A 57,671-nucleotide genomic window follows, 5' to 3' on the forward strand; every position below is an offset into this window, starting at 1 on the left:
TCAAGGTGGGTCCAACCACGAATTAAACGTGTAGACATGTGACGAAGCTGCGCCAACTCAACCTGAAGCTTACCTTCATGAGTACGGGCACGCTGAGCAAAAATATCAAGAATAAGTGTTGTTCTATCAAGTACCCGACATTGGCAAACACGCTCTAAATTGCGTTCTTGAGACGGACTCAACTGATGGTTAAAAATGACAACATCGGCATTGTGGATTTTGACAATTTCAGCTATTTCTTCCGCTTTGCCGGTACCGACAAATAGCTTGGGATGTGGTGCTTGACGGCTGCCTTGCACAACCGCCAAACTACTAACACCAGCAGAAGATACCAACATTTCTAATTCATGAAGATCTTCGCGATCCCCATCTTTAGGTAGGTCGATATGGACTAAAATTGCCTGTTCGCCAGATTCATAGCGGTCAAACAAGCATTACGCTCCTAATTTAAAAGTTTCCTGGTTCAGTTTCTTCAGTGTCTTCATTTCCCTGTACACCTTGGAAGTTGACTGCGCGTGCAGGTACAACTGTTGAAATTGCATGTTTATACACCATTTGATTAACAGTGTTTTCCAGTAAAATTACAAATTGGTCAAATGACTGAATTTTACCTTGTAATTTTATGCCATTTACCAAAAAGATTGATACTGGAATGCGCTCGCGGCGTAATGCATTTAAAAATGGGTCTTGTAACGATTGGCCTTTTGCCATGTTATTATTCCTTCGTTCTAGGTGTTATTATAATTAAGTGGCTGAACTAATTTAATAAAGCTAAATTTTGTCCAGCTACTACTAGCTTAGCGAACTTACTACACGATGCAAGTTTTCTTCATCACCGGTTGTTAACCACGTAACGTCAGGCCAACTTCTTAACCACGTTAATTGACGCTTAGCCAATTGACGAGTGGCAGCAATACCGCGAAAAACCATTTCATCATGGTCTATTTCACCCGCAAGGTAATCCCACATCTGTCTATAACCTACACAACGAATAGAAGGCATATTGGGATGTAAATCCTCACGTAGATATAGGGTCGAAACTTCTTTTTCAAACCCCTGTTCAATCATTATTTTAAACCTTTCTGCAATTCGCTGATGTAACTCTTTACGATCATCTGGAGCAATAGCAAATTGATGAAAAGTATAAGGTAAAGGTGGCTGTTTTTGCTTTTGCAATTCAGTCATTGTTTTACCTGTTATACGGTAAACCTCTAAAGCGCGATTAATTCGTTGTGAATCATTTTCACTCATCTTTTTCGCAGCTTGTGGATCTACTTTTAATAGCTCTTGATATAAATGTGGCCAACCGTACTGTTTCGCCTGTACTTCAAGCTCAGCTCTTATCTGCTCATCAGCCTCTGGTAGAGGGGATAATCCATCAATAAGGGCTTTAAAGTACATCATTGTACCTCCAACCAGTACAGGCACTTTACCTTGTTGATGAAATTTATCAATTTTTTCTATCGCATCGCGTCTAAAATCAGCTACTGAATAGGTTTCGCTTGGGTCGAGTAAGTCAATTAGGTGATGGGGTGCACGTGCTAGTTCGTCGGCATCCGGTTTAGCGGTACCAATATCCATACCTTTATAAACCAGTGCCGAATCAACGCTGATAATTTCAGTATTTAAATGCTCACACAGTGAAATTGCCAATGCTGTTTTACCAGCAGCGGTGGGGCCCATTAAAAATATGACCGGTAAATTACTCAACACGAATACCCTAATTAAATTGCGCTAGATAAGACTTTAGATCTATTTTAACTGCTTTTTCACGTAAACGTTCAATTGTTTGCGCATTATTTTGTAAGCGAGTTTGCTGTACTGCAAAGGCTTTACTGGCATAGAACCGTGTAGGTATTACATTTACCTGCCACGCTAGCCACTGATCAATACTTTCTAACTGAGCTTTACACCCATCAAGTAAGGCATCTACCGCGGTACTCACGTCAAGTAAGTACAAGCAAACAGGCAACTTCTTAACCATAACAAATTGTTTTTCAATTAAAAGTTCAAAGCCAAGCAAAGTAAACCATGATTGTTGCGTAGCCAGCAGTTCGATATCTTGTTTTGAGACATTAACCCGTACGGGTAATAACAATGCTTTGCCCTCAAGGCTGCCTTGCTCTTTAATTTGTGCAAGCCAATCATCCGCTAGCGCATATTTAAAGTGTGAACAATAAAGTTGGTTCTCATCATTAAACACACAAGCACCCTGTTCAATGGTTATTATATCGACAGTACGAAGCGCTGTATCTGATACTTGAGTCTCATCTGATTGCACAAATGGTGCTGGATTATCAAAGTGATGTGCTTGCTGCTCACTCACACCTTGATAAAACGCATTTACGTCATGGTAATTTCGACTTTCAGCACGTTGTTGATTACCTGTACCTTGAGTTGCACCACTATAAGTAGTGCTATGCGCTGAAGATGACCGACTAGGCTGTAATGACGACTTAGGGTAATCAAACGGTTCACTACTGGTAGCATTGTGTGCATTAAATGCAGCCACCGGTGGGCTATTATCATTAGCTTCACTGGAGCTTGAAAACTCAGCTTGCAGGGGCACAACAACTTGTTTTATCGCTTGCAAAATAAAGTCGTGTACTAAGCGCCCTTGATGAAAGCGCACCTCATGTTTAGCAGGATGTACGTTCACATCTACTTGACGTGGATCTATATCAATATAAATCACAAACCCGGGTAACTCTTGCTCACCGCTGACTTCTTCAAATGCTTGGCGAATAGCGTGCAAAATAAGTTTATCGCGCATCATACGATTATTTACATAGGTGTACTGTGTAGTATTAGCCGAGCCAACAGGGAGCACCCAACCATGTAGTTGCAGCCCTGCTTCACCGGATTGAATATGCAGTCCCTGTTCTGCAAACGCTTTACCCGCAACTTGGGCAACTCGTGTAATAGCTTGAGCAGGTTCGGTTTTAGGACGGTACTGACGCACCACTTTTGCGTTATGGGTTAACGTAATTGATACGTCAAAGCGACTCAGTGCAATCCGCTTTATAAGCTCATCAATATGGCTAAACTCAGTTTTTTCGGTACGTAAAAACTTGCGCCGTGCTGGGGTATTAAAAAATAAATCTTTTACTTCAATTGTGGTACCGCTGGGATGTGCCACAGGCTTTACCTCTACGGCCATATCTCTGCCTTGCGCAAAGGCTTGCCAAGCGGCTTCTTGCTGTTCGGGCTTAGAGCTTAAGGTTAAGCGAGATACCGAGCTAATAGACGCGAGAGCTTCGCCTCTAAAGCCTAAAGAGCAAATATTTTCTAAGTCATCGAGCGACTTTAGTTTACTGGTAGCATGGCGAGAAAGCGCTAATGTGAGCTCCTCTTTTGCAATGCCTGAACCATTATCACGAATTCGAATCAGCTTATGACCACCGCGTTCAATATCTATTTGAATACGTGTCGCACCTGCATCTAGGCTATTTTCTACTAACTCTTTAACCACCGACGCGGGACGCTCAACAACTTCACCCGCCGCAATTTGGTTTGCCAAGCGCGCAGGTAATATTTCAATACTCATAAAAACCTTAAATGTTGTGCGCTTTTAAAATTAACTCTGAGGAATATCAAGTTCCTGGCCAATAAATAGCGTATTTGAACTGAGCTTATTAACCTGTTTTATTTTACTAATACTAACGCCATATCGACCAGCCAACATACTCAGTGACTCCCCCGGACGTACCTTGTGTTTTGTTGGGTATTGAGACTTTAATGACGCAAACAGTGAGTCGTCAGGCGGGTTGCGTAAATAGTAATTTTTAATTGAGGTAAACATCGCTTTTGCCAAACGCTCTTGGTGATTGGCGCTTTTTAGTAGTCGTTCTTCACGAGGGTTAGAGATAAACCCAGTTTCAACCAAAATAGACGGAATATCTGGCGACTTCAATACAGCAAGGCTGGCATGTTGCGGTGCCTTTTTGTGCATTTTTGCTACTTTTTTTAATTCTTTTATCACTTCATCTGCAACACTTAGCCCTGTTTTCATGGAATGATCCATCGACATATCAAGCAAGGCTTGTGCTAAGTACTTTTCATTTGCAGCATCTTTAATTACATCGGCAGCACCGCCAAGTAACTCTGAGTGTTTTTCTTTATCCTCAATCCATTTACCAATTTCCGAATTGGCACGTCGCAGCGACAACACCCATACAGAAGCACCATTGGGTCCCGGACTGGTAAACGCATCTGCATGAATAGAGACAAAAAAATCGGCTTTTTTCTGGCGAGCGCGATTAGTTCGTGTATTAAGTTTAACAAAGTAATCGCCACTGCGAACCATACGCGAAATCATACCGCGCTCAGCATCAATCATGCGCTCTAAACGCTTGGCAATTTGCAAAGTGATGTCTTTTTCGTAAGTACCTGATGGGCCAATGGAACCTGGGTCTTCACCACCATGGCCTGCATCAATAGCAATTACAATATCGCGCTCTTGGCTTAACTGGCGTTTTTTAGCCGCCGTTTGCGCTGGGGTAATTGCACTTTTAGCTTGGCTTTTACCGTATAAATCGACTACTAGCCTATTTTTATAAGGGCCTGTGGGGGCAAGTGCAAATATAACCGGTTTAACTGGCCCATTTAATTCAAACACTAAACGCACGCTGCGTTTATTTTTAGGTTTTGAGTAACGTAACTTGCTAACAATTTGATGTTTTGGTGGCACACCTGGCAATGTTTTTAATTCATCAGTGTTTTCTAAATCAACCACTAAACGACTTGGGTTTTTTAGCATAAAGTAACTGAAGTCGGGTTTATCATCGAGATCAAACACCACCCGAGTGCTATCAGGTGATGGCCAGACACGCACACTATTAATAGTGTTTTGCGCCCACAATGGCAAGCTCACTGTAAAAACCATGAGGTAAATAAAAAGTTTAACTAAACCACGACTCATTTTGATAATCACTGCCTTAACTATTTTATTATCTATTATTTAGTTTTTTGACAATTGCTACACCACGCTCACTCGCACTGTTAATAACAATTTTACGCTCATCACCTACATAACTTAGCGTAGCATTTAGATCGGGAACAGGAATAAATTCGCCGCCTTTTTCCGGCCACTCAACTATACAAGTTGCCGTTTCTGAAAAATAATCGCGAATCCCCATAAATTCAAGCTCTTCTGGGTCACCTAATCGATATAAGTCAAAATGATAAACATTACCACGTACAAGCTCGTAGGGTTCAACAAGTGTATAGGTGGGACTTTTAACCTTACCTGTATGACCAAAACCTTGCACTATACCGCGAGTAAATGTCGTTTTACCGGCCCCTAAGTCACCATGCAAATAAATAACTGCGCCCTGCTCTATTATGGCAGCTAATTTATTTCCCATAGCAACAGTGGCATTTTCATCGACTAAATGAAAATTAAAACTACACGACATGATTACCTCAAAATTTACGAAAAGCGCATATTTGTTAATCATACCAGATTATTTATTTAAGGTGATACTGCCTCTTTTTTAAAGATAAAAAAACCGGCTTAAGCCGGTTTTTAATTAGCATGGACTTTACAGTCCTAATTTCTTCTCAAGGTAGTGGATATTTGTGCCACCATTTTTGAAGTTTTCATCTGCAAGAATACGTTTATGCAGTGGGGTGTTGGTTTTAATACCATCGATAACGAGTTCATTAAGTGCATTACGTGCTCGGGCGATAGCGACATCACGGTTTTCACCGTAAGTGATCAGCTTACCAATCATAGAATCGTAATGTGGAGGAACGGTGTAGTCAGCGTAAATATGACTGTCCCAACGAATACCTAAACCACCAGCTGGATGAAAACGGGTAATTTTACCAGGTGATGGAATAAAGGTTTCTGGGTCTTCAGCATTAATACGACACTCAATAGCATGGCCACGAATAACCACATCTTCTTGAGTGAATGATAAAGGCTGACCAGCGGCAATTTTTAATTGCTCTTTGATTAAATCAACACCGGTGACCATTTCAGTTACTGGGTGCTCAACCTGAATACGGGTGTTCATTTCAATGAAGTAAAATTCACCGTTCTCGTATAAGAACTCAAACGTCCCCGCACCACGATAACCAATTTCGATACATGCGCGTGTACAACGCTCACCAATGAACTTACGTACTTCTGCAGTAATCCCTGGTGCTGGCGCCTCTTCCACTACTTTTTGGTGGCGACGTTGCATTGAACAATCACGCTCACCTAAGTGAACCGCATTGCCTTGACCGTCGGCCAATACTTGTACTTCGATGTGGCGTGGGTTTTCAAGGAATTTCTCCATGTAAACCATGCTGTTGCCAAAGAACTGTTTCGCTTCTTGTTGGGTTAGCGCAATTGAATTGATTAACTCAGCTTCGTTGCGAACAACACGCATACCACGGCCACCGCCACCGCCAGCTGCTTTAATAATTACCGGGTAACCAATACGCTTAGCAATTTGCATGTTGCGTTCTTTATCATCCGATACCGGACCATCAGAGCCAGGTACACAAGGAACACCCGCTTTACGCATCGCTTCGATTGCCGATACTTTATCGCCCATTAGACGAATAGTATCGCCACGAGGACCGATAAATACAAAGCCACTTTGCTCAACTTGGTCTGCAAAGTCTGCATTTTCAGCAAGAAAACCATAACCTGGGTGGATAGCGACTGCATCAGTAATTTCTGCTGCGGCAATAATGCGTGGGATGTCTAAGTAACTTTCAGTTGCTGCTGGTTTACCAATACAGATGGTTTCATCTGCTAGTAATACGTGCTTAAGATCGCGATCCGCCGTTGAATGCACAGCAACCGTTTTGATCCCAAGCTCTTTGCAGGCGCGCAATATACGAAGTGCAATTTCACCTCGGTTTGCAATGACTACTTTATCTAACATGAGAGTTGGCCTTTTACGTTGCGCTATTATTCAATGATGAATAAAGGTTGATCAAATTCTACTGGCTCGCCGTTTTCTACTAAGATAGCTTTTACTGTACCGGCTTTATCTGACTCAATTTGGTTCATCATTTTCATTGCTTCAACGATACATAGCGTGTCGCCAACTTTAACCTGAGAGCCCACTTCAACATATGCTGGTGCTTCTGGAGAAGCTGCTGCGTAAAAAGAACCTACCATAGGTGATTTAACTTGATGACCTGTAGGGCCTGCAGATGCTTCAGACTCTACGGCTGCAGGTGCTGATGGTGCAGTCGCGGCTGGAGCAGGTGCTGCTGGGGCGTATTGTTGAGGTGCGAATTGCGCGTACGCAGGACCGGCACTCATGTTATTACGGTTAATACGTACTGATTCTTCACCTTCAGTGATTTCTAGTTCTGCAATACCTGATTCTTCTACTAATTCAATTAGTTTTTTGATCTTGCGAATATCCATAAACGGCCCGCCTATTAGTTTGTTAGTTTAAATTTAGTTTGAGTTTTGCAATCGGCTGACTGCTGCATTTAAAGCAGCGTGATAACCCATTGCACCTAATCCACAAATAACGCCTTGCGCCACATCAGAAAAATAAGAATGATGGCGAAACGTTTCACGTGCATGCACATTACTTAAGTGCACTTCAAAAAACGGAATATCAACGCTTAGCAATGCATCACGTAATGCGACGCTTGTGTGCGTAAATGCTGCAGGGTTAATTATTATGTAATCAACCGCTTGCCAAGCATCATGAATGCGTTCAATGAGCGCTTGTTCACTATTACTTTGAAGATGCGTTAACTCCACACCTAAACTATTAGCAGCGCTGTTTAACTCGCTCATAATATGCTCTAAAGAATGCGAACCGTACTTATCAGGTTCACGCTTTCCTAGCATGTTTAAATTTGGGCCATTTATAACTAAAATCTTTAATTTTGCAGCCATAATACGCGATATATCCTATAAGTAATGAGTTAAGCGGTTACCAACTAGTTTTTCTCTAAAAAGTAAGCAGAAAAAAGTAAGATAGCAACAATTTCTCACGTTAACCAACTATTATAGTGATTTCGAAGTAAATAGCAGCAAAATACTGGTCTAATCTCTATTTCGGGGACTATCTTAAGGGGAGAATAGTGGCACAACATTACCAATCATGTTGTGCCATAAAGAATGGTTATTCAGCGCTGGCACGCACTGCAGCTAGGTGCTTAGCAAAATCATCTGCATTTAAAAAGCCAGTTACACGTTGTGTACTTAACTCTTCACCTTCAGTATTGAAGAATAAAATACTCGGTAAACCAAACACTGAATATGCTTCCATTAGCTCAATTGTTTCATTATCACTTTGGGTTAAGTCAATTTGAATCAGTTGATAATGGCTAAACTCACTTTGCACTTGCGGGTCAGGAAATGTGTAATGCTCAAACTCTTTACACGCTACACACCAGTCAGCGTATAAGTCCACCATAACCATGCGCCCTTCGCTATTTGCTTGTGATACGGCTTGTTTAAGCTCGGCTAAATTGGCAACGTGTTTAAACTCATTGCTTTGCGAGGTTGTTTGTAAACTCACAGCTTGTGTTGGCCAAAAATAGTTTTTGGTTAAATTAAAGCCAGTAAGCATCAATAAAACAGCCATAACCCACAATAAGGTTTTTAATTTGCCTTGAGTTTGGGCGCTTTGCCAATAATGGAAATAAAGCGCTGTGGCGATAGCTAATAAGCCTGCCATAAGCATAATAATTTCAATATCTATAATGCGCTCTAGCAAAATAAGTGGCACAACTAACATAATAAAACCAAATAAGGTTTTAACTTGTTCCATCCATCCGCCAGCTTTCGGTAATAACTTACCTCCCGATGTACCAAGGAGTAACAACGGTAAACCCATTCCTAGGCTAAGTACATAAAGTGTTAGCCCGCCTACTAGGTAATCGCCGCTTTGTGCCACAAATAATAATGCGGCTGATAAAGGCGCTGTAGTGCAAGGAGATGCAATAAGCCCTGATAAAACCCCCATCAAGAACACCCCAATATAGTTACCGCCTTTTTGGTTGTTGCTCACTTGGGTTAGCTTGTTCATCATGCCGCTGGGTAACTTTATTTCGTACCAACCAAACATCGACATAGCCAGCAGTACAAACAATAAGCTAAAGCTAATTAATACATATGGATGCTGTAAATAGCCTTGCACTTGCCCACCTAACGCAGCAACCACAAGCCCTAATGCGGCATAGGTAACCGCCATGCCTTGAATATAAACGAATGATAGGGCAAATGCTTTTTTGGTAGACAGGTTCTTTTGACCCGCAATTAAGCTAGATAAAATAGGAAACATCGGAAATACACAGGGTGTAAATGCCAAACCTACGCCCACAGCAAAAAATATAGCTAAATTAACCATTAAGCTTTGGCTGGCTAACTGCTCTGTAAAAGTGAGTTTTTTCTCGGGTGTTGCTGCAGTTACTGGTTTTTCTGCAGGTTGGCTAAGTGCCGTAAATGCACTACTTGCTGCAGTATTTTCATTAGTATTAGTTTCACTTGCCAATACACTTAATGGAATGCTAATAATTTCAGGTGGATAACACAGCCCTGCTTTTGCACAGCCCTGATAACGCACCTTAACAACGCCATCTTCACTGATATTACTCAGCTTGCTGATAATACTGAGAGAATTAAAAAACACCTCAGTTTTGCCAAAAAACTCATCTTCAATTATTTCACCAGAGCCCAACTCAGGCACATCAATGCTGGCACCTTTGGCAATAATTTCTATTTTGTCTTTATACAGATAATAGTCATCAGCGATATCCCAACCAACAAATAACGTACTGCCTTGCTGGTCAAAATCAAATACAAACGCTTCATTGACTGGTAAAAATATATGCTGAGTAGGTTTGAGAAAATCTTCAAGGGTATTTTGTGTTGCCCAAGCAGGCGCCATTAAAACACTTAATAAAAAAAATAAAATAAAGCGCATTAATGAAGTACCTCATCCATCCAATTAAAGTAAGCCAAGTTCCCCGTTGCCACATCAACAACTTGTATTTCTGGTACTTCGTAGCTGTGAAGATCTTTTAAGGTTAAAAATACATCGTTCATTTTGTCAGCTTTGGTTTTAATTAGTAGCTTCACTTCTGTTGCTTCAGCTACTTCACCTTCCCATATGTAAATAGAACTCATGGCCGGTAAAATATTTACACAAGCGGCTAGTTTCTTTTCTATTAGCGCCATAGCCAATAAACGGGCTTCATCGTTATCTTTGCAAGTGGTAAAAATAAGTTTAAATTGCGTTGTCATAGTGAACCTTTACTTGTTTATGGGGGTCTAGCCCCATAGTAGCTGATAGCGGGTATAATGTGTAGACACGAACTCTGCCAACATTTTGGGTCTTTGCAGTCAAGTGACTTAAACCCACTAGCTATAATTTTACTAACATTAGAGTTGATTACTTACTCTTATTAGCTTGAAAATAGACCCGACAACCCTCACTTATATTTCATTAGCACCTTAATGAGTGTCATTTTTAGAGAGTCTTATGTTTAGAATTTTATTTTTACTGTTTATCATCATCCCTATTATTGAAATTGCTTTACTAATTCAGGTTAGTGACGTTATAGGTAGCTTTGCAACAATCGCTTTGGTAGTACTAACCGCGATTGTGGGTGCGAAAATGGTGAAACAGCAAGGAATGGGCGCACTACAAAACGTACAAGTGCAAATGGCTCAAGGGCAAATGCCGGCTAAAGAGTTGTTTACTGGTATTTGCGTGATTATTGCTGGCGTACTTTTATTAACACCCGGCATTATGACGGATGTATTTGGCTTACTGCTTCTTACTCCAGCTATTCGCAATAAATTAGCCGCAGGACTTGCCAGCCAGGCAACGGTGAGAATGAGCGCTAGTATGCACCAAACGGGTACTTCAGGATTTTCACAACCTCATCAATCAATGCATCATGAGCAAGATGAAAACCGTCCCAATACTATAGATGGTGAATACGAGCGAAAAGATTAAAAATTTATCATTTTTTCTCTTGGAATTTTTCACTCTACCCCCATTAATTAAAGCAAATTAGATACACTTTTTTCTGTACTGTTCAGAAACTGTTAGGAGAACTAAAAACATGAACATTCGTCCTTTACAAGATCGCGTAATCATCAAGCGTCTAGAAGAAGAAACCAAGTCTGCTGGCGGTATTGTATTAACTGGCTCTGCAGCTGAAAAATCAACTCGTGGAGAAGTTGTTGCCGTAGGTAATGGTCGCGTTTTAGAAAATGGTGACGTTCGCGCGTTAGAAGTGAAAGCCGGTGACACTGTGTTATTTGGCTCATATGTTGAAAAAACTGAAAAGATCGAAGGTCAAGAATACCTGATCATGCGTGAAGATAATATTTTAGGCATTGTAGGCTAAACCTACTTTTCGTTTAACACACATTTTAAGAATTTAGAGGAAATTAAACATGGCAGCAAAAGAAGTACTGTTTGCAGGCGACGCACGTGCAAAAATGCTAACTGGCGTAAACATTTTAGCAAACGCAGTAAAAGTAACATTGGGCCCTAAAGGTCGTAACGTTGTACTAGACAAATCATTTGGCTCTCCAGTAATCACTAAAGATGGTGTATCTGTAGCTAAAGAAATCGAACTTGAAGACAAGTTTGAAAACATGGGCGCACAAATGGTTAAAGAAGTAGCGTCTAAAGCAAATGATGCTGCTGGTGACGGTACCACTACCGCAACCGTGCTTGCTCAATCTATTGTTAACGAAGGTCTTAAAGCAGTTGCTGCGGGTATGAACCCAATGGATCTTAAGCGCGGTATTGATAAAGCAATCATTGCTGCAACAGCAGAACTTAAAGCTCTTTCTGTCCCATGTTCTGATACTAAAGCAATTGCACAAGTAGGTACTATTTCAGCTAACTCTGATAAAGAGATTGGTGAAATTATTGCTGATGCAATGGAAAAAGTAGGCCGTAATACTGGTGTTATCACGGTTGAAGAAGGTCAATCACTTGAAAACGAACTAGATGTTGTAGAAGGCATGCAGTTTGACCGTGGTTACTTATCTCCATACTTCATCAACAACGCTGAAAAAGGCGCAGTTGAACTAGATAACCCATTTATCTTACTTGTAGATAAAAAAATATCTAACATCCGTGAATTATTACCAACATTAGAAGCGGTTGCAAAAGCAAGCAAGCCTCTACTTATCATCGCAGAAGACCTTGAAGGTGAAGCGTTAGCGACACTAGTAGTGAATAACATGCGTGGTATTGTAAAAGTATCAGCGGTTAAAGCACCTGGCTTTGGCGATCGTCGTAAAGCAATGCTACAGGATATCGCGGTATTAACTGGCGGTACTGTAATTTCTGAAGAAATCGGCCTTGAACTTGAAAAAGCAACAGTTGAAGACTTAGGTACAGCTAAGCGCGTAGTAATCACTAAAGATGATACAACAATCATTGATGGTGCTGGTGAAGAAGACGGTATCAACGGTCGTGTTGCTCAAATCAAAGCACAAATTGAAGAAGCGACTTCAGACTACGATAAAGAAAAGCTACAAGAGCGCATGGCTAAGTTAGCTGGCGGTGTTGCTGTAATCAAAGTAGGTGCCGCTACTGAAATTGAAATGAAAGAGAAAAAAGACCGTGTTGAAGATGCATTACATGCAACTCGCGCAGCGGTTGAAGAAGGTGTAGTACCAGGTGGTGGTGTTGCATTAGTACGTGCTGCTAGCAAGCTAGTTGAGCTACTTGGCGACAATGAAGACCAAAACCACGGTATTAAAGTGGCACTTCGTGCGATGGAAGCACCACTTCGTCAAATCGTTACAAACGCAGGCGATGAAGCATCAGTTGTTATTAACGCAGTTAAAGGCGGAGAAGGTAACTACGGTTACAATGCAGCCACTGGCGAATACAGCGACATGATTGAAATGGGTATCCTAGATCCAACGAAAGTAACGCGCTCTGCATTACAATTTGCAGGATCGATTGCTGGTCTAATGATCACTACAGAGGCTATGGTTGCTGAAATTCCTAAAGAAGAAGCAGCTGGTGCACCTGATATGGGTGGCATGGGCGGCATGGGTGGAATGGGCGGCATGATGTAATCATCCCCTAAACACTTAGCTCAAATAAAAACCCAGCTTCGGCTGGGTTTTTAGCAATAGAGATAAAATAAATTCACTAAACAACAATAAAATTAACTCAGTGTATTCCAATGCAACTGAGTTCCTGCAAGCTATACCAGAGTAAATTTTATTTAACATGATTAAGGATATTAAGTTGAATACAAAACCTGAAATTATCATTTCATCGCTGGATGCAGATAGGTTGTACACACTAATGGAGTCGTTGCCTGCAAACAGCTTTGCGGGTGAAAAAGAACTTGAAGCAGAACTTGCACGAGCCAGCATAGTTGAGCCGCACGAAGTTCCCGCAACCGTGGTAACCATGAATTCAACTGTGAACTTTGTTGTTGAATCTACAGGCGAAGAGTTTACTTTAACGCTTGTTTACCCAAAAAATATTGATTCAATTGGCGACAAAATATCAATCTTAGCCCCTGTAGGTAGTGCATTACTTGGCCTTTCACAAGGTGATCAAATTGAATGGCCAAAGCCTGGCGGTGGATTAGTAACAGTAAACATCAAAGAAGTTACTTATCAGCCTGAAAGAGCTGGTGAGCTTCACAGATAGTAGCCAAAACAAGCAGCGAAGACATTAGCTGGCACAGCCAGTCATTGCTGCTTTTACTATTTATGATTGATCAGTGCTCTTACATGCGCAAATAAATCACTGGCTAACATTCCTCTTTGCCCTGATTGTTCACAGGCTCTATCACCCGCCTTTGCATGTAACACAACGCCATAACATGCTGCCTCACTGGTATTTAATCCTTGAGCCATTAATGCCCCAATTATACCACTAAGCACATCACCACTTCCTCCTACAGCCAAACCAGGGTTACCATTTTCACATATCCAAGTATGCTCGGTATTATCGATTAGCGTACCTGCGCCCTTTAAAATAGAGGTCGCTGCGAAGTTGGTCGCACATTGTCGAGCATAATAAAAACGATCAGACTCAACCTCAGAGGTAGTTAAGTTTAATAACCGTGCAGCCTCTGCAGGATGAGGCGTTAGCACGGTATTATTTAATTTATGAGAAGATGATTGCTTAGCTAATAAGTTTAAGGCGTCTGCATCAATAACAGTAGGGATATTGTTTTGCTGGCAATAACGGATTGCCTGCTCAAAGGTTTTTTGGGCCCATTCATCTTGGCCTAAACCTGGACCGATAACTACACACGTTGACCATGCTAGGGCATCATCCAAGTGTTCACTAGTTACCATAAGTTCTGGTCGCCCGATGCTCACAGGTAAAACGGCATGTTCATGAGTATACACTTTTACCATTCCAGCACCAGACCTTAATCCACTTTCAGCACTTAATCTAATAGCTCCTGCAGAGCCGTGGTTTCCTCCTATACATAATAATTTTCCATGACTACCTTTATGGCTGCTCACTGAGCGCTCAGGCAAAGGTTTAAAGCTGTCTATATTGATAATCTGAGCAGAAGGGGTGGCTAGTTTCATAAATTGCTCGCCAATACCTAACTCGTCGAAATACAACTGCCCGGCATGCTGCTTTCCTTTAGTCGTGGTGAGTCCTTGCTTTATCCCAACTAATGTCATTGTTTTGGTGGCCATAATGGCTGTTCCTTGAGGACAGCCTGTATCTGCATTAATACCTGACGGCACATCAATACTCAGTATTGGTTTAGTGCTTTCATTTACCGCTTTAATAATAGTAGCAACATTATCGCGTACCGTATTCTCAAGACCAGTACCGAGTAATGCATCAATTATCACATCACACTCATCGAGTGCATCAGCGCTAAAGTTACAAATTTCACCACCGGCATCAATCCATTGCTTTTGTGCTTTTGCTGCATCTCCGGATAAGGCTTTATTCGGATTAATCGCGCAAACAACTACATGCCGATCTGCTTGTTTGATTAACCGAGCTACCTCATAACCATCTCCGGCATTATTTCCATTACCTGTAATAACTAACGTTTGTTTTGCATTAAAGGTTTTCCAACAGCAAAAAACAGCCTCCGCGGCACGCTGCATCAGCGTGTAAAGGTCTGCGCCGGTAGCATGAACTGCTTGTTCTTCATACCCTTTTATTTGTTTTGACAAATAGGTCCATTGCTCGTACTTAGGTGACGTTAGTAGTAATGACATAAACAGCTCAATTTAATAAGAATACCTAATTTCATTTTGGGCTTTATAAATTCTTTTTCAAGTAAAACATAGTTATGTAATCTATAAGGCTTTATTTAAGGATCTATTAACTTTATATAACGAGGATCACCATACAAGAGAAGTTAATAGGAGGTCAGCGTAAAGCAGGGCTTATTTTACCTAAAGCCGAATGCTTTGCACTTCTCTTACATTTGGAGTCGGTGTGCTACTTCGAAGCGACAGCAAAGTAGTATGTCCTGGAATCGGCTCTGATCAATTATCTTCCTTTAGCCTAATACCTTTAACCTTTTACATTTGTTTTTCACTTTTCTGCAGACGTAAAAAAGCCCGGCTCTTTCGAGTCGGGCTTTCTTGTATTTGGAGTCGGTGCGCTACTTCGTAGCGACAACGCAGTAGAATGTCTTAGTGCCCACAGCGATGGAGAGAGCCACATAACAAATGCTACGCTCTCATCCTATGTCGTGTTCTTCGTGTTCTTTTATCCTTGGGATTCGTGATACTCAACCCACGCTACGGTTGTCTGATTAACGCAGTGCAACTGATAGCTGACGGCTGACGGCTAATACTTTCACTTTTCTTCAGACGTAAAAAAGCCCGACTCTTTCGAATCGGGCTTTCTACTATTTGGAGCCTGGTAATGACCTACTTTCACATAACAAATGCTACACTATCATCGGCGCTGTTTCGTTTCACTACTGAGTTCGGCATGGGGTCAGGTGGGTCCAAAACGCTATTGTCACCAAGCAAATTTGGTGTCAGTCCGTATCGCTACGCACTAACTAAAATTTGGAATTTCTGATAATAAAAGTTTTCAGTAATCTACTTTAGTCTATTAACTTCTTCGCTTGTTTCACTATCACATAAAACGCGTTTGGCGTTGTATGGTTAAGCCTCACGGGTAATTAGTACAAGTTAGCTTAATGGCTCACACCACTTCCACATCTTGCCTATCAACGTTGTAGTCTTCAACGGCCCTTCAGAGACTTTAAAAGTCTAGTGAGAACTCATCTCGAGGCCTGCTTCGCGCTTAGATGCTTTCAGCGCTTATCAGTTCCGAACGTAGCTACCGGGCAATGCCATTGGCATGACAACCCGAACACCAGCGGTTCGTTCACTCCGGTCCTCTCGTACTAGGAGCAACCCCTCTCAATTCTCAAACGCCCACGGCAGATAGGGACCGAACTGTCTCACGACGTTCTAAACCCAGCTCGCGTACCACTTTAAATGGCGAACAGCCATACCCTTGGGACCGACTTCAGCCCCAGGATGTGATGAGCCGACATCGAGGTGCCAAACACCGCCGTCGATATGAACTCTTGGGCGGTATCAGCCTGTTATCCCCGGAGTACCTTTTATCCGTTGAGCGATGGCCCTTCCATTCAGAACCACCGGATCACTATGACCTACTTTCGTACCTGCTCGACGTGTCTGTCTCGCAGTTAAGCTGGCTTCTACCATTACACTAACCGTACGATGTCCGACCGTACTTAGCCAACCTTCGTGCTCCTCCGTTACTCTTTGGGAGGAGACCGCCCCAGTCAAACTACCCACCAGGCACTGTCCGTAACCCCGATTCAGGGGCCAACGTTAGAACATCAAAACTACAAGGGTGGTATTTCAAGGACGACTCCACAAAAACTAGCGTCTCTGCTTCAAAGTCTCCCACCTATCCTACACATGTAGGTTCAATGTTCAGTGCCAAGCTGTAGTAAAGGTTCACGGGGTCTTTCCGTCTAGCCGCGGGTACACAGCATCTTCACTGCGATTTCAATTTCACTGAGTCTCGGGTGGAGACAGCGTGGCCATGGTTACACCATTCGTGCAGGTCGGAACTTACCCGACAAGGAATTTCGCTACCTTAGGACCGTTATAGTTACGGCCGCCGTTTACCGGGGCTTCGATCAAGAGCTTCTCCGAAGATAACCCCATCAATTAACCTTCCGGCACCGGGCAGGTGTCACACCGTATACGTCATCTTGCGATTTTGCACAGTGCTGTGTTTTTAATAAACAGTCCCAGCCACCTGGTCACTGCGGCTCCAATCAGCTTAGAGAGCAAGTCTCATCACCAATCGGAGCGTACCTTCTCCCGAAGTTACGGTACGATTTTGCCTAGTTCCTTCACCCGAGTTCTCTCAAGCGCCTTAGTATTCTCTACCTGACCACCTGTGTCGGTTTGGGGTACGATTCGGTATAATCTGAAGCTTAGAGGCTTTTCCTGGAAGTATGGCATCAGCAACTTCATCACCGTAGTGACTCGTCTCGTGTCTCAGCCTAACAGCAACCCGGATTTACCTAAGTCACTAGCCTACACACTTTCACATGGACTACCATCGCCATGCTTGCTTAGCCTGCTCCGTCCCCCCATCGCAATTATACCAAGTACGGAAATATTAATCCGTTTCCCATCGACTACGCCTTTCGGCCTCGCCTTAGGGGTCGACTTACCCTACCCTGATTAACATGGGATAGGAACCCTTGGTCTTCCGGCGTGCGGGTTTTTCACCCGCATTATCGTTACTCATGTCAGCATTCGCACTTCTGATACGTCCAGCATACCTCCCGGTACACCTTCAACCGCTTACAGAACGCTCCCCTACCACTCAGAATAAATTCTGAATCCGCAGCTTCGGTGCATAGTTTAGCCCCGTTACATCTTCCGCGCAGACCGACTCGACCAGTGAGCTATTACGCTTTCTTTAAAGGATGGCTGCTTCTAAGCCAACCTCCTGGCTGTCTGGGCCTTTCCACATCGTTTCCCACTTAACTATGACTTTGGGACCTTAGCTGGCGGTCTGGGTTGTTTCCCTCTTCACGACGGACGTTAGCACCCGCCGTGTGTCTCCCGGATATTACTTTACGGTATTCGGAGTTTGCAAAGGGTTGGTAAGTCGGGATGACCCCCTAGCCTTAACAGTGCTCTACCCCCGTAAGTATTCGTCCGAGGCTCTACCTAAATAGATTTCGGGGAGAACCAGCTATCTCCCGGTTTGATTAGCCTTTCACTCCTAACCACAGGTCATCCCCTAACTTTTCAACGTTAGTGGGTTCGGTCCTCCAATTGATGTTACTCAATCTTCAACCTGCCCATGGCTAGATCACCGGGTTTCGGGTCTATACCTTGCAACTATTCGCCCAGTTAAGACTCGGTTTCCCTACGGCTACCCTAATCGGTTAACCTCGCTACAAAATATAAGTCGCTGACCCATTATACAAAAGGTACGCAGTCACCCTCGAGGGGCTCCTACTGCTTGTACGTACACGGTTTCAGGTTCTATTTCACTCCCCTCACAGGGGTTCTTTTCGCCTTTCCCTCACGGTACTGGTTCACTATCGGTCAGTTGGGAGTATTTAGCCTTAGATGATGGTCCACCTATATTCAGTCAAAGTTTCACGTGCTCCGACCTACTCGATTTCACTTAAAATGCGTTTTCATGTACGGGACTATCACCCTGTATCGTGGCACTTTCCAGAGCCTTCCATTAACACATAATAAGCTTAAGGGCTGTTCCGATTTCGCTCGCCGCTACTATCGGAATCTCGGTTGATTTCTTTTCCTACGGGTACTTAGATGTTTCAGTTCTCCGCGTTCGCCTCGTTAACCTATGTATTCAGTTAACGATACCTGCAAGCAGGTGGGTTTCCCCATTCGGAAATCCTAGTCTCAAGTGCTTTTTACTAGCTTGACTAGGCTTATCGCAAGTTAATACGTCCTTCATCGCCTCCAACTGCCAAGGCATCCACCGTGTACGCTTAGTCACTTAACCATACAACCCAAACGGGTCTTTGTTTTGTGACAGTTTAACTTCGCCAGAAGTTAATATTGAATACTAAAGTAGATACCAATCAACAAACGTAAAACGTTTATTAAATGGCACTGAATGATACTGCTATCATTCTTTTTTACTTTTGAAAACTCTGTACAAATACAATGTATTCATACGAATTTTATTATCAGCTTTTCCAAATTTTTAAAGAGCAGAGAATCAAAAACTTCTCAAAATTAAACACACTCTATTCTCAGGTGATTGTGCTACCCGATAAAAGAATATTTATTTTTAAGAAGTAAAGTGGTGGAGCTAAGCAGGATCGAACTGCTGACCTCCTGCGTGCAAGGCAGGCGCTCTCCCAGCTGAGCTATAGCCCCACATATGCTGGTCTTACTGTTTGTATACCGACTTCTTTTTAAGACAAGGCGTAAGTTTAGGCCGTTTAGTTCACTAAACAACGAAGCTTACAACGAAGTATTAAGAAGAAGTGGTGGGTCTGAGTAGATTTGAACTACCGACCTCACCCTTATCAGGGGTGCGCTCTAACCAGCTGAGCTACAGACCCAAACAATAAGTGTTGTTCTCTTTACAATTAACAATCATCTGTGTGGACACTACGAACAAATAAGTTCTAAATCGTATAAGGAGGTGATCCAGCCCCAGGTTCCCCTAGGGCTACCTTGTTACGACTTCACCCCAGTCATGAATCACTCCGTGGTAAACGTCCTCCCGAGGGTTAGACTATCTACTTCTGGAGCAACCCACTCCCATGGTGTGACGGGCGGTGTGTACAAGGCCCGGGAACGTATTCACCGCGTCATTCTGATACGCGATTACTAGCGATTCCGACTTCATGGAGTCGAGTTGCAGACTCCAATCCGGACTACGACGCACTTTAAGTGATTCGCTTACTCTCGCGAGTTCGCAGCACTCTGTATGCGCCATTGTAGCACGTGTGTAGCCCTACACGTAAGGGCCATGATGACTTGACGTCGTCCCCACCTTCCTCCGGTTTATCACCGGCAGTCTCCTTAGAGTTCTCAGCATTACCTGCTAGCAACTAAGGATAGGGGTTGCGCTCGTTGCGGGACTTAACCCAACATCTCACAACACGAGCTGACGACAGCCATGCAGCACCTGTATCAGAGTTCCCGAAGGCACCAAACCATCTCTGGTAAGTTCTCTGTATGTCAAGTGTAGGTAAGGTTCTTCGCGTTGCATCGAATTAAACCACATGCTCCACCGCTTGTGCGGGCCCCCGTCAATTCATTTGAGTTTTAACCTTGCGGCCGTACTCCCCAGGCGGTCTACTTAATGCGTTAGCTTTGAAAAACAGAACCGAGGTTCCGAGCTTCTAGTAGACATCGTTTACGGCGTGGACTACCAGGGTATCTAATCCTGTTTGCTCCCCACGCTTTCGTACATGAGCGTCAGTGTTGACCCAGGTGGCTGCCTTCGCCATCGGTATTCCTTCAGATCTCTACGCATTTCACCGCTACACCTGAAATTCTACCACCCTCTATCACACTCTAGTTTGCCAGTTCGAAATGCAGTTCCCAGGTTGAGCCCGGGGCTTTCACATCTCGCTTAACAAACCGCCTGCGTACGCTTTACGCCCAGTAATTCCGATTAACGCTCGCACCCTCCGTATTACCGCGGCTGCTGGCACGGAGTTAGCCGGTGCTTCTTCTGTCAGTAACGTCACAGCTAGCAGGTATTAACTACTAACCTTTCCTCCTGACTGAAAGTGCTTTACAACCCGAAGGCCTTCTTCACACACGCGGCATGGCTGCATCAGGCTTGCGCCCATTGTGCAATATTCCCCACTGCTGCCTCCCGTAGGAGTCTGGGCCGTGTCTCAGTCCCAGTGTGGCTGATCATCCTCTCAAACCAGCTAGGGATCGTCGCCTTGGTGAGCCATTACCTCACCAACTAGCTAATCCCACTTGGGCCAATCTAAAGGCGAGAGCCGAAGCCCCCTTTGGTCCGTAGACATTATGCGGTATTAGCAGTCGTTTCCAACTGTTGTCCCCCACCTCAAGGCATGTTCCCAAGCATTACTCACCCGTCCGCCGCTCGTCAGCAAAGTAGCAAGCTACTTTCTGTTACCGCTCGACTTGCATGTGTTAGGCCTGCCGCCAGCGTTCAATCTGAGCCATGATCAAACTCTTCAATTAAAAAGTTTTATGTCTTTCGACAGCTCAATGAATTCTGAATTTATTTAATATCTTTCGATATTGAATTGACTGTGCTGCAATTCCTACCTAAGTAGTTATTGCTGTTGGTCACTCAGTTTCAATTGAGACTCTAAATTTGTTTGCCTCACTACCTAAGTAGCTTGGCTGTTAGAACTCAATCTGTACGAGTGCCCACACAGATGATTGCTTTATATTGTTAAAGAACGTTGCGACGTTGTCGCTAGGGATGCGTATAATACATCCTTTATTTTTCGAGTCAACACTTAATTTTAAACTTTCTTACGATGATTTAAACTCAAGTTTTATTTAACTCTCTGAGTAGTTCGTGCCTCGCTATGCGTTGGCGTTCCCCGTCTCAGTGGGGTCGCATTATAGGGAGATCCGAAAACAGATCAACCTTTTTTTTAGATCTTTTTACTGTTTGCTCAACTTTCAGGCAAATAGTATCAAAATGGTATGGAAAGAGCTTACTTTAGGTCGTTTTTTGCACTCTTATTAACTATTTACTATAAATTTCATTGCTATGTTCAATTAAGACGTTAAGATAGCAAGTTCACAATGTTAAATTAATGTTTATTTCCTGTTTATTGGTAGATCAAAATGAAATTACCCGATCAAAAATCTTTTATCTTTGCAGTTATTCTTGCTGTTGTTGGTTTTGTTATCGTTAAGTTTGCACTTGCAAGCCTAGCATTAGACCCTGCACTACTATTTGGTGCTGGTTTATTAATTGGTGGACTTGTCATTGCTGCAATGTCATCAGTAAGTGCAGAAGAAGCCGAAGTAAAAACAAAAACACTTTATGTTGGCAATCTTCCTTATCGCGCAAATGAAGGCGTTGTACGTGCTTTGTTCGAAGAGCAAGGCAAGGTATTTAATGTTCGTTTATTGAAAGATAAGAATACTGGCAAACGTCGCGGCTTTGGTTTTGTTGAAATGGCTCAAGCTGATGCGGATAACGCAATTGCTAAGTTAAATGATAGTGAGTTCCAACAACGTACTTTAAAAGTACGTGAAGCAAAACAAAAACAAGAAGATGATTCTAACTCTTATCGTTCAGAGTCGGATCAAACAGTGTAACTTGCTTAACGGCTAGTTTATCACTACATATATCAGCCGTTGCATAATACCGCAGCGGCTTTTTTATGCCTGCTTGATCATCGCTTAAATTCAGTAAAGATCTAACTCGCTTAGCAATAGCCGCACCAGAATCTAACAACTCTATATGTGCTTTAAAGTAATCACTAATTGGTTTAGCAAGAATAGGAAAGTGAGTACAGCCTAATACCAGCACATCGATATCTTTATTAATATTTAATCGGTTTAACTCAGCGTGCAGCTTTTCTATATCTAAGTATTGGGTAAAAAAGAATGCTTCTGCCAGGGTGACCAATTCAACACTACTATATAAGCTTGTAGTTATAAGTGAGGCATGCTCTTTAATCAGTGTATCCGTATATGAACTTGCTACTGTAGCAGGGGTTGCCAATAATCCAATATGCTTTGATTGTGTTATTTGTGCTGCGGGCTTAATCGCAGGTACAACCCCTACAATTGGAATATCTGTTATTTGACGTACCGCACTTAATGCAGATGTTGAGGCGGTATTGCAGGCTATAACAATTAAGTCGACATTGAGCGACTCATTTTTGATAAATTGGATTAGTCCACATAAGCGACTAATTATAGTCTGCTGCGACTGTGCACCATAAGGCAATAATGCATTATCCATGAAGTAACTATATTGAGCGTGAGGAATGCTTTGCTGAATATGCTCAAGTACTGTGGTTCCACCTATACCTGAATCAAATACCATGATGTGCGCTGACAAACTACCATTCCTACTCTTTACTTAGAACGGCAGTTTGCCATGAGGCTTTTATAAAAGAAAGTAGTTTTACTCAGCGTTTAGTTTTGCAGTAGCTGTGTTTAATTTATCTAAGTTTTCAAACATGGTGTTAGTGTAATCAACCAGTTTATCTATTTCTTGTTGATCTTGATTTAGCCATTGAATGATACCTGATAGCTGGCTTTCTAATCCTAGTGTTTGCGCTTTAGAGTAAGCCGATTTTAGATCATCATTAAAAGGTGCGACGGTTTCGGCAATGGCCTTTTCTGATGTTGGCTTAATTTGTTCATACTCTTTAATAGCTGCCACAGTTTTGCTTTGACGTAAGTCCATTGAAAATGCCACCAGCTGTTCATTTCCTAAGCTGAGTTCTTGGGCTTGTTCAAATGCTTTATCTAAGTCGCCACTGAAAAAGGTTTTACTTACATCTTGTAACTCTGCCATTAAATCATTTATAGCTTGCTGTTCGTCTTCATTAAGCTCTCCATTTACTGACATAGAAAATGACAACTCACGAGACTCAGAAAATTGCGTACTAAATGCTTGTGAGCTTTCAGTTTGCTGATAGCGACTAGATGACTGGGATTGGTAAGCGTCTGCAAAACTAATACTCACCTCATCACCTTCTGCGGTGGTAAAAGTATAATCAGCGCTGTTACTAAGGTTCACATATTGCGATTGACTAACCGTTACACTTGCTGGCTGAGGATTAAATAAGTTCTGCTCAAATTTATCAAGGCCATTAAAGATGCCCTCTTTTGATTTATCAATACCCTCTTCAAGCTCTTGATTAAATACGCCCATGCCTTTTAATTCATCGACAGCTTCATCAACACCTGTTTGCACGCCTTTACGTGCCTGGTTGAGTATATCTTGTAGCTTGTCATCATCGGCACCATTGGCTTTGGCTTTTTTTACTGAGCTGGTCACAAAGTCTAAAACATTTTTGACTACTTCATTAAAATCAAACAATGGTTTGTCTTTTTTCGCTTCAGCAACCGGCAAGCCTAATTCTTTTGCCATTTTGTCACCCAATACGGCAGCAGCCAATTCTTTTCCGCGTTGCTGATAGCTAGTTGGTGGGGAGTCTATTTTAGGCTGTGGCATTGCTTGCTTAGTATTGTATTTATTGGCATTGCTGTTTGGAACAAAACTAAAGTTACCTATTTTCATGAGAAGACTCCTATTTAGACATACTCTTATATCGGCCAAGTAAGCCTATACTGTAGTAAAATGCTTAAAAAAAGCTCACTATATTTGATCAAAACTAGACAAATACGCTTCGCTCCCTACAATAGCGCCGATAAACAGATCTCAACGATAAGGTTATACCGTTAATGGCAGTTATAAATATAGATACCACGCAGTACGATGCACAATTAAATGAAAAAGAGCAGCGTATTACAGAGCAGTTTCAACGTTTCGGTGTAAAACAGTTAGAAGTATTTAGCTCTGAGCCTATTAACTACCGTCAACGTGCAGAATTTAGAGTATGGCACGATGGTGACGATCTGTTTCACATTATGTTTGATCAACAAACGAAAGATAAAATACGTGTTGATACCTTTGACCCTGCAGCTCCTTTAGTAGGTGAAGTTATGCAGGTAATGATTGATAACTTAAAAGGCTGCGAAGTACTGCGTCGTAAATTATTCCAAATAGATTATTTATCGACCCTCAGCGGTGAAATTTTAGTAAGCTTGCTTTATCACAAGCCACTTGATGAAAACTGGTTAACTGAGATTAATGCCTTAAAGGAAAAGCTAAGTAGCCAGTACAAAATTGACTTTATTGGCCGTGCACGTAAGCAAAAAGAAAAATTAGGCGATGACTTTGTTACTGAGCGTTTAATGGTAAATGGCCAAGAGCTAATCTATCAACAGGTAGAAAATAGCTTTACTCAGCCTAATGCGAAGGTGAATATTAAAATGTTAGAGTGGGCACAAGAGCTATGTAAACCACTAAACAATGATTTACTAGAGCTGTATTGTGGTAACGGAAACTTTTCAATTGCACTTGCGGGCTCATTTAATAAAGTGCTGGCAACAGAAATATCAAAATCGTCTGTGCATTCAGCGCAATATAATATTGCTCAAAACAAAGTAACTAACTTAGATATTATTCGCATGTCGAGCGAAGAGTTTACTCAGGCAATGAAAGGCGAGCGTACTTTCTCTCGCTTAGATGGTATTGACCTTAGTAGTTACAACTGCCAAACCATTCTAGTCGACCCACCTCGTGCTGGCATGGATACCCTAACGTGTGATTTAGTGGCTAACTATGAGAATATTATTTATATATCATGTAACCCAGATACGTTAGAGCGTGATCTTGATCACTTATGCCAAACCCATGAGGTTAAGCGCTTTGCAATATTTGATCAGTTCCCTTACACACACCATATTGAATCTGGTGTATTTTTACAGAAAAAATAAAATCCAATACTATAATGCCAGCGCCTTGATAAGTGCTGGTATTTGCTCTTCACTAAATACTTTAACTTGATGCTTTACCAATAACTTAGCGGTCAGCCCCATGCCTTTTACTTTCACCCCACTATGGCTTCCATCATAAATTGTATTACGGCCACACGAAGGACTAGACTCTTTTAGTAAAGCAAAGCGAATATTATGCTTATTACAAAGGGCTAATGCTTTATTAGCGCCAGCTTCAAATGCACTTGTTACATCCTCGGCAGTATTTGTAATAACTCGATTTTGCTTTATCTCAGCGGGCGCTCTAGGCACGAGTAAGCCACCAGCAATCTCAGGACAAAATACGATTAATCTATTTTGCTTTTGCCACAAATTAAGTTGAGGGTGCAATATTGTTTGGCCTTTACCATCATAACGAACTGGCAAACCTAACAAACAACTTGAGATTAAAATTTTTTCCATAATGAATTTTCTTCTCCAAATAAAAAAGCTCCTTTCGGAGCTTTTTTATTTCACTAAACTAATTATTTATTTGCTAAGTAGTTAATAAGTGCGCTTACATCTTCTGGCGATGAAATACCTGACTCGCCACCTAAGTTAAGCTTATATTTACCATTAACAATAAATGTTGGAACGCCACGCAGTGCCCCTTTTCCTTTAAAGTAATCTTGGTCGCGCTTCATTTTAGAGCTCAGTGTACGTACCGAGAAGCTTTCAAATAATTTATCAAACTTGTCGCCATCTACACCTTGCGCTAAAAATACATCTTTTACATCTGCAAGCTCATTAAAACGAGCACGCTTTGCGTGAATGTGGTCAAACATCGCTGAAATAATTTTATCTTTTTGCGGTAGTACTTCAGCAGTAGCTAGTGCTTGGCTGATCATGGTTTGATGTTCTGGGTCACGAACGCCCACGAAATCCACATGGCTTTTCTTAAACTTTACGTTTTTGTCTAGCTTAGGTTTGATCTCAGCAAGCAGTGGCTCCATGTTATTACATGCAGGGCAGTAAAAAGAGAAAAACTCTTTTACTTCTGGCTTTCTGGTTGCACGATCAGAGACGACATCATAATGTACGCCCTCTTCGTAAGTGGCAGCAAAACTGGTTGCAGCTAAAGGGAGTAATACAGCAAGCAACCCTGCTTTAACTAATTTGATCATTATTATGGTGCTCCAAAAATTATAGTTTTAGTAAAAAGCTAATTAACTCATCAAGTTCTTGTTGGCTCTTGATTGTATTAATATTGATTTTATATTTGTCATTTACGATAAATGTAGGTACGCCAGTTAATGCGCCAAGCTCAGAATATTTATTCTGCTTATCTTGCATGGCACGTTCAGCTGCTATGATAGGCAAACTAGCAATATCATTATCAAATGTGCTGTTATCAATTGCGTTAAGCTCTAATAACTTCTTAACGTCTTTAATTTCTGTTAATGGTGCACGCTGAATATGGATGCTTTTAAAAATTTGCGCTGTTACTGCTTCGGCTTGACCATGTTTTTTAGCAATTAAGTAAGCAAAGCTCAGGTTACTTTGTGCTTGTGGTGAAACGCCCCCTAAAAAGTTAACATGATTTTTTACAAACTCAGCCCCTTCAGGTAAGTTTTCTGCAATCCCTTTTGCTACCGGCTCAAACTTAAAACAGTGCGGGCAATAGAAAGAGAAGAATTCGGTTACGTTTGGCGTTTTACTCTTTTCAACGTCAATCACAGTATATTGATTACCTGCTTCAAAGTTGGCAGCTAGTGCTGCGAAAGGTAAACATAGGATCAGTAAACTTAGTTTTAATTTTTTAAGCATGAATATCTCGTTATACTTCTTTTTTAAATAAAAATATTATGGCAATAATTTTAACGGGGCTTCTTGCAAAGCTGCAAGCTGTTCTTTAAGCGCTAAAATTTGTTGCTCCCAGTATTTGTCATCTGCAAACCATGAAAAGTTCCGTACAAAAGCTGGATCGCTCCAACGTTTTGCAACCCAACCCATGTAATGAATCATACGCATGGCGCGAAGCGGTTCGATCAGCTTCAGTTGTGAGTGATCAAAATCACAAAACTCTTCATACGCATTCACTAAAGTGTCTAACTGTAACAGCTGTGTTTGTCGATCGCCACTGAGCATCATCCATAAATCTTGAATTGCAGGTCCTTGGCGGCTATCGTCTAAATCAACAAACATCAGCGCATCCCCAGCCCATAAAATATTACCAGCATGGCAGTCTCCGTGTAAGCGAATACTGTCTACATTTTTATATTGCAGCTGCGCTTGGGCAATAACTAAATCTAAAATAGTGTAAAAGGAAGTTTCTAGTCCCATAGGAACTAAATTACTTTTTTGTAAATGAACTTTAGCTGTATGCAGGTATTCATCACAGCTAACGATTGGTCTTTGGGTAAAGGGCTGCGTTTTCGCTACTTGGTGCATGCGACCAATTAAACGCCCTAGTACGTCAAGCTGATCTAAATTATCGACTTCAAATAAACGCCCGCCTACACTTGGGAATAAAGTAAATAAATACCCTTGGTGTTCAAATAAGCTTTGCCCATTATGCTTTATTGGCGCAACCACCGGTACTTCTGCGGCTGCCAGTTCAAAAGCAAAATCATGTTCCTCTTGAATTTGTGCTTTGCTCCAGCGCTCAGGCCGATAAAACTTAACAACGTAACGTTTTCCACCCTCAGCTACAAATTGATACACTCGATTTTCGTAGCTATTTAGCGCTAGCAACCCTGACTCAGCGTAAATATCAACGCTTTCGATGGCATCCAAAATAAGATCTGGGGTTAAGTCAATAAAGCTAAATTTACTCATATACTTCTTATATAAAAGAAAAGCGGGAATATCCCGCTTTTTTGTTAATATCAGTGTTCGTCTTTTAATACAGACTCTTTATCGCGCTTTAAAAAAGTTACTTTGCTGCGATATTTGGTTATCGGGTTCGTTTATTGGCGACAGTACAAAGTTAAACTCGGTCATTGGCGCTTTTAAATCATAAGGGTCCATTACTAATGATAACGGCACATTATGCGATTCACCAGCGTTCACCGTAAAGGTGGTATCACCTATGTATTTATAGTTATCTAACCCTTTAACATCAATAGAGAATGTTTGCTCGTACTGTGCCTTATTAATCACTTTTAAGGTGTAGGTGTTTTCAACTAAGCCATTAAAATCGACACGATACAACTGATTGCGATCACGGATAATATCAAAGTCCATAGGTTTACGCATAGCTATATTGGCTACCAACGCACCGGTAAGTAAGACTAAAATAATACTGTAACCAATCAGCTTAGGACGCAGCGGATGAGTTTTATTCTCTGGGGTTTCCAAGTTACGCTCGGTGGTATAAGAGATTAGACCTCGAGGATAATTCATTTTGTCCATTACGCCGTCACAGGCGTCAATACACGCGCCACAGTTTATACACTCGTATTGCAGACCATTACGAATATCAATCCCAGTTGGGCAAACCTGCACACACAAGTTACAGTCAATACAATCACCTAACCCCAGCTCTTTTGGGTCTTGTTTACGCGAACGTGGCCCGCGGTTTTCACCACGCGCTTCATCGTAGCTTACAGTAAAGGTGTCTTTATCAAACATTGCTGACTGAAAGCGTGAGTATGGGCATATATGTAAACACATAATTTCGCGCATCCAACCCGCATTACCATAAGTACAAATAGTAAATACAATAATACTAACTAAGGCATAACCGCCTACGTTAAAGGTAACAAATTCTGGGAGTAGTTCGCGAATAGGCGTAAAGTAACCAACAAAGGTTAACGCTGTATATAGAGAAAATAGCACCCAACTAGTGTGCTTTGCGGTTTTTCTCCAGAATTTATCAAAATCCATTGGCCGCTGATCTAACTTTTTACGTTGATTAGCACTGCCCTCAAATTTTTCTTCAAACCAAATAAAAATAAAGGTCCATACTGTTTGCGGACAGGTATAGCCACACCATACGCGGCCATAAAAAGTAGTCACTAAAAATAGAGCAAACGCCGCAAGCATAAAAATAAATGCAAGAATAGTGAAGTCTTGTGGCCATAGGGTTAAACCAAAAATATTAAACTTTTGCTCCATTAGCTCAAACAACACAGCTTGCTGGCCATTAAAGTTGATCCAAGGCAATAACATAAACGCTAGCATGCCTAAAAAGCCAATGCGTTGTCTTAGTAATTGATGAAGCCCTGTAACCGCACGTACATAAATGCGATTGCGGGGGTTAAATCTATCTTCTTGACGGCTCAGATCAGGTTTTTGGATCTTAACCTCTGTTGGTATGTTTTTTACTTTAATTTGCTTATCCATTGAAGTTCCTCAACGCCGCTAGGAAATAAAAATTCAGCAATCTTTTTGTACTTTTCGCCTAAGTGTAGCAACTTGCATGCTAAACATAATACGCTTTAAGTCGCACTTGTATACTTTCAGATATTTCAGAAATATCTAACTACTGCCTCTTATTATACGCATATTAGCTAAAATTACTGACTAGATTGCTAATAATTTATTCAATTTGTGACTTGCTTTTAAGGTGTATTTTATTACACTTGCCGGCTACTAAAGTGTTGTTTGGATCAAGGTTTGTATATTTATGAAGAAATTTTTTATACTAGTGGTTGTGATCCTAGCATTTTTTACCGTTGATCATCCTTTGGTAAAAGAGCCGCGCGAACGGTTGCTCGGTGATGGTATCGGTTTGTTAAGCAGCTCAACTAAAGTAGATCGCTTTCCTGTAGCAACCATGACGAGAAATAAAGTGAATCAACAGTTAGCACTTTCTCGTTCTGAGCAAGACTATGTTGCTAAAACATTTACTACGGATGAATCAGTCAAGTTATTTGAACTACGCTATTGTCGCCAAGGTGATCTAAACCTCTATTTTTACGAAGAACGATTACTTACTGTATGTCGTATTATCAAAGAGTCATTAGCGCAAGCGAGAGTAAAGTAATGGATTTTTCTGGATTAAATAAAAAAGCAAGTAACTCATTTCATAAACATCGCACCATGCTTAAGCAATTGGCACAGGGTAAAACGTTAAAATGCGAACATTGTAATGGCGTATTAACCCTTAACTTAGCCACCAGCGAGCCTGGTAAGGGAGTAATACAGTGCAAACAAGGTTGCACTGATATTGAATTAGAAATTGGCGGTTAGGTGTTAAGAATAACGATTGAGCGCTAGAAAACTTACTCTTCCCACCCTTCATCAGTATATAAACCACTGTTAAGCGCAACAATTTCGATAAGTTCAGCAAAACCTAACGCAAAGTCGCCCATTAGCTCGTACTGCTGCTCACATAAGTGCAATTCATCAATATTATTTTGTTGTGCAATTTGCACAATGACTGGTTTATCGAGTGCAAAAAAACTGAGCGTAGCCTGTGCGCTTTCAAGCGCTTGCTTGTATTGAATGTCTAGTTGCTCACTTGCTAATAACTTATGGGTATACGCTTGGCTTGCGGTTAAAAAACCCGCTGACCACTGCTGGCAAAAGTCATATTCAAACTCAGCGGGTAACTTATAACCCAACTCAAATACTTGCTCACTCACCTGATGGTGTAATGCCATAAACAAAAATAACATGTCTTCATCAAGGTCGTTTGCTGTATCAGGGAGAATATTTTCTAACCATTGGTGAACTTCTAATGGCTCAGGTGAACATATAACGCCAAATAAATAACCTTGGCTTTGGGTAAGGCTCATTGCGCCTGATTGGGTATTTAAAAACTCGCTGAGCAGCTTAGCATGCTGCTCAGTAAACTGAGGTATTTGCATTAAAACTCTTTATATAAAATATTAAAATTTAAGTGGGTAACGACCTTGGTTATCTGGTCTGCCTAAAAACTTCACCGCGTCATGTACCTCTTTGGGTAAAGTTAGATCAGGTTTAACATATCCCGCAACTTTAAAGTCAAAATTAGCCTTTAGTGTAGCATCTGCTTCTAGCCCTAATCTATTGTCTGGCTCGATGAGTATAGCAACATCGCCCGACTTACAACTTAATTTGCCACTAAGATCACCAATATTGAACCAACCAGTTAAACCTTGTACGTCAATATCAGGACTGGCTATTTCACCTTGTAGTGATTGGCAATATGGCGCTCCAGAAACGTATTCATCGAGCTCTAAAATTACACGTCCTTTAGCAGTAACTGGTAACGGTAAATCAATTCGCTGCATTGCTCGCTCAACCGTTGAACGCACTACAGTATCAGTTATTTTAAGCTCATCACTTGCTAGTGAATAACTAATATCTGCATAGCCCGATATGTCACTGCGTTCGCGAGGATTACCAAAGCGTAAGTTAGTATTCACTTGAGCTTTAAATAACGCCCAGCCAGATATATCCCAGCGTACATTATTTAATTGCTCACCTTCAAAGCGCAGCTGCATAACTTGTCCCTGCCACAACGTGCCAGCAGTTTGTCCTATTTCTAGCTGCGGTGGAAAATACGGTTTAGCTAAATTTACAGCAACCGCAGCCGGTAATTTAATAACGCTAAAAACAATAAAGCTCATTAAAAAAACGATGGATAATATTATTATTTTTTTCATTAACTACTTCTCTAATACTAAACGGCTTACGCGTACATAACCGGATTTATCATCTTGGCTTAAATCTAGATTTTCTACGCTTAAACCATGCTGATTAACGAGCTCATCAATCCATTGGATTAATAGATTAAACTCTACTGAGTCGAGCGTTAAACGAAGTGAGTTATCATTAGGCTGCATTTTACTAATATTAATGCTGTAACGGCCGCGCGTATTATTAACTATTTGGCTGAGATTTTGATTACTCACAGCTTGCGTTTTACCCGCGGCTTTGAGCTTAACAATACTCTCGTCTACCCAGGCTAACAATTCTTGCTGTTTTATTTGTGATTGCTGTGCCCGCTCTATCGCAGTATTTAAAGGCCTAAAAACCCCCATCACCAAAACAAAAATGATAAATACAACGCCTGCAACCATAATTAGTTGTTGCTCTTGCTCTTTTAATGAACGCCAATATTGCATTAACTGCTGCTTCATTGTGCACCTCGCAGTCTGATTTCGCCGACGATAAAATCGCCATCATTATTTAACGAGCCCTGCTCAACAGTAACCCCTTGCTGCTCTAGAATGGCTTTAACCTTACCAAAAGTTTGAAAGTCTTTACCACGCGCTCGAATGCGCAATTCATTACGGCGTTTGTCAAAGCGTAATGTTTGTGGCGTAAACTCACTCACTTGCGAAAACACGCTAACCAATTTACTGGTTAAATCTAAAAAGCCAGCATCGCTAACACCTTGTACTTTATTCAATGCACCCTGTATTTGATTTTTAATTAAATGAGGGCGTACTCGTGTGCCGGGAAAGGCTTTTTGATATCGCTCTACTACTTGCGATTTAGCTACTTCTAGCTGCGAATTAAGCTGATGCAATTCAACCGCTTTAATAGTCACACTTGATACCAAGGCAACCACACTAATAATGGCAGCACTTTTCCAGTAACCCCACCATAACGCAGTTTTCTTTTTAAGGGTGTAAGGTCCTTGACGCAAATTAAACTTAAGTTTATCAAGTTGTTTAGCAAATAATGCTAACGGTAACTCATAGTCACTTGTTTGCGGATATAAGTTAAGTGCTTCAGGAAACTGATCAGCGGGGCTGTAATGCTTGATATCTGGGTTGCCTAATGCTACTAAATACTCGTTTAGCCAACTGCTTTCAACCGCGCTAATGTGCCAGTCACCTTGTTTAAAGAGCCACTGTTTATTAAGTTCGATGGCAGTAACACATGACTCTTCAGCGCTTGGCAATAGTAATGCATCCGGTACTATTTGATACGGAGTGAGTTGATGTTGTTCAAATACTTCTAACCAGTGCTCAAACCAATCACGGTTCGTTAGCGCAATCTTAATTGCATGCTGCTCATCAACCATAGTTGGCTCCCCAAGCGCGATATAAACGTCGTCTATATCACATGCAATATCTTCTTCGAGCATATAGGGCAATGCTTGCTCTAATTTACGGCTCCACTTTGTTGGCAGTGTCACCGTTTTTAATTGCACCTGGTCACATGGTAAAAGTACCACAAGTTCTCGGGTTAATGCTTTTTCAGTTAGTTCACTTAACTGATTGGCATTTTGTAGCTCGCCACTGGCTATTATTTCTTGTTCTTGTGGTGAGTATATTAACCAGTTAAGTAAATCTTGCTCGGTTTGACCCGTGCGGATCAACAGTATCTCTGTCACTGTACGCCTCCAAATTTTCGCGCCAGTATCGTTACCTCGCCATTGCTGGCATACAGTAATGTGGTCATCGAAAAACGCAAATCAACAAATTTTGCCTGCGTTTGTAATTTAAAATATTCACTTTTTAAACTAAAAAGTTTTTCTACTGCTTTGATATTTTTGCCGCCTTGTTGTTTAACAGACTCAAAAAACTCTTCAATATTATCAAAGCCATTTTCAGGTCGCGCTGCAATTACCGCTTGAGCACCCGAAACACTCAGTTCGTCTATTAGGCCACTGAACAATAAAGCTTGCTCTTCAGTGACCGTATTAACATTAATTGAAAGTAACGTACTGCCAGGGATCACACAGACAAAAGGCAGCACCTTTTCCATCACTAAAGGGTTAAACCCTTTAATTAAACGCAGTTCAGATACCGAAGCAAATAGGTTATTTGCTGTCATGTACGGAAACTGACGCGATAAATACTCGCCCTCTTCAGCTCCTGAGCGATACGTAATACTATTTTTATCCAACCAGTCAAAAACACTATCAGCCATACCTTCTTCAGACTCATCACTGGGTAAGTCTTCTATATTTTCTAATATGGCAAACAACGCTTTATGCGCAGGGTTCGTTTTATTAGTACTGTTTGAGTCAGGCTCAGCACCAAGCGCATTTAAGTTTAAACAAGCTTGTAAATCAGTTAACTGACCGCTTAACGTGCCGTTATCAACTGGATACTTAACATCACCTTGCTTTGCCCACGGCTGCGCTAAGGTGGTTTTTTCTGGATCGTCTTTTTTACTTTGAATTAAGCCTTTAATAGCTAATTCTTCAGCGCCATAAGCATACCATTTAGCCTGTTGCTGACTTTGCAAGTTAGTACTTCTTTGTACCTGTAACATTAAGTTCGCACTCATTTCTACGGCTAAAATAGCAGCCAGCGCGACAATAAATAACACAATAACTAACGCCGCGCCGCGTGATGTTTTTTGATTCATCAAGGCGTTCCTCGGCCATTTGGTTGCGATTGGTTAGTACCATCATTAACCGGTTTTGGTAGCTCTTTACCGAGTCCTGGCACTAAAAAAACGCGCCTAATTGGTTCTGCGTTCATTTGCTTTAACGTTACAGCTACCGCTTTAGGTAACGCCTTAATTTGCCAGTTTTCTTGCCACTCTGCGTTACCATCTAAAAACTCAAATTTAAGCTCTTCTACGTCAGCTAAAACAACTTGGCTACGAGGCTCCATATTATCAAGTTGATCAACATAAATGCGATATACTCGTTCTAAGTTGTCATCAATTACTCGATAACCAACAGCTTGCAGCTCTGAGCGAGGAAGTAAATTAATGGGATTCATCCAACCATCACGCACAAAGGCAATGCCATCAAGCTGGCTTTCTAAAATGTAGCGCCCTGCAAGTAAGTAACTCTCTTGAAAATCCCCAGCTTCATTACGCACTTGGCGTTTAGTCATTTGGCTAAAGTCTTGATCCATTAGCCTGAAGGCTGTTTGTAACCCATTTAGCTCAGCAATTTTTTCATCTGATGCTTCTTTGGCACGCGTGGTGGTATCAAGTATTTGGTGGGTGGCCATAATAACAAACGCCAACACTCCTAGTGCCACCATCACTTCTAATAATGTAAAACCGCGCTGCTTCACTTATGGCTTACCTTTATTTAGGTAAGTACTTAACTCATAAATTGAATTTTCATACTTATCATCTGTAAACACATTAATAGTGACCTTTACAAAGCTCTTATCCGCAGTGGGCACAACATCTTGGCGCCAAAACCATTCAATCCCCGCCATCATCTCAGTACCGCGGGTACCATTTTTACCTTGCCATTTTTCGCCTTTCGTTCGTTGTTCTACCAATACATTCTCAGCTACCCATGAGCCATACGTTTGCTCTTCAATGCTAGATAAGTGATGAATATGCTCACCAGTTGCTTGCATTGCAGCAATACCCGCCATAGCACAAATACTTAGCGCAACTAAGACTTCTAATAAGGTAAAACCTTGGTATTTTTTCATTATTGGGGCTCTCGACGAAAATCAACTGGCGCAGCAAATTTACCTTCAATAAAATATACCGGCTCCGCCTGATCTTTTAACTCAAGCATGAGCTGAAATGCACTTACATCAGCAGAGGATAAAAGAAGTACTTGAGGAACTTTTAATTTTTTAAGTTCTAATAAGCTATCTTCATTATCGCCACTCATTAACTCACGCCAGTTAGACTGCTCTAATAAGTTATCTTGTGCCCAAGGTAGGTCTTCTAAATTAAGTGTTACTTTAAATTGCTGGTCAAACTCAATTGGTTTAAATAACTCTTCCCGCTTAAAGCTGGTCCACTTTTCGCCATCAAACACTAAAAATTCAAGCGTATTTTGATCAACTAATAAACCTAACTCTACCTGGTTAAGTACGGCAAATTCCGATGCGGCATTAATGGTGGTATGCAGCCTACTTGCTTGCTTATCTAGCTCTTCCTCTGCGCCGCCATCTAAGCTGTATACCACCATTTTGGTGGCAAAGGCGATGATCACCAATACCACTAAAATCTCTATTAAACTAAAACCATATTGCTTTGCACCTAGGTGCTTAAGGTTTACCCGCATGGTAAACCCCTATTAACTAAGTTTAAGCGTATGATAAAGTTAATGCCCATTACTGCTTATCTTCATCCCAGTTACCAATATCATCATCGGTAGCCGGTTCGCCATCGGGTCCCATAGAAAAAATGTCAAACTTACCAATCTCTCCTGGACTAATTAGTTGGTAATTTTTACCCCACGGATCTTCTGGTAATTTGCTAATAAAACCACCATCTGGGAAGCGTTTTGGAATAGGCTCAATACTAGTTTTAGTCACTAATGCCTCTAAACCTTGCTCTGTACTTGGGTAGCTTTTATTTTTAAGCTTGTACAAACTCATAGCATCTTCTAACTGCTGAATATCTAAATGCGCTTTATCAATAGCCGCTTCTTCTTGCTGACCCATAATATTAGGTGCCACAATCGACATGATCATCCCGATGATAACCAATACCACCATCACTTCTAATAAAGAAAAACCTGATTGTTTATTCACGTTATTACCTCGTTATTCTAAAAACACTAAACAAAAATGATTTAAGTAAATCATTAATATAAAAAAATAATTAAAGGCCAACAGCCTTATTCATTGCCATAATTGGCTGCAAAATTGCCATTACTATAAACAGTACAATGACTGCCATAGAGGCAATCATTGCGGGTTCTAATAATTTTAATGACACATTGACCATACTTTCAAACTCGCGATCTTGATTGTTAGCGGCTCGCTCTAACATTTGCTCAAGTTCACCAGACTTTTCACCACTGGCTATCATATGCAGCATCATTGGTGGAAACAACTTAGTTTGCTGCAGTGAAGCACGTAGGCTTGCCCCTTCACTTACTCTTTCTGCGGCATCAGCCACAGCTTGTTTGATTTTTTCGTTAACTAATACCCCACCAGAAATACGCATTCCTTCTAGTAGCGGTACTGAACTTGACGATAAAATACTTAAAGTACGAGCAAAGCGCGCGGTATTAATCCCTCTAGCAACTTTACCTATGCCTGGCATATGTAATACTTTTGCATCCCACCAAAACCGTACCTTAGGTTTTTTAAGCGCATACTTGATTCCAACCGCGGTAGCGGTGATCACCAGTAAACTTATAAACCAGTAATTTTGCACAAAATGACTACCCGCCATAACCCACTCGGTAGTCCAAGGTAAAACTTGTTTGGTTTTTTCGAACGTTTTTAATATTTTAGGTACTACGGTACCTAATAACACCGAAACAATACCAATAGCAAACACCACCAAAATAATCGGATACACCATAGCCTGCGTAATTTGACTGCGCATATGTTGGCGCTGCTCGGTATAATCAGCTAGCCTGTTGAGCACTTGATCTAAGTGACCTGACTTTTCACCTGCCGCCACCATAGCGCGGTATAAATCGTCAAATACATGCGGAAACTCACTCATCCCATCAGCCAGGGTATAACCTTCCACTACTTTAGAGCGCACCGACATTAACATACGTTTTAAGCGTGGTTTTTCACACTGCTCAGCAACCGCCATTACCGCCCCTTCTACAGGTAGGGCAGACTGAATTAAGGTTGCAAGCTGACGAGTGATCAAAGCGAGATCGGCTGTTGATATGGTTGGTTTAAATAAAGAACCGAGTAAAGGAGCTTTTTGACCTTTAACTTGTTTGTCATCTTGCGCAGCAGGCACAACCTCAAGTGGTGTAAGCTTTTGATCGCGCAGAAGCTGACGAACTTGCTTAGCTGTATCGGCTTCTAAAATACCTTTTTTTTCTTTTCCCCGGCCATCTAATGCGCGGTATTCAAACGCTGCCATAGTTAGCCTTCCTCACGCGTTACGCGCAGCACTTCTTCAAGCGTTGTTTTACCTGCAAGCACACGGCTGCAGCCATCTTGACGAATGCTTGGGCTGTGTTTACGAATGTATTTCTCTACGCTTTGCTCACCTTTACCGCTGTGGATCATTTCACGAATGGTTTCGTCGACGACTAATAACTCGTGAATACCAGTACGACCTCGGTAGCCATTAAAGTTACACTCTTCACATCCTACCGCGCGGTAAATCGTTGGAGCATTGTCAAACGGTACGCCGAGTAATTCACATTCACGCTCATCTGCAACGTGACCTTCTTTACAGCTATTACATAAAGTACGTACCAAGCGCTGGGATAATACCCCTAGTAATGAAGACGATAATAAAAACGGCTCAACGCCCATATCTTCCATACGAGTGATTGCGCCTGAGGCGGTATTAGTATGTAACGTAGACATAACTAAGTGGCCAGTAAGTGATGCTTGTACACCAATTTGGGCTGTTTCTAAATCTCGTATCTCACCGACCATAACTACATCAGGATCTTGACGTAAAATAGCGCGCAGACCACGGGCAAAAGTCATATCAACCTTGGTATTAACCTGTGTTTGGCCAATGCCAGGAATTTCGTACTCGATTGGATCTTCAACCGTTAAAATATTGCGATCCCGCGAGTTAATTTGGCTCATACCTGCATATAGCGTGGTACTTTTACCAGAGCCTGTAGGGCCTGTTACTAAAATTATACCGTGAGGCTTGCTAATTAAGTCGGCAAACAGCTCTCGGTTTCGAGCTGTCATACCTAAGTCTTCTAAGTTTAAACGTGCATTGTTTTTATCAAGCAAACGCAGTACCACTCGCTCACCAAAGCTCGATGGCATAGTCGACACACGCACATCTACAGCGCGCCCAGCGATACGTAAACTAATACGGCCATCTTGCGGTATGCGTTTTTCTGCAATATCGAGTTTGGCCATTACTTTAATACGCGATACCAACAAAGAGGCTAGTTTACGATTAGGCTTTAGAACTTCTTTGAGTACGCCATCCACCCGAAAACGAATAACCAGCTCTTGCTCAAACGTTTCAATGTGGATATCAGAGGCGCCTTCTTTAATTGCCTCACTGAGCATGGCATTAATCAGCTTTATAATAGGTGCATCGTCGTCACCGGCAAGCAAGTCTTCTGTTTGAGGGAGCTCATCAGCTAGTGAGAATAAATCAACCTCATTACCAATATCTTCCATCATTTGCTGAGTTTCTGAGCTATCACGTTGATACGATGCTTCTAGTAATAGCTCAAACTTATCATCTTCTAGTTGCTCAAGTGTAAAGCCATGTCCTGCAATACGACGCACTTCTAATAATACATCAACATCAAGCTCACCACGGTAATACACAATTTGGTTATCTTTATGCTTACTGAGTAACGCGCCAACACGTCTGGCATAAGAAAACGGCAAACGTTTTGCAGGCAGTTCAATTAAGTCATCTTGAGCAAGCTGTTCATCATTACTATGAGTAATTGGATGAACAACATCTTGATTAATATCTTCTATCGCATTAGTCATCATTACGCTCTTGTGCATTTTGTTTGCGTAAATGCTCTTCATACGTTGGTGGTAACAACAATTCGTCATTCCACTCAGGTAAAATAGGTGTGTCTGACATTGGCATTAAATTAATACCATCTTCACGTTTTTTAAATTGTTCACCGCGAATAAAGTTATATTTATTAAAGCTAAGTTTATTCATACTAACGCCATCGCGAATAATGGTCGGTCTTATAAATACAATAAGATTACGCTTACGCTTTGTTGTATTAGTTGACTTAAATAAGTGCCCTAAAATAGGGATGTCGCCTAGTAATGGCACTTTTGACACGCTTTCTTGTACATCTTCATCTATCAAGCCGCCTAATACCACCATGCCGCCATCATCTGCCATTACGGTTGTTTTAATTGCGCGCTTATTGACTGAAATATCAACTGCCGTTGCACCACTTACACTGGAAACTTCTTGTTCTATAGTCAACTGTACCGCTGAACCATCATTAATTTGCGGTGTCACTTTAAGCTTTATACCCACTTCTTGGCGCTCAACCGTCTGGAATGGGTTCGTATTATTACTACCTGTTTGCGAGCCAGTAATAATTGGCACTTCTTGGCCAACTAAAATAGACGCTTCTTCGTTATCCATAGTGGTAATAGAGGGAGTCGCTAGAATATTAGAATTAGTATCAGTTGAAACCGCTTGTACGATTGCGCCCCAATCGTTTTTAATCACTCCCATAGCTAAACCATTAATACCACCAAGTAATGATGCAAGCGGGCCGTAGTCGCCTTCTTTTGTTTCATCATATTCAGTTGGAGTACCCGTCTCTGTTCCAATAATTGTTTTAGTTATTGTTGTGTCACGAGCTTGCTCAGCAGCTACAGCTAAAGCACCGACAGGCACAGTGGTACCATTATTAAATTGCAGCATGCCGCCTTCTTCTGAAATCCATTGCAGACCAAAGTTAACGCCATCGCCTTCCATTACTTCAATTATAATGGCTTCCACTAGTACTTGTGCGCGGCGAATATCTAAGCGCGCAATAACAGACTCTAGTGAACGCATTGTATCTGGCTGAGCGGTAATAACTAATGAATTAGAATCTGGATGAGCTTCAATGCTAGTGTCGTTCTTATTACTACTGCGAGTTTTGGTTGCCCCACCTTTTGAGTCCTCTGCCAGCGATTTGCTCACACCTTGGAGTACTTTTACTAAATCTTCGGCCTTTGCGTAATTGAGGTAAAACACTTTGGTATTACCTTGGCTTTCCAGTTCTCCATCTAAACGTTTAATGAGCTCAATGGCACGTGTGCGTGCTTGGCCTTCACCACTGACAATCACACTATTAGTACGACCATCAGCTACGACTTTAGGAATTAAAAACTCAGGTACGCTACCCTTACCACTATCTTTATAGATATTTTCAACTACTGAGACAACATCATCAGCCGTTGCAAACTTGAGCTTAACGATATCGACTCGCTTATCACCCGCTTGATCAACAGAGCGAATAATTTCTACTAAGCGGTTAACCGAGGCTGCATGACCAGTTAGCATCATTACGTTGGCCGCGTTAAAGTTAGCAACGTGACCACCGTCTTTTTGATCGCTAAATTGGCGAACTAAAGGGCCTAACTCTTGTACGCTTACATTTTTAACTCGCACAACCCGTGTAATCATCATATCGCCAAGCGCTTGGCTATCAGCAGTAATTAATGGCACGTTTGATTTTTTAGCATCTGAGCTTTTTTCTATTTTTATTATGTTGTTGTCCATTTCAACGGCTGAATAACCGTAAACTTCTAAAACATTTAAAAAGAACTGATAGTAAAGCGCCTCATCCATTAATTCATAACTACGTACATTTACTTTGCCACGCACGTTAGGATCAATAATGATGGTTTTATTAAGGTTTTTGCCAACAATATTAATAAACTCATTAATATCTGTGCCCTTAAAGTTAGCAGCATATTCAACAGCAGCAACCGACATAGAAAGACTTGCCGCTAAAAAAAGTGCTGCATACTTAGCTAACCCTTTTTTAATTTTTTTGAGGTGTAGCACCTGAACCATTATGTTAAAACTCCAAAGCTAAGTTATTGCAGACTAAATAGTACATCTATTTGCTCACCATCACGCTCTATTGTGATAGTTGCATCTGTACTGTTTCGCAGCTCATTCATTGCTGCCATTGCCTGTTTTAAATCTGTTAATTGATAACCGTTAATTGCCACGGCTAAATCGTTATTTTGTAATCCCATTTGTTTAAATAGTTCGGGCTCTTTACCTGGACTCAAACGATAACCTATAAGTTCCCCATCATTCATCGCTTGAGAAACACGTATATAATCAAATAGCTTACCAGGTTCTTCTAAAAGCTCTTCGCGAGTTTCTATTAATGCTTCTTTCACCTCAAGGTTGGCAGTGGCATCAATTTGTTCATCGCTTTGTGCTGAAGGCGCTAAAGGTCCCATTTCAGACTCATCTCGTGCAGCGAGTACTGGCATTGATACTGTTTTAGTAAAGTCGAGTCCATCAAGCATTAAGGTTTCAAAGCGGCCACTTACATCTAAAATCACACGATCTGGGAGTATTTGCGATACTTTCGCACGTGTACCTTGCACCACATCCTCCACTAAATAACTCGTCTGGCGACCTTGTGACTCAATAATAGCCATTCCCGCTTTATCATCATTACTCACAGCAACAATACCGGTTAAGTTAATACTAAGACGCGTTTCAGGGGCATTATTGATAACTTTAGTTTGCGAAGCAGTATTGGTATTTTTTGTTACATTTACTTTACCAAATAAAAATTGCTCAATGATCGAATCTATAGACTGGTTATTACCGCCCATTGCTTGGCTAGAGTGACTAATAGGAACAAGGGGCGATGTTATTGGCTGCGGCCATAATAACCACATCAATTTTGATAATAAAAATGCAATATAAACAACAACTAAAACCATAACCATTGCACTTAATCTCGCGTGCGGTAAACGGCTTAATAAATGTTTAAATTGTTGAACGTGCTGTTCCATAGGTAGTATTCTTATTTTAATTTATAACGAAATCACTCAGCCATAGTACCTTTTCATTTTTCATTCAACAAGCACGCTAATATTAAACTTTGTAAACAGATTAATTTATTTATCGTATCAGCTATCAAGCAATAGCTACATGCGGTAACGGTTTCGTGATAATTTACCTAGGCAGTAAATTTACTAGGGATGTTTTATGACAAAGAAAACTAAACTCAATGACAGCTCAGAAAACGCTGACGCACTTAAAGTGAGGTTGGACAAATGGTTATGGGCGGCTCGATTTTATAAAACGCGTGCAATAGCTCGAGAAATGGTACAAGGCGGCAAAGTACATTATAATGGGCAACGCAGTAAGGCTAGTAAAATTGTAGAAATTGGCGCAGTTATAAAGCTAGCTCAAGGCGTTGATGAAAAAACCATCACAGTATTAAATATACTTGAAAAGCGCCAAAGCGCCCCCATTGCACAGACCATGTATCAAGAATCTGATGCTAGTATTGCTAAGCGTGAAGAAAATAGTATTGCACGCAAAAATAACAGTTTCTTTGCCCCTCATCCGGATAAAAAACCAGATAAAAAGCAAAGACGCGAACTTTTAAAAATGAAATCAAGTTAGGTATAGCCGCTCATGCAACAAGATTTACTTCACCGCTATTTATTTGACAACCTCGATGTTCGTGGCGAACTCGTACAAATAGACAACGCTTACAATGAAATGATTGCGAAACACAATTATCCAGAGCCCGTTAAAGCATTATTAGGTGAGCTGCTTGTTGCAACCTGTTTATTAACAGCAACGTTAAAGTTTGAAGGCGAAATTGCAGTTCAACTACAAGGTGATGGCCCCGTAAAATATGCGGTGATCAATGGTGATGATCAACAAAATATGCGTGGTATTGCGCGATTACAAAGTGAAGTAACTGGCTCAACGGTAAAAGAGCTCATTGGCCAAGGCTACATGGTTATCACGATTACTCCAACTCAAGGTGAGCGTTACCAAGGTATAGTGCCTTTAGAGCATGATACATTAAGTGAATGTATAGAAAGCTATTTTGAGCAGTCTGAGCAATTAAAAACACGCCTTTGGTTTGCAACCGATACTAAAGAGGGCAGCGCCAAGGCATGTGGGCTATTCTTACAAGTACTACCTGTAGATAAGCAAAAATCGATTGAAGATTTTACTCACTTAGAAGCACTCAGTAATACTATTAAAGATGAAGAACTACTAGAGCTTGATGCCAGTACTATTTTAACGCGCCTTTATCATGAAGATAACCCACGCGTATTTGACCCTCAACCAATTCAATTTAAATGTGGTTGTAATCGCGAAAAAACGATGACTGCTTTAGTTAATGTTGGTCAACAAGCGCTTATGGATGATGTCGAAAAAAATGGTGAGATTAAAATGAGCTGCCATTACTGTTTAAAAGATTATGTGTTTAACGAACAAGATATAAAAAATATATTTAACTAATCTAGATATTTTAAAGCACACTATAAAATAGCCATAATTTTTTATGGCTTTTTTATGTCCAAAAAATGACACCGGTATCACAAGCTGAGCATTTTTCATGACACCGGTATCATTGAAATTATTCATGTTTTTCCCTTAATTTATATGTTTTTACGGTGTTTATAAGCTCGAATATCCTTAATCCATCTGTTACTATATTTGCAGCTTAAAGGTTACTAAGACCCAGAGCTATCCCGTTCAATCTCACACAATTTAGGTATAAACATGACTTCAAGCGCTACCCGTTTTGTCGATCTAACTGCAGCTGAACTTGTCGAACACGCTATCAGCCGTGGCGAAGGGACTTTAGCCGCCAATGGTGCTTTTGTAGCTAACACTGGTCGTCGTACCGGTCGTTCTCCAAAAGATCGTTTTATTGTTCAAGAATCAAGTACTGAAAATGAAATCCAATGGGGTAATGTAAATCGCCCATTCGATGCAGATAAGTTTGACGCCTTATGGGCACGTGTAGAAGCACATGTGCAAAGTAACGACCACTTTATCTCTCACCTTGAAGTAGGCGCTGATCCAGAGCACTACCTTCCAGTGGTTGTAACAACAGAAACTGCTTGGCACCATATCTTCGCTAAAAACATGTTCATCGAACCACAATCATACAACAAAGCCGACTTTCCTCAGTGGCAAGTAATGAACGTACCTTCGTTTGTATGTGATCCAGAGCGCGATGGTACCAATAGCGATGGCACAGTTATTATTAACTTTGCACAACGTAAAGTGTTACTTGCTGGCATGCGCTACGCGGGTGAAATGAAAAAATCGATGTTCTCTGTGCAAAACTTCCTACTACCAGCGAAAGGTGTATTACCAATGCACTGTTCTGCTAACGTAGGTGAAGCAGGCGATACCGCATTATTCTTTGGTTTATCTGGTACAGGTAAAACAACATTATCAGCAGATCCGACTCGCTTCTTAATCGGTGATGACGAGCACGGCTGGGCACCTGGTAGTGTATTTAATATCGAAGGTGGTTGTTACGCTAAATGTATCGACCTTTCTCAGAAAAACGAACCTGTTATCTGGGACGCTATTCGATTCGGTACAATTTTAGAGAATGTGGTACTTGATGAAAACCGTGTTCCTGATTTCAACGATACCAGCCTAACTCAAAATAGCCGTGCAGCTTACCCACTAGAGCACGTTGAAAAACGTAAAGTTGAAAACCGCGCAGGTGAGCCTAAGGCTGTTGTTTTCCTAACATGTGATGTGAGTGGTGTACTACCGCCGGTATCTGTACTAACAGAAGAAGCTGCAGCATTTCACTTCCTAAGTGGCTACACAGCAAAAGTAGGCTCTACAGAAATTGGTTCTACTAGCGATATTGAATCAACATTCTCAACCTGTTTTGGTGCACCTTTCTTCCCACGTCCTGCAGGTGTATACGCAGAGCTTCTAATGAAGCGTGTACGTGAATTCGGCGCTAAAGTTTACCTAGTTAACACTGGATGGACAGGTGGTCCTTACGGTATTGGTAAGCGTTTTGATATTCCAACAACACGAGCTGTTGTGGATGCAATCGTATCTGGAAAATTAGCCGGTGTAGAAACCCAACACATTGACGTGCTAAACCTAGACGTACCAGTTGCAGTGCCGGGCGTAGATAGCAAGCTTCTTAACCCAATCAATACCTGGGAAGACAAAGCTAAATACGCAGAGTATGCGGCTAAGCTAGCATCTGATTTCACAGAAAATTTTGCTAAATACGACGTATCTGACGAAATTAAAAACGCAGGCCCTAAAGTTTAATAATCACCTTTAGCCTGATAATTAAAACGCCAACCTTGAGTTGGCGTTTTTGATCCTACCTATTTTACTTCAGCAACGTAGTTATTTTAATAATTGCTGATAAGCCACCTATTAGCTAAAACGTTTCCCTATGTTTTGTGCATTTCTTAATAAAGGCTCACCGAGAGCCTATTAAGCTTTAAAGTAGCAGTTACTAGTTTGTATATCTCAAATTAAATGCTATTAAACTATGTTACATTAGTACAGTTACGGGTTGTCATCAGCAATGAAACAATACTGTAGGGTGAATCTGTCCAATACCTCACTCTTTACCCTGTTAGAGCACATAAAACAACACTAGCTATTACTGGTAAACTCCTACGAACACAAGAAGGCTCAAGTCATTCGAGTCTTGCTTGCTTTTGGAGTGAGTGTGTTACCACGCAGTAGAATATCGTAGTGCCTAGAGCGCTAGAGAGCCACATAGCAAGGTACATTTAATGTTTTTAATGGGGTGTGCGTTGGCTCTGAGGTTAACGCAGTGCAACTGATAGCTGACGGCTGACGGCTGACGGCTGACGGCTAATACTTTCACTTTCCTGAAGACGTAAAAAAACCCGTCACATTTCTGTAACGGGTTTCTCTTATTTGGAGCCTGGTAATGACCTACTTTCACATAACAAATGCTACACTATCATCGGCGCTGTTTCGTTTCACTACTGAGTTCGGCATGGGGTCAGGTGGGTCCAAAACGCTATTGTCACCAAGCAAATTTGGTGTAAGTTCGATTTAATCGAGCTTACTAAAATTTGGAATTCTGATAATAAAATGTCTTCAGTAATCTACTTTAGTTATATTAACTTCTTCGCTTGTTTCACTATCACATAAAACGCGTTTGGCGTTGTATGGTTAAGCCTCACGGGTAATTAGTACAAGTTAGCTTAATGGCTCACACCACTTCCACATCTTGCCTATCAACGTTGTAGTCTTCAACGGCCCTTCAGAGACTTTAAAAGTCTAGTGAGAACTCATCTCGAGGCCTGCTTCGCGCTTAGATGCTTTCAGCGCTTATCAGTTCCGAACGTAGCTACCGGGCAATGCCATTGGCATGACAACCCGAACACCAGCGGTTCGTTCACTCCGGTCCTCTCGTACTAGGAGCAACCCCTCTCAATTCTCAAACGCCCACGGCAGATAGGGACCGAACTGTCTCACGACGTTCTAAACCCAGCTCGCGTACCACTTTAAATGGCGAACAGCCATACCCTTGGGACCGACTTCAGCCCCAGGATGTGATGAGCCGACATCGAGGTGCCAAACACCGCCGTCGATATGAACTCTTGGGCGGTATCAGCCTGTTATCCCCGGAGTACCTTTTATCCGTTGAGCGATGGCCCTTCCATTCAGAACCACCGGATCACTATGACCTACTTTCGTACCTGCTCGACGTGTCTGTCTCGCAGTTAAGCTGGCTTCTACCATTACACTAACCGTACGATGTCCGACCGTACTTAGCCAACCTTCGTGCTCCTCCGTTACTCTTTGGGAGGAGACCGCCCCAGTCAAACTACCCACCAGGCACTGTCCGTAACCCCGATTCAGGGGCCAACGTTAGAACATCAAAACTACAAGGGTGGTATTTCAAGGACGACTCCACAAAAACTAGCGTCTCTGCTTCAAAGTCTCCCACCTATCCTACACATGTAGGTTCAATGTTCAGTGCCAAGCTGTAGTAAAGGTTCACGGGGTCTTTCCGTCTAGCCGCGGGTACACAGCATCTTCACTGCGATTTCAATTTCACTGAGTCTCGGGTGGAGACAGCGTGGCCATGGTTACACCATTCGTGCAGGTCGGAACTTACCCGACAAGGAATTTCGCTACCTTAGGACCGTTATAGTTACGGCCGCCGTTTACCGGGGCTTCGATCAAGAGCTTCTCCGAAGATAACCCCATCAATTAACCTTCCGGCACCGGGCAGGTGTCACACCGTATACGTCATCTTGCGATTTTGCACAGTGCTGTGTTTTTAATAAACAGTCCCAGCCACCTGGTCACTGCGGCTCCAATCAGCTTAGAGAGCAAGTCTCATCACCAATCGGAGCGTACCTTCTCCCGAAGTTACGGTACGATTTTGCCTAGTTCCTTCACCCGAGTTCTCTCAAGCGCCTTAGTATTCTCTACCTGACCACCTGTGTCGGTTTGGGGTACGATTCGGTATAATCTGAAGCTTAGAGGCTTTTCCTGGAAGTATGGCATCAGCAACTTCATCACCGTAGTGACTCGTCTCGTGTCTCAGCCTAACAGCAACCCGGATTTACCTAAGTCACTAGCCTACACACTTTCACATGGACTACCATCGCCATGCTTGCTTAGCCTGCTCCGTCCCCCCATCGCAATTATACCAAGTACGGAAATATTAATCCGTTTCCCATCGACTACGCCTTTCGGCCTCGCCTTAGGGGTCGACTTACCCTACCCTGATTAACATGGGATAGGAACCCTTGGTCTTCCGGCGTGCGGGTTTTTCACCCGCATTATCGTTACTCATGTCAGCATTCGCACTTCTGATACGTCCAGCATACCTCCCGGTACACCTTCAACCGCTTACAGAACGCTCCCCTACCACTCAGAATAAATTCTGAATCCGCAGCTTCGGTGCATAGTTTAGCCCCGTTACATCTTCCGCGCAGACCGACTCGACCAGTGAGCTATTACGCTTTCTTTAAAGGATGGCTGCTTCTAAGCCAACCTCCTGGCTGTCTGGGCCTTTCCACATCGTTTCCCACTTAACTATGACTTTGGGACCTTAGCTGGCGGTCTGGGTTGTTTCCCTCTTCACGACGGACGTTAGCACCCGCCGTGTGTCTCCCGGATATTACTTTACGGTATTCGGAGTTTGCAAAGGGTTGGTAAGTCGGGATGACCCCCTAGCCTTAACAGTGCTCTACCCCCGTAAGTATTCGTCCGAGGCTCTACCTAAATAGATTTCGGGGAGAACCAGCTATCTCCCGGTTTGATTAGCCTTTCACTCCTAACCACAGGTCATCCCCTAACTTTTCAACGTTAGTGGGTTCGGTCCTCCAATTGATGTTACTCAATCTTCAACCTGCCCATGGCTAGATCACCGGGTTTCGGGTCTATACCTTGCAACTATTCGCCCAGTTAAGACTCGGTTTCCCTACGGCTACCCTAATCGGTTAACCTCGCTACAAAATATAAGTCGCTGACCCATTATACAAAAGGTACGCAGTCACCCTCGAGGGGCTCCTACTGCTTGTACGTACACGGTTTCAGGTTCTATTTCACTCCCCTCACAGGGGTTCTTTTCGCCTTTCCCTCACGGTACTGGTTCACTATCGGTCAGTTGGGAGTATTTAGCCTTAGATGATGGTCCACCTATATTCAGTCAAAGTTTCACGTGCTCCGACCTACTCGATTTCACTTAAAATGCGTTTTCATGTACGGGACTATCACCCTGTATCGTGGCACTTTCCAGAGCCTTCCATTAACACATAATAAGCTTAAGGGCTGTTCCGATTTCGCTCGCCGCTACTATCGGAATCTCGGTTGATTTCTTTTCCTACGGGTACTTAGATGTTTCAGTTCTCCGCGTTCGCCTCGTTAACCTATGTATTCAGTTAACGATACCTGCAAGCAGGTGGGTTTCCCCATTCGGAAATCCTAGTCTCAAGTGCTTTTTACTAGCTTGACTAGGCTTATCGCAAGTTAATACGTCCTTCATCGCCTCCAACTGCCAAGGCATCCACCGTGTACGCTTAGTCACTTAACCATACAACCCAAACGGGTCTTTGTTTTGTGACAGTTTAACTTCGCCAGAAGTTAATATTGAATACTAAAGTAGATACCAATTAATCCGAGGATTAAATGGCACTGAATGATACTGCTATCATTCTTTTTTACTTTTGAAAACTCTGTACAAATACAATGTATTCATACGAATTTTATTATCAGCTTTTCCAAATTTTTAAAGAGCATATTAATTAGTAAACTCAAAGAGCAAACTAACTAACAATCATCTGTGTGGACACTACGAACAAATAAGTTCTAAATCGTATAAGGAGGTGATCCAGCCCCAGGTTCCCCTAGGGCTACCTTGTTACGACTTCACCCCAGTCATGAATCACTCCGTGGTAAACGTCCTCCCGAGGGTTAGACTATCTACTTCTGGAGCAACCCACTCCCATGGTGTGACGGGCGGTGTGTACAAGGCCCGGGAACGTATTCACCGCGTCATTCTGATACGCGATTACTAGCGATTCCGACTTCATGGAGTCGAGTTGCAGACTCCAATCCGGACTACGACGCACTTTAAGTGATTCGCTTACTCTCGCGAGTTCGCAGCACTCTGTATGCGCCATTGTAGCACGTGTGTAGCCCTACACGTAAGGGCCATGATGACTTGACGTCGTCCCCACCTTCCTCCGGTTTATCACCGGCAGTCTCCTTAGAGTTCTCAGCATTACCTGCTAGCAACTAAGGATAGGGGTTGCGCTCGTTGCGGGACTTAACCCAACATCTCACAACACGAGCTGACGACAGCCATGCAGCACCTGTATCAGAGTTCCCGAAGGCACCAAACCATCTCTGGTAAGTTCTCTGTATGTCAAGTGTAGGTAAGGTTCTTCGCGTTGCATCGAATTAAACCACATGCTCCACCGCTTGTGCGGGCCCCCGTCAATTCATTTGAGTTTTAACCTTGCGGCCGTACTCCCCAGGCGGTCTACTTAATGCGTTAGCTTTGAAAAACAGAACCGAGGTTCCGAGCTTCTAGTAGACATCGTTTACGGCGTGGACTACCAGGGTATCTAATCCTGTTTGCTCCCCACGCTTTCGTACATGAGCGTCAGTGTTGACCCAGGTGGCTGCCTTCGCCATCGGTATTCCTTCAGATCTCTACGCATTTCACCGCTACACCTGAAATTCTACCACCCTCTATCACACTCTAGTTTGCCAGTTCGAAATGCAGTTCCCAGGTTGAGCCCGGGGCTTTCACATCTCGCTTAACAAACCGCCTGCGTACGCTTTACGCCCAGTAATTCCGATTAACGCTCGCACCCTCCGTATTACCGCGGCTGCTGGCACGGAGTTAGCCGGTGCTTCTTCTGTCAGTAACGTCACAGCTAGCAGGTATTAACTACTAACCTTTCCTCCTGACTGAAAGTGCTTTACAACCCGAAGGCCTTCTTCACACACGCGGCATGGCTGCATCAGGCTTGCGCCCATTGTGCAATATTCCCCACTGCTGCCTCCCGTAGGAGTCTGGGCCGTGTCTCAGTCCCAGTGTGGCTGATCATCCTCTCAAACCAGCTAGGGATCGTCGCCTTGGTGAGCCATTACCTCACCAACTAGCTAATCCCACTTGGGCCAATCTAAAGGCGAGAGCCGAAGCCCCCTTTGGTCCGTAGACATTATGCGGTATTAGCAGTCGTTTCCAACTGTTGTCCCCCACCTCAAGGCATGTTCCCAAGCATTACTCACCCGTCCGCCGCTCGTCAGCAAAGTAGCAAGCTACTTTCTGTTACCGCTCGACTTGCATGTGTTAGGCCTGCCGCCAGCGTTCAATCTGAGCCATGATCAAACTCTTCAATTAAAAAGTTTTATGTCTTTCGACAGCTCAATGAATTCTGAATTTATTTAATATCTTTCGATATTGAATTGACTGTGCTGCAATTCCTACCTAAGTAGTTATTGCTGTTGGTCACTCAGTTTCAATTGAGACTCTAAATTTGTTTGCCTCACTACCTAAGTAGCTTGGCTGTTAGAACTCAATCTGTACGAGTGCCCACACAGATGATTGCTTTATATTGTTAAAGAACGTTGCGATTAAAGCGTTAAACTTTATCTCGCTAGGGCTGCGCATATTACGCTTTCCTATTTTTTTGTCAACACTTAATTTTGTTAAACTTGAAAGTTTTCAAAACTAAGTTTTACTCGACTCACTTAGTAGCTCGTGCCTCGCTATGCGTTGCGTTCTGCCGTCTCAGTGGGGTCGCATTATAGGGAGATCCGAAAACAGATCAACCCCTTTTTGAAGAAAACTTGAAATAAATGACTGTTCGCTGGATATTTGAACGATAGGTGCTAAAAACACAACATAACTATCAATTTATTAACAATAAACGCGAAACTTAAGCTTTTAACCGTTATATCTACTTGAATAAGCTTTATTAAAACACTCGCAACTAAGATGATCATAATGATCACTAGCAATAATCTACCCGAATAGATCCCATATATAACAAAGTCTGGAAAATAAGACGCTGCAGCTAGCATACTGTTAATGTTACTACGGTGAATTGAAGTAGGTAAGAGTGATACCACAGTATTAATAAAATCACGGCTATTAATAGTGCCTACCTGAAGGTGGCTTTTGTTTATGTGTATTAGCAAAGCCTTAATATAAGTAGGAGTTACTGTTGCTCTATTTTAGGCAAAATAAAGCCCCGCATTTGCGAGGCTACTATTTATGCTACACCGTATTGATCCCGGTAAGCTTTTACCGCGGCTAAATGCTCATCCATAGTTCCTTGGAGCTCTAGGTAACTAATTAAATCAGCCAATTTAACGATAGAAGTAACTTGGGTATTAAAGTCACGTTCTACTTCTTGTATAGCAGAAAGCTTTGCTTTACCTTTTTCTTGACGATCAAGTGCAATTAAAACACCACTTAAATCTGCGCCATTATCCGCAATTATTTCCATTGACTCGCGAATAGCTGTACCGGCGGTGATCACATCATCAACTAACATGATCTTACCTTTAAGCTCAGATCCAACTAAGCTACCACCTTCACCGTGTGCTTTTTTCTCTTTACGGTTAAAACAATAAGGTACATCTTTATTATAATGATCAGCTAACGCAACTGCGGTTGTTGTTGCAATTGGAATACCTTTATAAGCAGGACCAAATAGTACATCATATTCAATTGCTGCATCTTCAAGTGCCGCTGCATAAAAGCGACCTAAGCGCGCTAAGTCACGACCTGTATTAAACAAGCCCGCATTAAAGAAGTAAGGGCTTGTACGGCCAGACTTTAAAGTAAACTCGCCAAACTTTAATACCTGCTTTTCTAAAGCAAACTCAATAAACTCTTTTTGATATTCTTTCATTGCCAGTTACCTATTTATGCTAGTGCTTGCTTTTGTACATCAATAATTTCACGAATTGAATGCTTAGCGAGTGAAAGTAGCTCATCAAGTTCGTCAAACGAGAAAGGTTCACCCTCAGCGGTTCCTTGTACCTCAATAATTTTACCGGTTTCAGTTAAAATTACATTCATGTCAGTTTCAGCGTCAGAATCTTCTAGGTATTCTAAATCGCTAATCGCTTGGCCTTTATATATACCAACAGAAATAGCAGCGATCATATGTTTAAGCGGGTTTGAGTTAATCATCCCTTTTGCACGCATATACGTTAGTGCATCAACTAGCGCAACGCATGCACCGCTGATAGACGCTGTACGTGTACCACCATCAGCTTGGATTACATCACAATCAATAGTAATTGTGTTTTCACCGAGTGCTTTTAGATCGATTGCTGCACGTAAAGAGCGAGCAATCAGACGCTGAATTTCCATTGTACGACCGCCCTGCTTACCTCGCGTTGCTTCACGACTATTACGTGTGTGTGTTGCGCGCGGTAACATGCCATATTCTGCGTTTACCCAACCTTTACCTTGGCCTTTCATAAAGCGTGGTACGCCAGCCTCAACTGTCGCAGTACAAAGTACCTTAGTGTTGCCAAACTCTACCAATACTGAACCTTCAGCATGCAAAGTGTAGTTACGTGTAAACGTAACCGGTCTAATTTGATTAGGTGTTCTTTCGCTTGGACGCATTGACGATCCCCTTAATTCTGAATTTGCCACATTATATGTTGATGTGAATACAGATGCCATGTTGATTTATATTAAAGTGTGTTTAAAAAACACTCAGCAGTGTTAAATTTTCTTTAGAGCTTGGGCAGTGTTACGGTATAATAATCGTAATATTGTATTTAAAAATGTAGGAAAACATCCATGATCCACAGTATGACAGCTTATGCGCGTCGCGAAATAAAAGGCGAATGGGGCACTGGCACGTGGGAAGTTCGCTCAGTGAACCAACGTTATCTTGAAACCTTTATTCGTGCACCAGAGCAATTTCGTGGCATGGAGCCCGTTATACGCGAGCGTCTGCGTAAGCACTTACAGCGTGGTAAGGTCGAAGTTTTCTTAAAATTTGTAGCAAACCCTGCACATGTTGGTGAATTATCAATTAATCAATCTCTTGCTGAGCAGCTAATTAATAGTGCTAAGTGGGTACAACAACAAAGCAATGGTGATATCAATCCTGTTGACATTTTGCGTTGGCCTGGCGTGATGGAAGCGCAAGAAATTGATATGGATAGTGTAAATACAGCACTCATTACTGGGCTTGACCAAGTAATTGAAGACTTTAAATCTGCACGTGGTGATGAAGGTGCAAACCTTGAAGAAATGATAACTACACGATTAACCGCCATTTTAGAGCAAGTTGATATTGTTGAAGCACACATGCCAGAAATTACTAAATGGCAACGTGAAAAGTTAGTACAAAAACTTGAAGATTTAACAACAAATATTGATGAGTCACGTCTTGAACAAGAACTGATTTATCTTGCACAAAAGCAAGATGTAGCAGAAGAACTTGATCGTTTAAAATCGCACGTTAAAGAAACACGTAAAATTTTGAGTAAAGGTGGTGCTTGTGGTCGTCGTTTAGATTTTATGATGCAAGAGTTTAACCGTGAAGCAAATACCCTAGCTTCTAAATCAATCAACAGCGACATCACCAATGCTGCAGTTGAGCTAAAAGTATTGATAGAGCAAATGCGTGAGCAAATTCAGAATATTGAATAACAAACTATAACGTTAGAAAAGGCCATGATTATTCCTAATTATGGCCTTTTTTATTCCTGTTTATAAAAGTGTGCTTAGAGAGGTTTTTAAGGTTTCAAACTTAATAGGCTTGGTAAGTACTTTATTAATACCGACCTTGAAGCACGATGCCTTGTCATCGGTTGAAGCATTGGCCGTTAGTGCAAAAATAGGAATATCACTTAACAGCTCATGGCGTATATGTTGCGTGGCGCTTAATCCATCCATGGTTGGCATCATGATATCCATTAAAATTAAATCGAAATGCTTGAGTTTCAAAAACTCAATTGCTTCTACTCCATCATTAGCAATCGTGACTTTGTGATTTAGCTTTTGTAAAAACGCCTTAATAAGTACTTGATTGGTTTTATTATCTTCAGCAACGAGAACTGATAGTACAGGCTGTTCTGATGAAAGCTCGGGTTTAGTTTCATCAATAATCGCTTCTTTAAATGGCAATAAAATAGTAAACGTACTACCTAGCCCTAACTGCGTTTCAACATTAATAGAGCCGCCCATAAGTTCAATTAGATTTTTTGAAATACTGAGGCCTAACCCTACTCCTTCATTTTTTCTGTTTATACCTTCGTTAACTTGTCGAAACGGCTGAAATATAAAGCTTAGATCTTTCTTTGCAATGCCTACCCCTGAATCTTCGATAGTAAATTTTAGTTTGTCATCTACAATATTTACACATAATGCAATATGTCCTGAGTGAGTAAACTTGAATGCGTTGCCAATGAGATTAAATAGTATCTGCCCCAGCCTAAATTCATCACCCATAATATAGGTAGGGATATCGTCATTAATCGAAACTGAAAAAATAATATCTTCACTGTCTTCAATAATATGCAATTGCCCAACAATATTCTCAATAAGCAGCTTTACATTTAGCGGTTTATTGGCGATTAATACAGTCCCTGATTCAATTTTTGAAAAATCTAATACGTCGGTAATTAATCCATAAAGAATATCAGCACTAGAGTTTGCATAATTCAGCCATTGGCGTTGCTCTTGAGTTAAATCGGTATCTATTAATAACTCTATCATCCCCATAATCGCATTCATGGGGGTCCTTATTTCATGCGACATGATGGTTAAAAATTTTGTTTTTGTTTTACTGGCTTCCTCAGCTTTAAGCTTTTCATTTTCAAGTGCAGTCTCTCGCTCTTTTGAGACTGTGATATCTTTGGCAATACCTAAATAGCCAATGAAATTTCCGTTTTCGTCAAATTGCGACTTACCATTAAGCGATACCCACAAAGGTGTCGATGCCTTAACCTCAAACTCAAAACCATTAAAATCCTCATGCTCAGCTATTAAAGCAGCAAAAGCTTGCCATTTTAGTGTATTTCTTTGCTCATTTTTAGTGCGCAAAGACTCTATGGTTTTATTAATAAATGTTTTCGCATAGGTATTATCTTCCCTTTCCAGATTGTTAACGCTGGTAAAAGTCATATCTGGCTCGGTTCGCCAAAACCACTCACTTGCTAATTCTTTAAATAAAGTAGAAAGCTGAGAAAATTTATCAAGTAGTAAAACAGATTGATGAGTTTGTTCATGTAGCTTATTTAATTGGAGAAAAGCGTGGAATACTTGCTGAAGAAATAAAATTATTGAGTGTGAAGCTAAAACATTATGGTTAATTTTGTTACTCACATGAGTGAAAATAAATAAGCATTGTTCTTTACCCGTATCAATCCCGATTAACAGCGCTGTATTTTTATTCTGATTATTTGCCTCTGCTGATAAAGTAACTAATTGTTCTGGCAATGGATTGCAACTAAATGAGTAACCTTTTTTTAAAGCCTGAATAAATGCAGCACATGGTGGCCAAGTTTTCTCATAAAAATCGATGTTAGTTGTGCCTATAGTTAAAAAATGATGATGTGTTTTTTTTAAAACAATGCAGTCTTGGTATTGAAGTAATGGCTGCAGTAAAGCTGACATAGTAGCTAAAATATCAATTTCATCATCACACTGATGCAATAACGCTAACTGCTTCTGTAGTTCCGTAAGCGTAATTAATTCATTACGTTGCATACTCATTCCCTCAGCTAAAATGCATCGCGTTTTGCAAAAAAATACCAAAATCGATGTTATGACTAATTAATATAGAACAAAATTTAATATAAATCATTGAGTTATTTTTATGGCAGGGTGGAATGATTTCTGCTTTATTAATATAAATAAATACATAAAGGCATAACCATGAAGATAGTATGTATTGGTGGTGGTCACGGATTAGCACAAGTGTTAAGTGCGATAAAACCCTTATGTAGTAACCTAACAGCAATTGTAGCAACTACCGATAATGGTGGTAGCACCGGTCGCATTAGAGCCGATCAAAATTGTATCGCTTTAGGTGACATAAGGCGCTGCTGTGTTCAACTTGCAGGTGAAAGCACGCAAGCCCAAGCTATGTATGAGCATAGGTTTATCCATGGCGATATGGCGGGTCATAGTTTAGGGAATTTAACACTATTGGGTTTAACCCAGCTAACACAGTCTCCCACTGAGGCTATTGCTGCTTTTAATCGTTTGCTTGGAAATAAAGAGACAGTTTTGCCTATGTCTGATCTACCTACAGATTTAGTAGCCGAGCTAAACAATGGTGAAAAAGTATTTGGTGAATGCGCGATTGATGCTCTAAATGAACTACCAAGTACAATCTACTTATCGAAAGCGGTGCCGCCAGCACCTGGTACTATTGAAGCTATTTTAGATGCCGATTTAATAATTATTGGTCCAGGTAGCATCATTACTAGCGTGATGCCTGCTTTTTTAATTACAGAAATCACTGAAGCAATA

General features: G+C 41.6%; 48 protein-coding genes, 2 tRNA genes and 6 rRNA genes (2 of these 56 cut by a window edge). 13 read left to right on the plus strand and 43 right to left on the minus strand.

Going from position 1 to position 57,671, the window contains the following annotated elements:
- The 11 genes from hflX to cutA form a co-directional block, all read right to left on the minus strand.
- Positions 1-431: the start of a ribosome rescue GTPase HflX gene (gene hflX, locus FLM47_RS13950; RefSeq protein WP_010391685.1), read on the minus strand. It extends 853 nt beyond the left edge of the window; only the first 431 of its 1,284 coding nucleotides appear in the window; it begins with the start codon at positions 429-431; its stop codon lies beyond the left edge, outside the window.
- A gap of 16 nt (positions 432-447) precedes the next feature.
- Positions 448-711 (minus strand): RNA chaperone Hfq, encoded by a 264-nt coding sequence (hfq, locus tag FLM47_RS13955; RefSeq protein ID WP_008113494.1) that lies wholly within the window; start codon positions 709-711, stop codon positions 448-450.
- A gap of 81 nt (positions 712-792) precedes the next feature.
- Positions 793-1,710 carry a tRNA (adenosine(37)-N6)-dimethylallyltransferase MiaA gene (gene miaA / locus FLM47_RS13960; RefSeq protein WP_054202670.1) on the minus strand — a complete coding sequence of 306 codons (918 nt, stop codon included), beginning with the start codon at positions 1,708-1,710 and terminating at the stop codon, positions 793-795.
- A gap of 10 nt (positions 1,711-1,720) precedes the next feature.
- Positions 1,721-3,547: a DNA mismatch repair endonuclease MutL gene (gene mutL, locus FLM47_RS13965; protein WP_178956678.1), complete on the minus strand. Its 1,827-nt coding sequence runs from the start codon at positions 3,545-3,547 to the stop codon at positions 1,721-1,723.
- Positions 3,548-3,577: 30 nt separating this feature from the next.
- Positions 3,578-4,921: an N-acetylmuramoyl-L-alanine amidase gene (locus FLM47_RS13970; protein ID WP_178956679.1), complete on the minus strand. Its 1,344-nt coding sequence runs from the start codon at positions 4,919-4,921 to the stop codon at positions 3,578-3,580.
- Between the two features lie 28 nt (positions 4,922-4,949).
- Complete coding sequence (gene tsaE / locus FLM47_RS13975) at positions 4,950-5,417, minus strand: tRNA (adenosine(37)-N6)-threonylcarbamoyltransferase complex ATPase subunit type 1 TsaE (protein WP_021033095.1); 468 nt, start codon at positions 5,415-5,417, stop codon at positions 4,950-4,952.
- Between the two features lie 126 nt (positions 5,418-5,543).
- On the minus strand, positions 5,544-6,884 hold the full coding sequence (gene accC, locus FLM47_RS13980; protein WP_008113500.1) for an acetyl-CoA carboxylase biotin carboxylase subunit: 1,341 nt from the start codon (positions 6,882-6,884) through the stop codon (positions 5,544-5,546).
- Between the two features lie 26 nt (positions 6,885-6,910).
- Positions 6,911-7,378, minus strand: coding sequence for an acetyl-CoA carboxylase biotin carboxyl carrier protein (gene accB / locus FLM47_RS13985; protein ID WP_178956680.1), 468 nt, complete (start codon positions 7,376-7,378; stop codon positions 6,911-6,913).
- Between the two features lie 33 nt (positions 7,379-7,411).
- Positions 7,412-7,864 (minus strand): type II 3-dehydroquinate dehydratase, encoded by a 453-nt coding sequence (gene aroQ, locus FLM47_RS13990; protein WP_178956681.1) that lies wholly within the window; start codon positions 7,862-7,864, stop codon positions 7,412-7,414.
- 229 nt (positions 7,865-8,093) lie between these two features.
- Positions 8,094-9,899, minus strand: coding sequence for a protein-disulfide reductase DsbD (locus tag FLM47_RS13995; protein WP_178956682.1), 1,806 nt, complete (start codon positions 9,897-9,899; stop codon positions 8,094-8,096).
- Entirely contained in the window at positions 9,899-10,219 is a 321-nt protein-coding gene (cutA, locus tag FLM47_RS14000; protein WP_010391672.1) for a divalent-cation tolerance protein CutA, read from the minus strand. The genes FLM47_RS13995 and cutA overlap by 1 nt, the downstream gene beginning before the upstream one ends.
- A 238-nt stretch (positions 10,220-10,457) precedes the next feature.
- Here cutA and FLM47_RS14005 point away from each other — a divergent pair, with 238 nt between their 5' ends.
- The 4 genes from FLM47_RS14005 (at position 10,458) to rnk (ending at position 13,622) form a co-directional block, all read left to right on the plus strand.
- Entirely contained in the window at positions 10,458-10,937 is a 480-nt protein-coding gene (locus FLM47_RS14005; RefSeq protein WP_178956683.1) for an FxsA family protein, read from the plus strand.
- Between the two features lie 109 nt (positions 10,938-11,046).
- Positions 11,047-11,334 (plus strand): co-chaperone GroES, encoded by a 288-nt coding sequence (locus FLM47_RS14010; protein WP_008113511.1) that lies wholly within the window; start codon positions 11,047-11,049, stop codon positions 11,332-11,334.
- A gap of 49 nt (positions 11,335-11,383) precedes the next feature.
- Positions 11,384-13,033, plus strand: coding sequence for a chaperonin GroEL (groL, locus tag FLM47_RS14015; RefSeq protein ID WP_054202663.1), 1,650 nt, complete (start codon positions 11,384-11,386; stop codon positions 13,031-13,033).
- 175 nt (positions 13,034-13,208) lie between these two features.
- Positions 13,209-13,622 (plus strand): nucleoside diphosphate kinase regulator, encoded by a 414-nt coding sequence (gene rnk, locus FLM47_RS14020; RefSeq protein WP_138604970.1) that lies wholly within the window; start codon positions 13,209-13,211, stop codon positions 13,620-13,622.
- Positions 13,623-13,678: 56 nt separating this feature from the next.
- On the opposite strand, the gene FLM47_RS14025 is transcribed toward rnk, so the two are convergent.
- The 6 genes from FLM47_RS14025 to FLM47_RS14050 all read right to left on the minus strand — a co-directional run bounded on the left by FLM47_RS14025 (position 13,679) and on the right by FLM47_RS14050 (position 21,142).
- Positions 13,679-15,175 (minus strand): NAD(P)H-hydrate dehydratase, encoded by a 1,497-nt coding sequence (locus FLM47_RS14025; protein WP_138604971.1) that lies wholly within the window; start codon positions 15,173-15,175, stop codon positions 13,679-13,681.
- A gap of 650 nt (positions 15,176-15,825) precedes the next feature.
- A 5S ribosomal RNA gene (gene rrf, locus FLM47_RS14030) occupies positions 15,826-15,940 on the minus strand.
- A 137-nt stretch (positions 15,941-16,077) separates the two neighbouring features.
- Positions 16,078-18,962 (minus strand): 23S ribosomal RNA (locus FLM47_RS14035).
- A gap of 304 nt (positions 18,963-19,266) precedes the next feature.
- Positions 19,267-19,342, minus strand: a tRNA-Ala gene (locus FLM47_RS14040).
- 111 nt (positions 19,343-19,453) lie between these two features.
- Positions 19,454-19,530: transfer RNA gene (locus tag FLM47_RS14045), tRNA-Ile, on the minus strand.
- 76 nt (positions 19,531-19,606) lie between these two features.
- A 16S ribosomal RNA gene (locus FLM47_RS14050) occupies positions 19,607-21,142 on the minus strand.
- The 16S, 23S and 5S rRNA genes sit together here with 2 tRNA genes alongside, the layout of an rRNA operon.
- A 621-nt stretch (positions 21,143-21,763) precedes the next feature.
- Between FLM47_RS14050 and FLM47_RS14055 the strand changes: the two genes are divergently transcribed.
- Positions 21,764-22,243, plus strand: coding sequence for an RNA-binding protein (locus tag FLM47_RS14055; RefSeq protein WP_055013410.1), 480 nt, complete (start codon positions 21,764-21,766; stop codon positions 22,241-22,243).
- Here the strand turns inward: FLM47_RS14055 and murI are convergent.
- Together murI and FLM47_RS14065 are read right to left on the minus strand one after the other, a co-directional pair.
- Positions 22,206-22,994 carry a glutamate racemase gene (gene murI / locus FLM47_RS14060; protein WP_178956684.1) on the minus strand — a complete coding sequence of 263 codons (789 nt, stop codon included), beginning with the start codon at positions 22,992-22,994 and terminating at the stop codon, positions 22,206-22,208. The genes FLM47_RS14055 and murI overlap by 38 nt on opposite strands.
- A 66-nt stretch (positions 22,995-23,060) precedes the next feature.
- On the minus strand, positions 23,061-24,185 hold the full coding sequence (locus tag FLM47_RS14065; RefSeq protein ID WP_178956685.1) for a DUF5610 domain-containing protein: 1,125 nt from the start codon (positions 24,183-24,185) through the stop codon (positions 23,061-23,063).
- Between the two features lie 164 nt (positions 24,186-24,349).
- Here FLM47_RS14065 and trmA point away from each other — a divergent pair, with 164 nt between their 5' ends.
- Positions 24,350-25,447 carry a tRNA (uridine(54)-C5)-methyltransferase TrmA gene (gene trmA / locus FLM47_RS14070; RefSeq protein WP_138608198.1) on the plus strand — a complete coding sequence of 366 codons (1,098 nt, stop codon included), beginning with the start codon at positions 24,350-24,352 and terminating at the stop codon, positions 25,445-25,447.
- 9 nt (positions 25,448-25,456) lie between these two features.
- On the opposite strand, the gene FLM47_RS14075 is transcribed toward trmA, so the two are convergent.
- The 5 genes from FLM47_RS14075 to ccoG form a co-directional block, all read right to left on the minus strand.
- Positions 25,457-25,909: a DUF523 domain-containing protein gene (locus FLM47_RS14075; RefSeq protein ID WP_109875875.1), complete on the minus strand. Its 453-nt coding sequence runs from the start codon at positions 25,907-25,909 to the stop codon at positions 25,457-25,459.
- A gap of 62 nt (positions 25,910-25,971) precedes the next feature.
- Complete coding sequence (locus FLM47_RS14080; protein WP_008113400.1) at positions 25,972-26,610, minus strand: thiol:disulfide interchange protein DsbA/DsbL; 639 nt, start codon at positions 26,608-26,610, stop codon at positions 25,972-25,974.
- Positions 26,611-26,629: 19 nt separating this feature from the next.
- Positions 26,630-27,253: a thiol:disulfide interchange protein DsbA/DsbL gene (locus tag FLM47_RS14085; protein WP_036980428.1), complete on the minus strand. Its 624-nt coding sequence runs from the start codon at positions 27,251-27,253 to the stop codon at positions 26,630-26,632.
- A 36-nt stretch (positions 27,254-27,289) separates the two neighbouring features.
- Entirely contained in the window at positions 27,290-28,264 is a 975-nt protein-coding gene (locus tag FLM47_RS14090) for a serine/threonine protein kinase (RefSeq protein WP_055013406.1), read from the minus strand.
- A gap of 78 nt (positions 28,265-28,342) precedes the next feature.
- Positions 28,343-29,773: a cytochrome c oxidase accessory protein CcoG gene (gene ccoG, locus FLM47_RS14095; protein ID WP_010393031.1), complete on the minus strand. Its 1,431-nt coding sequence runs from the start codon at positions 29,771-29,773 to the stop codon at positions 28,343-28,345.
- Between the two features lie 283 nt (positions 29,774-30,056).
- Between ccoG and FLM47_RS14100 the strand changes: the two genes are divergently transcribed.
- Complete coding sequence (locus FLM47_RS14100; RefSeq protein ID WP_010393028.1) at positions 30,057-30,416, plus strand: hypothetical protein; 360 nt, start codon at positions 30,057-30,059, stop codon at positions 30,414-30,416.
- A complete protein-coding gene (locus FLM47_RS14105; RefSeq protein ID WP_010393026.1) occupies positions 30,416-30,622 on the plus strand; it encodes a hypothetical protein in 207 nt (68 codons plus the stop codon). The genes FLM47_RS14100 and FLM47_RS14105 overlap by 1 nt, the downstream gene beginning before the upstream one ends.
- A gap of 32 nt (positions 30,623-30,654) precedes the next feature.
- Here FLM47_RS14105 and FLM47_RS14110 read toward each other — a convergent pair whose 3' ends face one another.
- The 13 genes from FLM47_RS14110 to gspC all read right to left on the minus strand — a co-directional run bounded on the left by FLM47_RS14110 (position 30,655) and on the right by gspC (position 42,684).
- A complete protein-coding gene (locus FLM47_RS14110) occupies positions 30,655-31,242 on the minus strand; it encodes a UPF0149 family protein (RefSeq protein WP_138596731.1) in 588 nt (195 codons plus the stop codon).
- 21 nt (positions 31,243-31,263) lie between these two features.
- Positions 31,264-32,022, minus strand: coding sequence for a type II secretion system protein N (locus FLM47_RS14115; RefSeq protein ID WP_138608184.1), 759 nt, complete (start codon positions 32,020-32,022; stop codon positions 31,264-31,266).
- Between the two features lie 3 nt (positions 32,023-32,025).
- A complete protein-coding gene (gene gspM, locus FLM47_RS14120) occupies positions 32,026-32,499 on the minus strand; it encodes a type II secretion system protein GspM (RefSeq protein ID WP_178956686.1) in 474 nt (157 codons plus the stop codon).
- Complete coding sequence (gene gspL / locus FLM47_RS14125) at positions 32,496-33,704, minus strand: type II secretion system protein GspL (RefSeq protein WP_178956687.1); 1,209 nt, start codon at positions 33,702-33,704, stop codon at positions 32,496-32,498. The genes gspM and gspL overlap by 4 nt, the downstream gene beginning before the upstream one ends.
- Positions 33,701-34,687 carry a type II secretion system minor pseudopilin GspK gene (gene gspK / locus FLM47_RS14130; RefSeq protein WP_178956688.1) on the minus strand — a complete coding sequence of 329 codons (987 nt, stop codon included), beginning with the start codon at positions 34,685-34,687 and terminating at the stop codon, positions 33,701-33,703. The genes gspL and gspK overlap by 4 nt, the downstream gene beginning before the upstream one ends.
- Positions 34,687-35,352: a type II secretion system minor pseudopilin GspJ gene (gene gspJ / locus FLM47_RS14135; RefSeq protein WP_010393015.1), complete on the minus strand. Its 666-nt coding sequence runs from the start codon at positions 35,350-35,352 to the stop codon at positions 34,687-34,689. Before gspJ ends, gspK begins: the two co-directional genes overlap by 1 nt.
- Entirely contained in the window at positions 35,353-35,727 is a 375-nt protein-coding gene (gene gspI, locus FLM47_RS14140) for a type II secretion system minor pseudopilin GspI (protein ID WP_010393012.1), read from the minus strand.
- Positions 35,727-36,314, minus strand: coding sequence for a type II secretion system minor pseudopilin GspH (gene gspH / locus FLM47_RS14145; protein ID WP_178956689.1), 588 nt, complete (start codon positions 36,312-36,314; stop codon positions 35,727-35,729). The genes gspI and gspH overlap by 1 nt, the downstream gene beginning before the upstream one ends.
- A gap of 49 nt (positions 36,315-36,363) precedes the next feature.
- On the minus strand, positions 36,364-36,786 hold the full coding sequence (gene gspG / locus FLM47_RS14150; protein WP_178956690.1) for a type II secretion system major pseudopilin GspG: 423 nt from the start codon (positions 36,784-36,786) through the stop codon (positions 36,364-36,366).
- A 70-nt stretch (positions 36,787-36,856) separates the two neighbouring features.
- Positions 36,857-38,092: a type II secretion system inner membrane protein GspF gene (gene gspF, locus FLM47_RS14155; protein ID WP_010393005.1), complete on the minus strand. Its 1,236-nt coding sequence runs from the start codon at positions 38,090-38,092 to the stop codon at positions 36,857-36,859.
- Positions 38,093-38,094: 2 nt separating this feature from the next.
- A complete protein-coding gene (gspE, locus tag FLM47_RS14160) occupies positions 38,095-39,660 on the minus strand; it encodes a type II secretion system ATPase GspE (RefSeq protein ID WP_232735523.1) in 1,566 nt (521 codons plus the stop codon).
- Positions 39,653-41,716, minus strand: a complete 2,064-nt coding sequence (gene gspD / locus FLM47_RS14165; protein WP_178956691.1) for a type II secretion system secretin GspD — start codon at positions 41,714-41,716, stop codon at positions 39,653-39,655. The genes gspE and gspD overlap by 8 nt, the downstream gene beginning before the upstream one ends.
- Positions 41,717-41,739: 23 nt before the next feature.
- Positions 41,740-42,684 (minus strand): type II secretion system protein GspC, encoded by a 945-nt coding sequence (gene gspC, locus FLM47_RS14170; RefSeq protein ID WP_178956692.1) that lies wholly within the window; start codon positions 42,682-42,684, stop codon positions 41,740-41,742.
- A gap of 196 nt (positions 42,685-42,880) precedes the next feature.
- Between gspC and hslR the strand changes: the two genes are divergently transcribed.
- From hslR to FLM47_RS14185, 3 genes are all read left to right on the plus strand, one after another.
- On the plus strand, positions 42,881-43,303 hold the full coding sequence (gene hslR, locus FLM47_RS14175) for a ribosome-associated heat shock protein Hsp15 (RefSeq protein ID WP_010392996.1): 423 nt from the start codon (positions 42,881-42,883) through the stop codon (positions 43,301-43,303).
- A 12-nt stretch (positions 43,304-43,315) separates the two neighbouring features.
- On the plus strand, positions 43,316-44,161 hold the full coding sequence (gene hslO, locus FLM47_RS14180) for an Hsp33 family molecular chaperone HslO (protein ID WP_178956693.1): 846 nt from the start codon (positions 43,316-43,318) through the stop codon (positions 44,159-44,161).
- A gap of 264 nt (positions 44,162-44,425) precedes the next feature.
- Positions 44,426-45,964, plus strand: a complete 1,539-nt coding sequence (locus FLM47_RS14185; RefSeq protein WP_138608169.1) for a phosphoenolpyruvate carboxykinase — start codon at positions 44,426-44,428, stop codon at positions 45,962-45,964.
- A gap of 632 nt (positions 45,965-46,596) precedes the next feature.
- Here FLM47_RS14185 and rrf (FLM47_RS14190) read toward each other — a convergent pair.
- The 5 genes from rrf (FLM47_RS14190) to rph form a co-directional block, all read right to left on the minus strand.
- Positions 46,597-46,711: ribosomal RNA gene (gene rrf / locus FLM47_RS14190) — 5S ribosomal RNA — on the minus strand.
- 137 nt (positions 46,712-46,848) lie between these two features.
- Positions 46,849-49,733, minus strand: a 23S ribosomal RNA gene (locus FLM47_RS14195).
- Positions 49,734-50,018: 285 nt separating this feature from the next.
- Positions 50,019-51,554: ribosomal RNA gene (locus tag FLM47_RS14200) — 16S ribosomal RNA — on the minus strand.
- Between the two features lie 874 nt (positions 51,555-52,428).
- Entirely contained in the window at positions 52,429-53,073 is a 645-nt protein-coding gene (gene pyrE / locus FLM47_RS14205; protein ID WP_178956694.1) for an orotate phosphoribosyltransferase, read from the minus strand.
- 14 nt (positions 53,074-53,087) lie between these two features.
- A complete protein-coding gene (gene rph, locus FLM47_RS14210; RefSeq protein ID WP_178956695.1) occupies positions 53,088-53,801 on the minus strand; it encodes a ribonuclease PH in 714 nt (237 codons plus the stop codon).
- 180 nt (positions 53,802-53,981) lie between these two features.
- Here rph and FLM47_RS14215 point away from each other — a divergent pair, with 180 nt between their 5' ends.
- Positions 53,982-54,842 (plus strand): YicC/YloC family endoribonuclease, encoded by an 861-nt coding sequence (locus FLM47_RS14215; protein WP_054202964.1) that lies wholly within the window; start codon positions 53,982-53,984, stop codon positions 54,840-54,842.
- A gap of 60 nt (positions 54,843-54,902) precedes the next feature.
- On the opposite strand, the gene FLM47_RS14220 is transcribed toward FLM47_RS14215, so the two are convergent.
- Positions 54,903-56,903 (minus strand): ATP-binding protein, encoded by a 2,001-nt coding sequence (locus FLM47_RS14220; RefSeq protein WP_178956696.1) that lies wholly within the window; start codon positions 56,901-56,903, stop codon positions 54,903-54,905.
- A gap of 168 nt (positions 56,904-57,071) precedes the next feature.
- Between FLM47_RS14220 and yvcK the strand changes: the two genes are divergently transcribed.
- Positions 57,072-57,671, plus strand: partial view of a uridine diphosphate-N-acetylglucosamine-binding protein YvcK gene (gene yvcK / locus FLM47_RS14225; RefSeq protein ID WP_178956697.1) — the 5' portion only. The gene runs 273 nt beyond the window's last position; 600 of the gene's 873 nt are visible here — the first part of the coding sequence; the start codon lies at positions 57,072-57,074; its stop codon lies beyond the right edge, outside the window.

Source organism: Pseudoalteromonas sp. Scap06, assembly GCF_013394165.1.
Taxonomy (GTDB): domain Bacteria; phylum Pseudomonadota; class Gammaproteobacteria; order Enterobacterales; family Alteromonadaceae; genus Pseudoalteromonas.

Bases quoted from the DNA above. Each gene is read 5' to 3' on its own strand.
- hfq (WP_008113494.1), bottom strand. From the start codon at position 711: ATGGCAAAAGGCCAATCGTTACAAGACCCATTTTTAAATGCATTACGC.
- mutL (WP_178956678.1), bottom strand. From the start codon at position 3,547: ATGAGTATTGAAATATTACCTGCGCGCTTGGCAAACCAAATTGCGGCG.
- FLM47_RS13970 (WP_178956679.1), bottom strand. From the start codon at position 4,921: ATGAGTCGTGGTTTAGTTAAACTTTTTATTTACCTCATGGTTTTTACA.
- tsaE (WP_021033095.1), bottom strand. From the start codon at position 5,417: ATGTCGTGTAGTTTTAATTTTCATTTAGTCGATGAAAATGCCACTGTT.
- accC (WP_008113500.1), bottom strand. From the start codon at position 6,884: ATGTTAGATAAAGTAGTCATTGCAAACCGAGGTGAAATTGCACTTCGT.
- accB (WP_178956680.1), bottom strand. From the start codon at position 7,378: ATGGATATTCGCAAGATCAAAAAACTAATTGAATTAGTAGAAGAATCA.
- aroQ (WP_178956681.1), bottom strand. From the start codon at position 7,864: ATGGCTGCAAAATTAAAGATTTTAGTTATAAATGGCCCAAATTTAAAC.
- FLM47_RS13995 (WP_178956682.1), bottom strand. From the start codon at position 9,899: ATGCGCTTTATTTTATTTTTTTTATTAAGTGTTTTAATGGCGCCTGCT.
- cutA (WP_010391672.1), bottom strand. From the start codon at position 10,219: ATGACAACGCAATTTAAACTTATTTTTACCACTTGCAAAGATAACGAT.
- FLM47_RS14005 (WP_178956683.1), top strand. From the start codon at position 10,458: ATGTTTAGAATTTTATTTTTACTGTTTATCATCATCCCTATTATTGAA.
- FLM47_RS14010 (WP_008113511.1), top strand. From the start codon at position 11,047: ATGAACATTCGTCCTTTACAAGATCGCGTAATCATCAAGCGTCTAGAA.
- groL (WP_054202663.1), top strand. From the start codon at position 11,384: ATGGCAGCAAAAGAAGTACTGTTTGCAGGCGACGCACGTGCAAAAATG.
- FLM47_RS14025 (WP_138604971.1), bottom strand. From the start codon at position 15,175: ATGTCATTACTACTAACGTCACCTAAGTACGAGCAATGGACCTATTTG.
- FLM47_RS14055 (WP_055013410.1), top strand. From the start codon at position 21,764: ATGAAATTACCCGATCAAAAATCTTTTATCTTTGCAGTTATTCTTGCT.
- FLM47_RS14065 (WP_178956685.1), bottom strand. From the start codon at position 24,185: ATGAAAATAGGTAACTTTAGTTTTGTTCCAAACAGCAATGCCAATAAA.
- trmA (WP_138608198.1), top strand. From the start codon at position 24,350: ATGGCAGTTATAAATATAGATACCACGCAGTACGATGCACAATTAAAT.
- FLM47_RS14075 (WP_109875875.1), bottom strand. From the start codon at position 25,909: ATGGAAAAAATTTTAATCTCAAGTTGTTTGTTAGGTTTGCCAGTTCGT.
- FLM47_RS14080 (WP_008113400.1), bottom strand. From the start codon at position 26,610: ATGATCAAATTAGTTAAAGCAGGGTTGCTTGCTGTATTACTCCCTTTA.
- FLM47_RS14085 (WP_036980428.1), bottom strand. From the start codon at position 27,253: ATGCTTAAAAAATTAAAACTAAGTTTACTGATCCTATGTTTACCTTTC.
- FLM47_RS14090 (WP_055013406.1), bottom strand. From the start codon at position 28,264: ATGAGTAAATTTAGCTTTATTGACTTAACCCCAGATCTTATTTTGGAT.
- ccoG (WP_010393031.1), bottom strand. From the start codon at position 29,773: ATGGATAAGCAAATTAAAGTAAAAAACATACCAACAGAGGTTAAGATC.
- FLM47_RS14100 (WP_010393028.1), top strand. From the start codon at position 30,057: ATGAAGAAATTTTTTATACTAGTGGTTGTGATCCTAGCATTTTTTACC.
- FLM47_RS14105 (WP_010393026.1), top strand. From the start codon at position 30,416: ATGGATTTTTCTGGATTAAATAAAAAAGCAAGTAACTCATTTCATAAA.
- FLM47_RS14110 (WP_138596731.1), bottom strand. From the start codon at position 31,242: ATGCAAATACCTCAGTTTACTGAGCAGCATGCTAAGCTGCTCAGCGAG.
- FLM47_RS14115 (WP_138608184.1), bottom strand. From the start codon at position 32,022: ATGAAAAAAATAATAATATTATCCATCGTTTTTTTAATGAGCTTTATT.
- gspM (WP_178956686.1), bottom strand. From the start codon at position 32,499: ATGAAGCAGCAGTTAATGCAATATTGGCGTTCATTAAAAGAGCAAGAG.
- gspK (WP_178956688.1), bottom strand. From the start codon at position 34,687: ATGAATCAAAAAACATCACGCGGCGCGGCGTTAGTTATTGTGTTATTT.
- gspI (WP_010393012.1), bottom strand. From the start codon at position 35,727: ATGAAAAAATACCAAGGTTTTACCTTATTAGAAGTCTTAGTTGCGCTA.
- gspH (WP_178956689.1), bottom strand. From the start codon at position 36,314: ATGCGGGTAAACCTTAAGCACCTAGGTGCAAAGCAATATGGTTTTAGT.
- gspF (WP_010393005.1), bottom strand. From the start codon at position 38,092: ATGGCAGCGTTTGAATACCGCGCATTAGATGGCCGGGGAAAAGAAAAA.
- gspE (WP_232735523.1), bottom strand. From the start codon at position 39,660: ATGACTAATGCGATAGAAGATATTAATCAAGATGTTGTTCATCCAATT.
- gspD (WP_178956691.1), bottom strand. From the start codon at position 41,716: ATGGTTCAGGTGCTACACCTCAAAAAAATTAAAAAAGGGTTAGCTAAG.
- gspC (WP_178956692.1), bottom strand. From the start codon at position 42,684: ATGGAACAGCACGTTCAACAATTTAAACATTTATTAAGCCGTTTACCG.
- hslR (WP_010392996.1), top strand. From the start codon at position 42,881: ATGACAAAGAAAACTAAACTCAATGACAGCTCAGAAAACGCTGACGCA.
- hslO (WP_178956693.1), top strand. From the start codon at position 43,316: ATGCAACAAGATTTACTTCACCGCTATTTATTTGACAACCTCGATGTT.
- FLM47_RS14185 (WP_138608169.1), top strand. From the start codon at position 44,426: ATGACTTCAAGCGCTACCCGTTTTGTCGATCTAACTGCAGCTGAACTT.
- pyrE (WP_178956694.1), bottom strand. From the start codon at position 53,073: ATGAAAGAATATCAAAAAGAGTTTATTGAGTTTGCTTTAGAAAAGCAG.
- rph (WP_178956695.1), bottom strand. From the start codon at position 53,801: ATGCGTCCAAGCGAAAGAACACCTAATCAAATTAGACCGGTTACGTTT.
- FLM47_RS14215 (WP_054202964.1), top strand. From the start codon at position 53,982: ATGATCCACAGTATGACAGCTTATGCGCGTCGCGAAATAAAAGGCGAA.
- FLM47_RS14220 (WP_178956696.1), bottom strand. From the start codon at position 56,903: ATGCAACGTAATGAATTAATTACGCTTACGGAACTACAGAAGCAGTTA.